Genomic DNA, 57,671 nt, shown 5'->3' with positions numbered 1-57,671 from the left:
ACTCCGCGACGACCCTCAACACGAACACCGTCGTCGACGATCCGGCGTTCGTGGCGCTCGTGCGCGACCAGCACGACGCCGTCGTCACGTACATGAACACGCCGGTCGCGAACTCGACCGAGTCGATGTCGGCCGCCGAGGCGTGCTGGAAGGACACGGCGATCCTCGACTACGTCAACGAGGTGCAGACGGCGACGGTCGCCGCGGCGGTCGCGGGCACGCCCGAGGCGGCCCTGCCGATCGTCTCGATCGCCGCGCCGTTCAACCGGGCGGCGAGCTTCCCGCAGGGGCCGGTCACGATCAAGGACGTCGCCGGGCTGTACATCTACGACAACACGTTGATGGCGTCGGTCCTCACCGGTGCGCAGATCAAGGACTACCTCGAGTACTCGGCGAAGTACTTCATCCAGGTGGCCGCCGACGCCCCCGTCGCGCCGGCGTCGTGGACGAACGCCGGCAGCACGCCCGACTACAACTACGACCAGTTCTCGGGCATCGACTACTCGGTCGACATCTCGCAGCCGTATGGGTCGCGCATCGTCGGAATGACGTACGGGAACGCTCCCGTCGCGCCCGACCAGCAGTTCCTGGTGGCGGTGAACAACTACCGGCAGTCGGGCGGCGGCGGGTTCCCGCACATCGCCGCGGCGCCCGTCGTCTACAACGCGCAGGTCGCGATCCGCGAGGCGATCGTCTCCTACGCCTCGGCGGCCGGCGTGATCGACCCGGCAGTGTTCCACGTCGAGAACTGGCGGCTCGTCCGCAACGGAGTTCCGGTGTTCTGACCGCGAGCGCGACGAAGGCCCGCCCGGTGATCCGGGCGGGCCTTCGTCACGTGCCTCGGCGTCGGGCTACTCCGCGGCCGGGGTCTCCTCGGGCGCCTCGACGGATTCCTCGTTCGCGGGGGCGTCGACGTCGGCCTTGACGGCGTCGACCTGCTCCTGCGTGTAGCCGCAGTAGTTGACGGCCTCGCTTTCCCAGCGCTTCGTCAGACGGTCCTTGCCTGCCGTGTGGGCGGCGGCGACGGTGCCCTCGTAGATCTGGCCGTCCTTCGACTCCTTGTTCACGTCGGGCACCTCGGAGCAGACGTGGAAGACCGAGCCCGACTTCGTCCAGTACACGACATCCTCGCCCGTGAGCTGGACGATGACGTTCGACTCCGAGGTGTACTGCTCGACCGACGGCGGCGCGTAGTCGATGCCGAGGGCGAGCGCTCCGCCGCCGATGACGATCGCGATGATGCCGGCGAGCGCCTTCTGCTTGCCGTCCATGTCCTTGTTCGTGAAGATCAGGATGATCAGCGGCAGGAATGCGATGACCGCGATGATCGCGCCGAGCTGGTTCTGCACGAAGAAGCGGACCTTGTCCTCCTTCGACGCGGGGTCGAGGCGGTTCGCCTGCTTCCAGAGCAGCGAGCCGCCGATGGCGAGCGCACCGATCACGACGATCAGGATGATGAGCAGCACCATGTTCACGGGCACCTGGCGCAGCACCCAGAAGATCGTGAACACCTCGCCGGCGATGGCGAGCAGCCAGAGGCCGCCGGCGATGAGACGGAACGTCACGGCCTGCCTCTTCGCCTCGGGGGTCGGCGTCCACGTCGGGGCGGCGGAGGCATCGGCGACGGCAGTGCCGCCGCCCTTGTCTGCCGGCGCAGTGGATTCGACTCGTACGACCTTCTTCTTGCCCTGCTCTGCCACGTTCGTCCTTCCGAGGGGGTTGAGTGCCGCGATGAGCATATTGGAACCGGGTCGAGGGGTGGCGGATCGACGCGGAATCGTCATCGTGGCGTCATCGACGGGTGGGCGAGTGCCTGGAGGAGGGAGGCGGCGAGACATCCGATGTCTGTGTGTCAGGATGGATGCGACCGCCGTGATGAGAAGGACGACATGCGACAGGACTGGTTCGACACCGCCCGATTCGGGCTCTTCGTGCACTTCGGTGCCTACAGCGGCGCCGCCCGCCATGAGTGGGTGCAGACCTACGAGCGGCTGACCGACGCGGAGTACCTGCCCTACGTGGAGCACTTCGAACCCGACCGCTTCGATGCCACGGCGATCGCGGCCACGGCCGTCGGGACCGGCATGGGCTACAGCGTGCTCACGACGAAGCACCACGACGGCTTCTGCCTGTGGGATTCCGACCTCACCGACTTCACGACCCGCGCGGTCTGCGACCGCGACCTCGTGGCCGAGTACGTCGAGGCGACGCGCACCGCGGGCCTCAAGGTCGGCCTGTACTACTCGCTCATCGACTGGCATCACCCCGACTTCACCGTCGACTGGAACCATCCGCGACGCGACGACCCCGAGGCGCACGCACTGAACGACGGCCGCTCGATGGAGCGCTACCGGGCGTACCTGCACGGGCAGGTGCGCGAGCTCCTCACCCGCTACGGCACGATCGACTACCTCTTCTTCGACTTCACCTACCCCGAGACGAAGGAGGGGTGGGCCGGCAAGGGTCCCGAGGACTGGGATGCGGAGGGCCTGCTCGCACTGTGCCGTGAGCTCCAGCCCGACATGCTCGTCAACGACCGGCTCGGCGTGCCGGGCGACTTCGTGACGCCCGAGCAGTACCAGCCGACCAGGCCGCTCGTGCATGACGGCGAGCCCGTCGTGTGGGAGGCGTGCCAGACCACGAACGGCTCGTGGGGGTACCACCGCGACAACATCGACTTCAAGAGCGCGCCGCTGCTCATCCGCATGCTCGCGGACTCGGTCTCGATGGACGGCAACATGCTGCTGAACGTCGGGCCCGACGGGCGCGGCGCGATCCCTCCCGTCGACCGGAGCCTCCTCGGCGAGATCGGCGACTGGATGGACCTGCACCGCGACGCGATCGTCGGCGCCGGCCACGCGCCGTATGCGCCCCCGCGAGAGGGCGTCTACACGCTCCGCGGCGACCGCCTCTACCTGCACCTGTTCAGCTGGCCGCTCGGGTACGTGCACCTGCCCGGCCTCGCCGGGAGGGTCTCGTACGCGCGCTTCCTGCACGACGGATCGTGGCTCCGCACGAGCGAGACCGACCCCGACCAGGTGGCGAACGTGATGCGCCCGGCGGGGGAGGAGGCGGGCACCCTCACGGTGTCGCTGCCGGTCAGGCAGCCGGATGTCGCGGTGCCGGTGATCGAGCTGACGCTGGCCTGAACCCGGGTCAGCGCGCCGCAGGCGTCGCTTCGTCGGAGCTGAAGGTCAGCTCGTCGAGCACCAGTCGGGCGGCGCCGAGGAGACCTGCGTTCGGGCCGGTCGACGCCGCCTCGATGCGCAGGCGCTGGGTCACGAGCGGGTGGCAGCCCTCGTAGATGCGGCTCCGCACGGCGGCGATGAAGGGTTCGCTCGACGACATGCTGCCGGTGAGGAAGAGCGCGTCGGGGTTGAAGAAGTTCACGACCGTGGAGAGCACCTGGCCGAGATAGGTGCCGGCCGTGCGCACGAGCGTCGTGGCGACCGGGTCGGCGTCGCGGGCGAGGGCGAGCACGTCGGCGGTCGTGCGCACCGCGATGCCGCGTTCGTTCATCTGCCGCACGAGGCTCGCACCGCTCGCCACGGTCTCGAGGCAACCGGTGTTGCCGCACGAGCACGGCCGCTCGTCGGCGGCGTCGATGCGGGTGTGCGTGACGTCGCCGGCGGCCCAGGTCGCGCCGCGGTGCAGCACGCCGTCGACGACGATGCCGCTGCCGATGGCGGTGCCGGCCTTGACCGTGACGCTGTGCCGGGTCGCGCCGAACTGTGCACGGTGCTCGCCGAGCGCCATGAGGTTGGCGTCGTTGTCGACGGCGGCGGGCACGCCGAATTCGCGGCTCAGCCAGTCGCGCACCTGGAAGCCGGGCCAGCCGGGCATCCGCGACGGCTGATCGACGATGCCGGTGCCGACGTCGACGGGGCCCGGCAGCGCGACGCCGACGCCACGGATGCCGCGGAACTCCGGGTCGACCTCGGTCGCGAGTGCGCGCATCGCGGCGGCGATCGCCGTGAGGGTCGCCTCGGGGCCGTCGCCCACGTCGACGGGGATCGTGGCGGTGGCCAGCAGTGCGCCGCTGAGGTCGACGCGGCCGATGCGTGCATGGCCGCCGCCGAGGTCGGCGACGAGGATGCTGCCGCGATCGCCGCGGAGTCGGAGGATGCGGGGGCGACGGCCGCCGCTGGAGATGCCGACGCCCTCTTCGTGCAGCACGCCGAGCTCGGTGAGTTCGGCCACGCGGAGCGAGACCGTCGAGGGCGCCAGTCCCAGGATGCGCGAGAGGTCGCTGCGCGAACTCGCCTCGCCCCGGGCGATGAGCTCGACGATCTGGCGGGCGTGCTGTGGTGGCGACGTCGGGTGCGTCGGCGGTGTCGGCTGTGACATGCAGCTTCTTTCGAGGTCGAAGTAAGTTGAGATTAGTACGATCGTCGAGTCTTTTGGGCGATCAACCCGCCGAAATTCAAGGATCTGCGCCAGACATCCGACGAAAGTTGGCGAAGCTTGCCTCGTCTGGCATGATGACTTTACGCACAAAGTTGACAAAGTTCATTCGACGGTCGAAAAAACTTGGCCAACTCATGTGTCCTGATGCCTGAGGAGGCGACATTCAATGAAGAAGATCCACGTCGGCGCGATGGCGGTCGCGACCGCCGCCGCACTCGTGATGACGGGTTGCAGCACGGGCGGCGCCGAGGCGTCGTCGGACACCATCGTGATCGACATGTGGGCGGGCAGCCAGGACGACACCGACGCCCTGAACGCACAGCTCGCGATCGCGCAGGAGCAGAACCCCGACCTGAAGATCGAACTGCGCACGGCGCCGTGGGGTGACTTCTTCACGAAGCTCACCACCAACATGGCCTCGGGCAACATGGCCTGCGTCACCGGAATGAACTCGGGCATGCTCTCGAGCTACACCGCCGGGTTCGCCGAGCTCACCGAGGCGGACCTGAAGACCGCTGGGCTCGACCCGGCCGACTTCGCGGCCGGCAGCGAGGAGATCCTCTCGAACAAGGGCACCATGTACGGCCTGCCGTTCGACATCTCGACGATGCTCGTCTACTACAACCAGGACATGCTCGATGCCGCCGGCGTCGCCGCTCCCGAGGCGGGCTGGACCTTCGACGACTTCGAGGCGACCGCGAAGGCAGCCACCACCGATGGCAAGTACGGCTTCGCCGTGGGCATGGGCGACTTCCAGTGGCAGGCGCTGCCGATCGCCAAGTCGGGCACGCAGCCCGTCGAGGCCGACGGCACGCTCGACCTCACGAACCCCGACTTCGTCGACGCGGCCACTTGGTACTCGGGCCTCGTCACCGACCAGAAGGTCGCGGCACCGGTCGCCTCGGCCTCCGACACCGGTTGGGGTGAGAACCAGTACACGGGCGGCAACGCGGCGATGGCCGTCGACGGCACCTGGAACGCGGTCGGCTACCTGAACAACGATTCCGGGTTCGCCGCGGGCATGACCACGCTGCCCACGGGTGAGAACGGCTCGCTCGGCCTCATCCTCGGCTCGGGCTACGGCATCGCGAAGGACTGCGAGAACAAGGAAGACGCCCTCAAGGTGCTCGGTTCGCTCCTCAGCGCCGACTCGCAGGACTACATCGCCTCGTCGGGTCGCAGCTACCCGGCGCGCGTGTCGTCGCAGCCGCTGTACTTCGAGTCGATCGACGAGCAGTACCGCGACCAGGTCGAGGCCGTCTTCACCAAGGCGTTCGAGCAGGTCGAAGGCCAGAACGTCAGCGACAACTGGTCGAAGGTCGGCACGTACATCCAGCCGCAGCTGGTGAGCGTCTACAACGGCCAGGAATCAATGTCGAACGTGCTCGAGTCCGCTCAGCAGCAGTTCGGCGAATAAGCACCACCGGCAAGGACCCTCTCGAGATGTCGAACACCAAGCAGATACCTCGTCGAGGGACGCTCGCCAGAGCTGAATCCCGTCAGGCGCTGGGCTTCGTCAGCCCAGCCCTGGCGGGGCTCGCCCTGTTCACGGTCGTCCCCGTCGTCCTGTCCATCGTCATGGGCTTCTTCAACTGGCCCACCTTCGGCGAGAAGACGTTCGTCGGGCTCGACAACTACGTCAAGCTCTTCACGCAGAGCCCCGACTTCTGGCCGGCGCTGCGCAACACCTTCGTCTTCGCCCTGCTCTACGTGCCGATCAGCGTCGGGCTGTCGCTGCTGCTCGCGATCTCGCTGAGCGCCCGCATCCGCGGTCGCGGCATGCTGCGCGTGCTCTTCTTCATCCCCGTCGTGACCCCCATGGTCGCGAACGTGCTCGTGTGGAAGATGATGCTGCAGCCGCAGGGCCTCTTCAACGGCCTCTCCCAGACCTGGTTCGGGGTCGAGCTGCCGAACTTCCTCGCCGACCCGCAGTGGGCCATGATCATGGTCGTCATGATGTCGGTCTGGCAGGGGCTCGGCTACAACATGCTGATCTTCTCGGCAGCGCTCGAGCAGCTGCCCGAGTCCGTCGTCGAGGCGGCGCGCATCGACGGCGCCCGCGGTTTCCGGATGCTCTGGAGCGTGACGCTGCCGATGATCTCGCCGTCGCTGTTCTTCGCGAGCATCATGACCATGATCACCGCGCTGCAGGTCTTCGTGCAGCCGCAGCTGCTCACCGGCGGCGGTCCGGGCAACGCGACCCAGCCGCTCGTGCAGTTCATCTACAACCAGGGCTTCAAGTTCCAGGAGCTCGGCCTCGCCGCAGCGGCCGCCTGGATCCTCTTCGCCATCATCATCGTCCTGACCGCGCTGCAGTTCCGCGCGCAGAAGAAGTGGGTGCACTATGAGCATTGACACGCTCCCGGCCGCGACCGCGGTGTTCGATGCCGAGACGGACGCCCCCGCAGAGCCCGACGATCGATCGGGCGGTCGCGAACCGCTCACGAAGCGCGGCCGCGTGCGGCTCGTCTTCGCGCACATCGCCGTCTACGTCGCCGCTGCGATCTTCGTCTCGCCGATCGTCTACGCCTTCTTCTCGGCGCTGAAGCCCAACTCCGAGATGTTCTCGATGCCGCCGACCCTCATCGGGTCGGAGGTGCGCTGGTCGAACTTCGTCGACGTCTTCGCGTACGGCCCGTTCCTCACCTACATCGGCAACTCGTTCTTCGTCTCGATCACCGGCACGCTCGTCGTGCTCGCCGTGTCGACGACGGCCGGGTACGCGTTCGGACGCCTCCGCTGGAAGGGCCGCGACGCCGTCTTCGTGATCTTCCTCGCCACGCTCATGGTGCCGCAGGAGGTGCTCGTCATCCCGATGTTCCAGGTGATGCAGTGGTTCGGATGGGTCGACACCTACCAGTCGCTCATCCTGCCCTTCGCGTTCACCGCGTTCGGCACGTTCCTCATGCGCCAGTTCTTCCGCGGCATCCCGTTCGAACTCGAGGAGGCGGCGCGCGTCGACGGCGCAGGACCCATCCGCTCATTCCTGCAGATCATCCTGCCGCTCGCGAAGTCGGCCGTCGCCGTGCTCTCGGTCTTCACGTTCCTCTCCTTCTGGAACAGCTACCTCTGGCCGCTCATCGTCACGGTCGACTACGCCGCCCACGGCACCCTGCCCGTCGGCCTCGCGTCGTTCTCGGGACTCCAGGGCACGCGCTGGGACCTCCAGATGGCCGCGGCGATCATCTCCATGGTGCCGACCACCGTGCTCGTGATCGTGCTGCAGAAGCACCTCGTGAAGGGCATCGCGATGGCAGGACTGGGTGGCCGATAGTGGCGGACGGCTCGTCCCGCTCCACTGAACTCCGCACTGAATCAGGAACCACCATGTCTTCGCTCCACGTGGTCGCCGGTCTCGACATCGGCGGCACCAAGATCTCGGCGGTGCTCTGCGACCGTTCGGGCAACGTCCTCGCGGCAGGCGTCGTTCCGGCGCCGGCGCGAGAGGGCGGTGCCGCGATGACGGCCGCCGCTGCCGGGCTCGTGCGCTCGCTCGAGCAGAGCTCGGGGCTCGTCGCCGTCGCCGCCGGCGTCGGCGCCGCGGGCGTCATCGACCAGGCGAGCGGCACGGTGCGCGCGGCATCCGAGTCGTTCACCGACTGGGTCGGCTACGCCATCGGGCCCGAGCTGTCGAACGCGCTCGGCGTGCCGGTCTCGGCCGAGAACGACGTGAACGCGTTCCTGATGGGCGAGCTCCGCTGGGGCTCCGTCGCCGGATCGGAGCACGCCATCGGCATCACGCTCGGAACCGGCGTGGGCGGCGCGATCGCGATGGACGGCCGCATCCTGAGCGGCCCGCACGGCGCCGCCGGCGAGATCGGCCACACGCCCGGCTACAGCGATCTGGTGTGCACCTGCGGGCAGGTCGGCCACCTCGAGACGCTCGCCTCCGGCCGCTCGATCGAGGCCCGGTACGCCGAGCGGGTCGGCGCCGCCGGCACGCGGGGGGTCGAGATCGCCGAGCTCGCGCGGGTCGGCGACGCCGACGCCACGGCGGTGTTCGACGCGGCAGGCCACGCGCTGGGCCTCGCGATCGCCACCGCCGCGAACCTCCTCGACGTCGTCGAGGTCGTCGTGGGCGGGGGAGTGCGAGAGGCATGGGACGTGCTGGAGCCCTCGCTCTCCAGAACCCTCGCGCAGAACGAACCCGTCTCGGGCATCGCCCTCACGGTGCATCCGGCGCTGCTCGGCGGTCGCGCCGTCGCGCTCGGGGCCGCGGCGCTCGCCTGGCCGCTCGCCGACGATCCGGCGGCGATCGTCGGCGACACCGAAGCGGATGCCGCAGCGCCGGCATCGCCCGTCGCCATGACGGCGTGAGCCGAGACCGATGCAGAACACCACCGAGGAGCAGCACGTGAACGACGCAGAGACCATCGCACCGGAGGCATCCGAGATCTGGATGGGGCCGCTCGGCGGCCTGGAGCCCGGAGGCCTCGCTCGGCCCCGCATCGGCATCGCCGGCATCTCGATCGAGTCGAGCACGTTCTCGCCGCACCTGAGCGGCGACGAGGCGTTCACCATGCGCGAGGGCGCCTCGCTCATGGCCTACTACCCGTTCCTCTCCGAGGGATCGGACCTGCGTGCGGCGGCCGAATGGGTGCCGCTGACGCACGGCCGGTCGCTGCCGGGCGGCGCGGTCGCACCGGAGACCTACGAGCGGATGAAGCGTGCGATCATCGCCGGCATCCGCGCCCAGGGCCCGTTCGACGGCTTCTTCTTCGACATCCACGGAGCGATGAGCGTCGTCGGCATGGTCGACGCCGAGGCCGACCTGGCCCGTGCGGTGCGTGCCGAACTCGGCGACGCCACCCTCGTCTCGACCTCGATGGATCTGCACGGCAACGTCTCGCGCGAGCTGCTCGACGCGGTCGACCTCATCACCTGCTACCGCATGGCTCCCCATGAGGACGTGTGGAACACCAAGGAGCGGGCCGTGTTCAACCTGCTCACCCGCCTGCGCTCCTCCGTCGGCGCCGACGTGCTCGCGCGCCGCCCGTACAAGGCCTGGCTGCAGGTGCCCGTGCTGCTGCCCGGCGAGAAGACGAGCACCCGCCTCGAGCCCGCGCGCGGCATCTACGCCGAGGTGCCGGTGGCCGAGCACACCACGGGCGTCGTCGACGCCGCCGTGTGGGTCGGCTACGCCTGGGCCGACGAGCCCCGCTGCCAGGCCGCCGTCGTCGTGACCGGCGACGACCGGCAGGTCATCGCCGCCGAGGCCGAGCGGCTCGCCCGCGCCTACTGGGACGCCCGCGACGACTTCGAGTTCGTCGCCGACGCCCTGCCGCTGGCCGAGTCGATCGACGCGGCACTCGCCGCGACCGACGAGCGGCCGTACCTCATCTCGGATTCGGGCGACAACCCGACCGCCGGCGGGGCGGGCGACGTCTCGTGGACCCTCGGGCAGCTGCTCGACCGGCCCGAGTTCGCAGACGGCGGCCTCACCGTCATCCACGCGTCGATCTTCGACCCGGCCGCCGTCGAGGCCGCCAGGAAGGCCGGCGTCGGCGGCGAGATCGCCGTGCTCGTCGGCGGTCGCGTCGACGATGGGCCATCTGGCCCGGTGCCGATCGCGGGAACGGTGTTCTCGATCACCGACGGCGACCCCGACGCCGGAACGCAGGTCGTCATCAAGGCGGGCGGCGTGCATGCGATCATCACCGAACGCCGCAAGCCCTTCCACCACCTCGCCGACTTCACGATGCTCGGACTCGACCCGCACGCGGCAGACATCGTCATCGTGAAGATCGGCTACCTCGAGCCCGAGCTCTACGACCTCGCACAGGGCTGGAAGCTCGCGCTGACCCCCGGCGGCGTCGACCAGGACCTGCTGCGTCTGGGCCACCGGCAGCTCGCGCCCGGCGTCTTCCCCTTCGAGACGGATGCCGCCGAGCCCGCACTCGTCGCCCTCGTGACGCGTCGAACGACCCGCTGACACCCCGCTGACACCCGGCTGACACCCTGAACAGGAACGACATGCTGAACTTCGAGACCCGCATCGGACCCGACCTCGGTGCCGACGCCCCCGTGTATCCGGCCGCAGGCGTGCCCGAGTGGTACCGCGACGCGAAGCTGGGCTTCTTCGTGCACTGGGGCCTCTACTCGGTACCGGCGTGGGGAACCCCGCACGACGGCCGCGGCGTGCCCACCGAGGACGCGTACGCGCACCACCAGTACGCCGAGTGGTACGGCAACACCGTGCGCATCGCGGGCAGCCCGACGTGGCAGCGCCATCAGGACGTCTACGGCACCGGCACGAGCTACGAGGACCTCGCCGACCGCTGGGATGCGTCGGCCTTCGACGCCGACGCGTTCGTCGGATCGCTCGTCTCGGCGGGCGCCCGCTACGTGATCCCCACCACGAAGCACCACGAGGGCTTCTGCCTGTGGGACACCGGGACGACGACCTTCAACGCCGCGCGCCGCGGCCCGCGACGCGACCTCATCCGCGAGTTCCACGACGCCACGCGCGCCGCAGGGGCGAAGTTCGGCGTCTACTTCTCGGGTGCGCTCGACTGGCACGTCAGCGACTTCCCGCCGATCGAGTCCGACACCGACCTGTTCCGCTACCGCCGGAACGACGAGCGCTTCTCGCGCTATTCGGCCGCGCAGCTCGAGGAGCTCGTCGAGCGGTTCAGCCCCGACATCCTCTGGAACGACATCGACTGGCCCGACGGCGGCAAGGGGCGCGACGAGTTCGCCGTCGCCGCGCTGCTCGAGCGCTACCTCGAGCGCGTGCCGTCAGGGGTCGTGAACGACCGCTGGGGCGTGCCGTACCACGGCTTCCTCACCCGCGAGTACACGCACGTCGAGGACATCGTCGACTCGCCGTGGGAGTCCACCCGCGGACTCGGCTTCTCGTTCGGCTACAACGAGGCCGAGGGTCCCGAGCACTCGCTCTCGGGCGCCGCGCTCGTGCGCCTGCTCGTCGACGTGGTCTCGAAGAACGGCAATCTGCTGATCAACGTCGGCCCGCGCGCCGACGGCTCGATCCCCGAGCTCCAGGCGGCGAGCATGAGCGCCATGGGCCGCTGGCTCGGGGTCAACGGCGACGCCGTCTACGGCACGCGTCCGTGGCTCCGTGCAGGCGATCGCATCGGTGCTCCCGTCTCGTACACGACGAGCGGCGGCGACGTCTTCGTGCACGCGATCGACCCGACCGCCGGCGAGATCCGCCTGCCGTCCGAGCTCGACGGTGCCGGCAGCGTGACGTGGCTGGGTGCGGGCGATGCCGCCGTCGAGCCGTCGAGCGCCGGGGCATCCGTGTCGATCCCCGAGGCCCTGCGGGGCGAGGCCATCGCCGTCGCTCGCGTGACGCCGTGACCGCGGAGCCGCTCGTGACCGTGCCCGCGATCGAGATCGCCGTGCAGGACGCCGGCGGCACCGCGGTCGCGATCGCGGCAGGCGCCGATCGCGTCGAACTGTGCAGCGCCCTCGTCACCGGTGGCCTCACCCCGTCGATCGGCACGGTGCTCGAGTCGGTCGAGGCGGCCCGCGGCCTCGGTGCCGACTCCGCCGTGCACGTGCTCGTGCGATCGCGCGCCGGCGGGTTCGTCTACGACGCCCGCGAGGTGTCGGCGATGGTCCGCGACATCCGCGCCCTGCGCTCGACGGGGGTCGCCGGCGTCGTGATCGGGGCGATGCGCCCCGACGGCACCGTCGACGAACCCGTCGTCGCCCGGTTGATCGAGGCGGCCGACGGACTGCACACGACCTTCCACCGCGCGATCGACACCGTCGCGCGTCCGAGCGAGCTGGTCGAGACGCTGGTGCGTCTCGGCGTCTCGCGCGTACTGACCTCGGGTGCCGCTCCTCGCAGCATCGAGGGCGCCGGCGAACTCGCCGCGATGCAGGAGGCGGCCGGCGGTCGTCTCGAGGTCATGGCGGGGGGCGGTGTCACCGCGGCCGACATCTCCGCGCTGCTCGACCTCGGACTCGCCGCGGTGCACCTGTCGGCGCGACGTTCGGTGACCGACCCCGCGCCGAGCGGACCGGGCGGCGGCGCCGAGACGGTGGACCGCACCGACCCGCAGCTCGTGCGCGCAGCGGTCGCCGCGCGATCGGAGTGGCGCTCGGCCTAGGCAGCGGGCTCGCTGCCGCGCGAACCGGTAGCGTGTCGGGAATGCCACGAACGCTGCCGGTCGAGATCGCCGTCCAGGATGCCGCGGGGGTGCGCGTCGCCCTCGCCGCGGGCGCCGCGCGCGTCGAACTCTGCCAGGCGCTCGGTCTCGGCGGCCTGACGCCGTCGGCCGGTCTCATCGAGTCCGCGGTGGATGCGGCGGGCGTGGCAGCCGTCGCGGACTTCGTGCATGTGCTCGTGCGCCCGCGCGGCGGCGGGTTCGTCTACGACGCCGACGAGCTCGACACGATCGTCCGCGACATCCGTGCCGCCGCAGCAGCCGGAGCCGACGGCGTCGTCGTCGGGGCGCTCACCGACGCGGGCGAGCTCGACCTCGAGGCCGTGCACCGGTTCGTCGACGCCGCCGGCGAGCTCGACGTGACGGTGCACCGCGCGGTCGATGCGAGTGCCGACCCGTTCGGGTCCGTCGCCGCGCTGCGCGACCTCGGCGTGCGCCGGGTGCTCACCTCGGGCGGGGCGCCCGACTGCCGTGCCGGCCTCGAGACGCTTGCGCGCATGGCGGCCGACTCGGGCCCGCTCGAGATCATGGCGGGCGGCGGAGTGCGCATCGACGACATCGCGGCACTCGCGGGCGCGGGCGCCGACGCCGTGCACCTCTCGGCGCGGGGCACCGCGACGCGCGGCGGTGCGAGCGGCCCCGGCGGCGGCGTCGACGGATTCGACATGACGGATGCCGCCCTCGTCGCGGCGGCGGTCGAGGCCGCCGGCCTCGTTCGACGCTGACCGGGTGCCGCGATCGCCTGCTGCCGCTCGGTGCTCGCTAATGTGGTGCTCATGACCCGCGACCCCGACGACGACGACGCGCTCCGCTGGGAGGGCGACGACGACCAGACGCTCGCGCCCGGCTGGAAGACCGTCGGTGCGCCCGCGCCCGCGGTGCCCGCCGCGGCGGCCGACGGCCCGGTCGCCGATGCTCCGCAGGTCGACGGCGCTGCCGAGGCGGCCGCCGGCGAACCCGACACGGCGGATGCCCCGGCGCAGACCGGGTCGGCCGAACTCGTCGTGCTCGGCGTGCTCGGCGGCGTCTACCTGCTCTACGCGGTCGGATGGCTGGTCTCGGCACTCGGCGGGACGCCGCTCTTCGCCGACCCGGTCGCGCAGTTCATGTACGGTCTCGGCGCCTGGTTCGCCGTGCTCGCGGCGCCGCTGTGGTTCGGCGCCGTGCTCTGGCTCGCGTCGGGCAACCGGCGCGCGCGCCTCATCTGGCTGATCGTCGGCGCCGTGCTGCTCGTTCCCGTCCCGTTCCTGCTGCGAGGTTGAGATGACCGAGGCATCCGTTCCCACCGGCCCGACCGCCGCCGACAGCGACCCGGCCCCCGCCCGCCAGGCGACGCCCCTCTGGCTCGCGATCACGATCGCCGTCGTCTTCGGCGTCTTCTACGCCTACGACGTCTGGGAGGCCGTGGGCAACCTCGTCGGACTGAACCTCACCGCGAACGAGCTCGGCGTCGCCATCACCGGCGGCGGGTGGGCACTGCTCGTGACCGGCATCGCGGTGCCGCTCCTCGTGTTCGGCACGGCGCTCTGGCTCGGCCGACGGCGCGCACCCCTGGCGCAGGTCGTGCTCCTCCTCGCGGGCTACGCGCTCGTGCAGGTGCTCGCCGCCGACGTCTCGGCGTTCTTCGGGCTCGGCGGCCTCGACCTCTCCTGATGCACGCGGCGTCATACAACGGGCGCGGAATGCACGCTCCAGTAGAGTGAACGGGTAGGCGCCCCGAAGGCGTGTGGCGCATCCCACCGCAAGTCGCAGTGTCGTGCGCGCGCATCACCCCGAAGGAATCGTTCGTGTCAAAGCCGGTCGTGCTGATCGCCGAAGAACTCTCGCCCGCCACCGTCGAGGCCCTCGGTCCCGACTTCGACGTCAGGTCCGTCGACGGCACCGATCGGCCCGCGCTGCTCGCGGCGCTGGCCGAGGCCGACGCGATCCTGGTGCGCTCCGCCACCAAGGTCGACGCCGAGGCGATCGCCGCCGCGCCGAAGCTGAAGGTCGTCGCCCGTGCCGGCGTCGGCCTCGACAACGTCGACATCAAGGCCGCCACCGCGGCCGGCGTCATGGTCGTGAACGCGCCGACGTCGAACATCATCTCGGCGGCCGAGCTGACCGTCGGTCACATCCTGAGCCTCGCGCGCCACATCCCGGCAGCCCACTCCGCACTCGCACAGGGGGAGTGGAAGCGGTCGGCCTACACCGGCGTCGAGCTCTACGAGAAGACGATCGGCATCATCGGCCTCGGCCGCATCGGCGCGCTCATCGCCGCCCGCCTGCAGGCGTTCGGCACCAACGTGATCGCCTACGACCCCTACATCACGGCGGCGCGCGCGCAGCAGCTCGGCGTGCAGACCGTGAGCCTCGACGAGCTGCTCGAGCAGAGCGACTTCATCACGATCCACATGCCGAAGACCCCCGAGACCACGGGCATGATCGGCACCGAGCAGTTCGCCCGCATGAAGCCGACCGCGTTCATCGTGAACGTCGCGCGCGGCGGGCTCATCGATGAGGACGCGCTGCACGACGCGCTCGTGGCCCGCACGATCGCCGGTGCGGCCGTCGACGTGTTCGTCTCCGAGCCGCCGCGCGACTCGCCGCTCCTCGGCCTGCCGAACATCGTCGTGACGCCGCACCTCGGCGCCTCGACCGACGAGGCTCAAGAGAAGGCGGGCGTCTCGGTCGCCAAGTCGGTGCGGCTCGCCCTCGCCGGCGAGCTCGTGCCCGACGCGGTCAACGTCGCCGGCGGTGTCATCGACCCGTACGTGCGTCCCGGCATCCCGCTCGTCGAGAAGCTCGGCCAGCTCTTCGCCGGCATCGCGGGCGGTCCGCTCACGAGCCTCGACGTCGAGGTGCGCGGCGAGCTCGCCGACTACGACGTGAGCGCCCTGAAGCTCGCCGCCCTGAAGGGCGTCTTCACCAATGTCGTCAGCGAGACGGTCTCGTACGTCAACGCTCCGCTGCTCGCCGAGCAGCGCGGCATCGACGTGCGGCTGATCACCTCCGCCGAGTCGCCCGAGTACCGCAACGTCATCAGCCTCACGGGTGCGCTCGCCGACGGCACCCAGGTCTCCGTCTCGGGCACGCTCACCGGTCCGAAGCAGATCGAGAAGCTCGTCGGCGTCAACGGCTACGAGCTCGAGGTGCCGATCGCGACGACCCACATCGTCATGGAGTACGCCGACCGCCCCGGCATCGTCGCGGTCTACGGCCGCGAGTTCGGCGAGGCCGGCATCAACATCGCGGGCATGCAGATCGCGCGCCGCGAGGCGGGCGGGCAGGCGCTCAGCGTGCTCACGGTCGACTCGCCGGTGCCCGCCGAGGTGCTCGAGCGCGTGCGCGAGGCGATCGACGCGAGCCTCTTCGTCGAGGTCGACATCACCGAGTAGTCCCAGGTCGTCGGATGCCTCGGCGCGCGCTGCACGCAGCGTCGCGCCGGGGCATCCGTCGTCTAGCGACCGGTCTGCGCGATGCGCTCGAGCAGGGTGACGAGCTCGTCCATCTGCACGGGGCCGATGTCGTCGGTGTCGAGTGCGGAGGCGTCGACCTCGGCGCGCAGGGCCGAGTGGTAATAGAGCCCATCGCCGATGAGCGTGATCGCGAGGGCGAGGGCCGGGTCGTCGACGTGGCGGCCGATCTCCTCGAGCCAGCGGGTGCGCACGGCGTCGATCGCGGCCGCCGCCTGGCGGTCACCGCCCTGGGCGAGTCGCACGGCGGCGACGAAGCTGTGGTCGAGCGGGGACTCGAGGTCGACCGACGAGCGCACGAAGTACGAGATCGGCCCGTCGGGCGCCGAGTGGATGCGGGCGACGTCGTCGTCCACGAGACGGTGCAGGCGCTCGATGAGGCCCGCGATGAGCGCGTGCCGCGAACCGAAGTGGTAGAGCAGGCCGCCCTTGGAGACGCCGGCGGCGCGCGCGGTGGCGTCGAGCGTCGCGGTGCGCTCGCCATCGGCGATGATGATGCGCTCGAAGGCGTCGAGCACGGCTTCTCGGGCGGCGGGCGGGCGACTCATGATCCCAGTGTGGCCGATCGGGGGAGGGTTGACGACGCTTCTGGCATGTCTGTTACTATACCAACTGGACGGTACAGTAACCGCCTGAGACGAACGAGCTTGAGATGACCGACACCAGCCAGACCCAACTGCACGCGAACGAGCCCACGACCACCGCTGCGGCGGCGCCCGACACGCCGACCGCCCGCGCGCCTCGACGCGCCTGGTTCGCGCTCGCGGTGCTCATGCTGCCCGTGCTGCTCGTCTCGGTCGACAACACCGTGCTCAGCTTCGCGCTGCCCGCGATCTCGCGCGATCTCGCGCCCACGGCCGCCCAGCAGCTCTGGATCATCGACGCCTACCCGCTCGTGCTCGCCGGACTGCTCGTCGCGATGGGCAGCGCGGGCGACCGCTTCGGGCGCCGCCGCATGCTGCTCATCGGCTCGGTCGGCTTCGCCGTGCTCTCGATCGTCGCCGCGTTCGCGCCGACCGCAGAGGCGCTCATCGCCTCGCGCGCCGCACTCGGCTTCTTCGGCGCCATGCTCATGCCCTCGACCCTGTCGCTGCTGCGCACCGTCTTCGTCGAGCGCGAGCAGCGCCGCCTCGCGATCGCGATCTGGGCCTCGGGCTTCGCCGCGGGCAGCGCCCTCGGGCCGCTCGTCGGCGGCGTGCTGATCGAGCACTTCCACTGGGGCTCGGTGTTCCTGCTCGCGGTGCCGGTGCTCGTGCCGCTGCTGATCCTCGTGCCGCTCCTCATCCCCGAGAGCCGCGACCCCGCGCCCGGCCGCATCGACATCCCGAGCACCCTGCTCTCGCTCGCCGCGATGGTGCCCGTCGTGTTCGGCATCAAGTCGCTCGCCACCGACGGCATCTCGGGCTTCGGCATCCAGGCGATCGTCTTCGGGCTGTTCTGCGGCATCTGGTTCGTGCGCCGTCAGCTGAAGAGCCGTTCGCCGATGCTCGACGTGCGACTGTTCCGCCAGGGCTCGTTCGGCGGCGCGGTGCTCGTGAACCTCTTCAGCGTCATCGCGCTCGTCGGCTTCCTCTACTTCGTGTCGCAGCACCTGCAGCTCATCGCCGGGCTGTCGCCCGTCGCCGCCGGGCTCGCCCTGCTGCCCGGCCTCGTCGCGATGATCATCGCCGGCCTCGCCGTCGTGCCGATCGCCCGACGGGTGCGGCCGCGCGTGCTCGTGCCGATCGCCCTGCTGCTGTCGGCCGGTGGCTACGCGGTCATCGCGTGGTTCGCGACCGCCGAGTCGATCGCCCCCGTCGTCATCGCGTTCGTGATGCTCGGCGTCGGCATCGGCGCCGCCGAGACCGTCTCCAACGAGCTCATCCTCTCGAGCGCACCGCCCGAGAAGGCGGGCGCGGCCTCGGCGGTCTCCGAGACGGCGTACGAGCTCGGCGCCGTGCTCGGCACCGCGGTGCTGGGCTCCATCCTCGCCGCCCACTACAGTGCCGCGATCGTGCTGCCCACCGAACTCACCGCCGCCCAGGCCTCGACGGCGAGCGAGACCCTCGCCGGCGCCGTCACCGTCTCCGAGCAACTGCCCGCGGCGATCGGCGAACAGCTCGCGGCATCCGCTGCGCTGGCCTTCGACGAGGGCGTCGTCATCACCTCGCTCATCGGCGTCGCGCTCATGGTCGCCGCCGCCGTCGTCGCCGTGCTCGCCCTCCGCAACCCGAAGGGCGCGGGCGCCGCCCACGAGTGAGTGACGCCGCGGGTGTCACGCGCGCGCGCGGCCAGTACGCTGGAAGGGCTGGCGCACGAAGGAGCATTCATGGTGGACACGGTCAAGCTCGCGGTCATTCCCGGTGACGGGATCGGCCCTGAAGTCGTCGGGCAGGCGCTGAAGGCGCTCGCTGCGGCAACCGAGGGGTCGGGGGTCGTGTTCGAGCAGACCGAGTTCTCCCTTGGCGCCGCCCGCTACCTCGCGACCGGCGACGTGCTGACCGACGACGACCTCGCGGCGATCACGGGCCACGACGCGATCCTGCTCGGTGCGGTCGGCGGCGTGCCCGGCGACCCGCGGCTGGCGGGTGCGAACATCGAGCGCGGCCTGCTGCTGAAGCTCCGCTTCGAGCTCGACCACTACGTGAACCTCCGCCCGTCGGTGCTCTATCCCGGCGTCGCGAGTCCGCTCGCGGCCCCTGGCGACGTCGACTTCGTCGTCGTGCGCGAGGGCACCGAGGGCCCGTACGTCGGCAACGGCGGCGCGATCCGCGTCGGCACTCCGGCCGAGGTCGCCAACGAGGTCTCGGTCAACACCGCCTACGGTGTCGAGCGCGTCGTGCGCTACGCGTTCGCCGCGGCATCCGCTCGCCCTCGCAAGAAGCTCACGCTCGTGCACAAGACCAACGTGCTCGTCTTCGCCGGCTCGCTGTGGAAGCGCACGGTCGACGCCGTGGCGGCCGAGTTCCCGGGCGTCACGGCCGACTACCTGCACGTCGACGCGGCGACGATCTTCCTGGTCACCGACCCCGCGCGCTTCGACGTCATCGTCACCGACAACCTGTTCGGCGACATCCTCACCGACCTCGCCGGCGCCATCAGCGGCGGCATCGGCCTCGCGGCGTCGGGCAACATCAACCCCGACGGCCGGTTCCCGAGCATGTTCGAGCCGGTGCACGGCTCGGCACCCGACATCGCCGGCCAGGGCGTCGCCGACCCGACCGCCGCGATCCTCTCCGTGGCCCTCCTGCTCGACCACCTCGGCCGGGCCGAGGCCGCGCAGAAGGTGCAGCGGGCCGTCGTCGCCGACATCGCCGAACGCGGCGACACCCGCCGCTCGACCTCAGAGGTCGGCGACGCCATCGCCGCACGCATCGGCGCACTCGACTGATCCAGCGCATCGAAGGACGAACATCATGACGATCAACCTCCCCCTCCAGGCCCCGTCGGCAGCCGGTCTCATCTGGCAGGTCATCCGCAACGGCGAGGCGAAGACGCCCGCCGAACGCGAGGCGGTGCTCGCCGACCCCGGCTTCGGCAACCACTTCACCGACCACATGGTCGACATCTGCTGGTCGGAGAAGGGCGGCTGGCACCGCCCGCGCGTCTCGCCCTACGGCCCGATCTCGCTCGATCCCGCCGCCGCGGTGCTGCACTACGCGCAGGAGATCTTCGAGGGCATGAAGGCCTACCGTCACGCCGACGGCTCGATCCACACCTTCCGGCCGTTCGAGAACGCCGCCCGCATGCAGCGCTCGGCCCGTCGCATGGCGCTGCCCGAGCTGCCGAGCGACATCTTCATCGAGTCGCTCAAGCAGCTCGTCGCCGTCGACGCCGACTGGGTGCCGAGCGCACCCGAGACGAGCCTCTACCTGCGACCGTTCATGTTCGCGAAGGAGGCGTTCCTCGGGGTGCGCCCCGCGAAGAAGGTCGCCTACTACGTGATCGCGAGCCCGGCGGGCGCCTACTTCCCGGGCGGCGTCGAGCCCGTCAACATCTGGCTCTCCACCGACTACGCACGCGCCGGCAAGGGCGGCACCGGTGCGGCCAAGACCGGCGGCAACTACGCGTCGAGCCTGCTTCCGCAGGCCGAGGCGTACGAGAAGGGATGCCAGCAGGTCGCGTTCCTCGACGACGCCGGCAACCTCGAAGAGCTCGGCGGCATGAACATCGTGCTCGTGAAGCGCGACGGCACGCTCGTCACGCCCGAGTCGCCGTCGATCCTCGAGGGCATCACACGCGACTCGATCCTGCAGCTCGCGACCGACCGCGGTCACACCGTCGAGCGGCGTGCCATCTCGCTCGACGAATGGCGCAGCGGCGCCGAGTCCGGCGAGATCGTCGGAGCCTTCGCCTGCGGCACCGCCGCGGTCGTCGTGCCCATCGGGCGCCTGCTCGGCACCGACTTCGAGATCGTGCACACGGGTGCCGAGGCATCCGAGCTCGCGCTCTCGCTGCGCCAGGAGCTCACCGGCATCCAGTACGGCCGTGTCGAGGACCGTCACGGATGGCTCACGCGTCTCGACGCATGACCGGTGCCGCTGACGGCGGCCAATCCCGTGGCGCCGCCGTGCGCATCCGTCCGTTCGACGTCGCCGACACCGAGCCGGTCGTCGCCCTGTGGCACTCGGCCGGACTCGTCGTGCCGTGGAACGACCCGTACCGCGACATCGAGCGCAAGCTCGCCGTGCAGCCCGAGCTCTTCCTCGTGGGGGAGTTCAACGGCACGGTGGTGGCGACGGCGATGGTCGGTTACGACGGCCACCGGGGCTGGGTCAACTACCTCGCGGTCGACCTCGACCGGCGCGGCGAACGCCTCGGGGCGCTGCTCATGGCGGAGGCCGAACGGCTCCTCGCCGAACGCGGCTGCCCGAAGTTGAACCTGCAGGTCCGGTCGACGAACGCCGGAGTCATCGCGTTCTACCGCGGCCTCGGCTACCAGGTCGACGACGTCACGAGCCTCGGCAAGCGACTCATTCCGGATGTCCCTGCGAACGCCGTTCACCCCGACTCGGTGCGCAGAGGCCGCGGGTAGGCTGAAGCCATGAAGATCGCGCGTTTCAGCCACGACGACACCATCGCATTCGGCATCGTCGACGAAGAGGAGCACGAACTCGTCGTACTGAAGGCCGACCCCATGTTCGCGGGCTACGAGCCCACGGGCGAGCGCGTCAAGTTGACCGATGCGAAGCTGCTCGCACCGGTGATCCCTCGCTCGAAGGTCGTCGCGGTCGGCAAGAACTACCGCGATCACGCCGAGGAGATGGGCGGCGAGGCACCGGCTGAGCCGCTGCTCTTCCTGAAGCCGAACACCTCGGTGGTCGGCCCGGGCGATGCGATCGTGCTGCCGAGGCAGAGCGAACGAGTCGAGCACGAGGGCGAGCTCGCGGTCGTCATCGGGCGCATCGCGAGGAACGTGTCCGAAGACGACGCGGAGGACTACATCTTCGGCTACACGATCGCCAACGACGTCACGGCTCGCGACCTGCAGCAGCGCGACGGCCAGTGGGCCCGCGCAAAGGGCTTCGACTCCTTCTGCCCGCTCGGTCCCGTGATGGAGACGCACGTCGACTTCGAGACCGCCACGATCGAGACGCGCGTGAACGGCGAGACCAAGCAGTCGGGGCGCCTCTCCGACATGGTGCACTCGGTCGCATCGATCATCGCCTACGCGTCGAGCGTGTTCACGCTGCTGCCCGGTGACGTCATCCTCACGGGCACGCCCGCCGGCGTCGGGCCGATCGTCGACGGCGACACCGTCGAGGTCGACATCACCGGACTCGGCACGCTGTCGAACCCGGTGCGCTCGGCCGCGTAGTCAGCCTCGGCCGGCGCGCGTTCAGCGCCCGAGAGCGGATGCCGCGAGCTCGACGTCCTCGTCGTCGTTCCACACGTGGAACGCGACGCGGGCCCGGCCGGCGCGCCCCGAGGCGGTGATGCCGGCGGCGCCGAGCGCGGCCAGCGCACTGCCGTCGTGGTCGGGCCACGCGACGATCGCGCTGTCGGAGGGGGCCAGGTCGAGCCGGGCGCGGAACGTGTTCGCGAGGCCGACGTCGTGCCGCTGCACTTCGCGCATGTCGAGCGAGGCGGCCAGTCCGAGGGCGGCCTCGGCGCCGGCCCAGGCCTGCCAGGCGGGGGAGACGTCGAAGCGCTGCGCGCCCGCGGCGAGGTGCAGTTCGGGGCCGTAGCACGATGCCCACGGGTCGGTGCCCGAGTACCAGCCGGCGGCGTGCGGGGTCAATTCGTCGACCGCCCGAGTGGAGAACGCGGCGAACGCCGCGCCGCGGGGTGCCGACAGCCACTTGTAGGCGTGGCAGATCACGACGTCGGCATCGATCGCGTCGGTCGGCATCCAGCCGGTGGCCTGGGTCGTGTCGACGAGCGTGAGGGCCCCGGCGGCTCGCGCTGCCGAGGTGATGGATGCCGCGTCGGCGACCTCGCCCGTCGCCGACTGCACGAGCGAGTACGACACGAGCCACGTCGAGTCGGTCACGGCGCCGGCGAGCTCGGTCAGCGGCACGTGGCGCACGCGCAGGTCGCCCCGGGCCAGGAACGGGCCGATCACCGACGAGAAGTCTCCGTCGACGCACACGATCTCGGCACCTGCCGGCGCCGAGGCCGCCACGAACCCGGCGAAGACCGAGACCTGGGAACCGGTGGCGATCTCGCTCGGCGCGCGGCCGAGCAGGGTCGCGGCGTGGCCGCGTGCCCGGTTGTGGATCCTCCCGTACTCGACGCCGCATGCCGTGCCGGCCGACCACGACTCGAGGTCTCGTCGCACCGCGTCGCGCGTGACGTCGGCGGGCAGGCCCATCGTGCAGGCGGCGAGGTAGCCGCGTCCTGCGGCGTACCGCTCGCGAGTGTGGTGCATGGATCCAGTCTCGGCGAGCGCAATTCATTCGACAAGGCCCGGCGAATGATCACACACATGCGCTGCGGTTATGATTCAGGCATGTCGGATGCCTCGATCGACGCCCTCGCCGCAGCCCTCGACCTGCAGACGGTGCGCGTCGTGCACCAGATCGCCGAGCGCGGTTCGCTCACTGCGGCCGCCGAGTGGCTCGGCTACAGCCAGCCCGCCGTGAGCCAGCAGCTGCGGCGGTTCGAGGATCGCACCGGCATCGCGCTCGTCGAGCGCGTGGGCCGGGGCATCCGGCTGACCGAATCAGGGCGAGTGCTCGCGCGCCATGCGCAGGACGTCGCCACGGCGCTCGAGGCGGCAGCGGGCGAGCTCGCCGAACTCCGGGGGCTCCGAGCCGGTCGGGTGCGGCTCGTGGCCTTCCCCTCCGCCTCGGCGACGCTCGTGCCGCGGCTCATCGCGGCGCTCGCCGCCGCCCACCCCGGCATCGACGTCACCTACGTCGAGGCCGAGCCGCCCGAGGCGGTGCGTGCCGTGCGCGCCGACCAGGCCGACCTCGCGATCACGTTCAGCTACCCCGGCGACCGTGATGACCCGCACCAGGCGAGCGCCCGCGGGCTCGATGTGCGCGTCTACGGCGATGAGCCGATGCGGCTCGTGCTGCCCGCCGGGCACGCCGCCGCGGCATCCGACATCGTCGATCTCGGTATGCTGCGCGACGAGCCATGGATCGCCGGATGCCCGCGCTGCCGCGGCCATCTGCTCGAGCTCGCGGGGGCCGCGGGGTTCGTGCCGCGCATCGCCTTCGAGACCGACAACTTCGTGGCCGTCGAGGGCATGGTCGCGCAGGGGCTCGGGGTGGCGCTGCTGCCGGCGCTCGCACTCGCCGCCTCGCCGCGGCACGAGAACGTCGTGGCCCGGCCGACTGCCCGCGCCGACGTGCGCTCGCTCCACCTCGTGACGGCGCGCGGCGCCGAACGGGTGCCTGCCGTCGGCGCCGCGATCGCCGCGCTCGAGTCCCTCGCCGCTCGGTAGCATTGAGGGGTATGTCTGAGACAGCTCACCCCACGACCACGGCCACCGGTGGCGACATCCGTGTGCGCTTCTGCCCATCGCCGACCGGCACGCCGCACGTCGGCCTCGTGCGCACCGCCCTGTTCAACTGGGCCTACGCGCGCCACACCGGCGGCACCTTCGTGTTCCGCATCGAAGACACCGACGCCGCTCGCGACAGCGAGGAGAGCTATGCGCAGCTCCTCGACGCGCTCACCTGGCTCGGCCTCACGTGGGACGAGGGCATCGACGTCGGCGGCCCGCACGGCCCATACCGGCAGTCGCAGCGCGGTGAGATCTACCTCGAGATCATCGAGCGGCTGAAGGCCTCGGGCCACCTCTACGAGTCGTTCTCGACCGCCGAGGAGATCGATGCGCGCAACGAGGCGAACGGTCGACCGAAGCAGCTCGGGTACGACAACTTCGACCGCGACCTCACCGAGGAGCAGAAGGCGTCGTTCCGTGCCGAGGGGCGCCAGCCCGCGCTGCGCCTCCGCGTGCCCGAGGTCGACCTCGGCTTCGACGACCTCGTGCGCGGCCGCATCGACTTCCCGGTCGGTTCGACGATCGACTTCGTCGTCGTGCGCCCCAACGGCGCGCCGCTCTACACCTTCGTGAACCCGGTCGACGACGCGCTCATGGGCATCACCGACGTGCTCCGCGGCGAGGACCTGCTCTCGTCGACGCCGCGTCAGATCGCGCTCTACCACGCGCTCATCGACATCGGCGTGACCACGTTCGTGCCGCGGTTCGGTCACCTGCCCTACGTCATGGGCGAGGGCAACAAGAAGCTCTCCAAGCGCGACCCCGAGTCGAACCTGTTCCACCACCGCGACCGCGGGTTCATCCCCGAGGGGCTCATCAACTACCTCGCGCTGCTCGGCTGGGGCTTCTCCGCCGACCGCGACGTGTTCTCGCGCGACGAGCTCGTCGCCGCGTTCGACGTCGCGAACGTCAACCCGAACCCGGCACGCTTCGACCTGAAGAAGGCCGAGGCGATCAACGGCGACCACATCCGCCAGCTCGACGTCGCCGACTTCGCGGCTCGCACGGTGCCGTACCTGCAGGCGGCCGGGTCGGTCTCGAACCCGATCACGCCGGCCGAAGAGGCCGTGCTCGCCGAGGGAGCACCCCTCATCCAGGAGCGCATCGCCCTGCTGGGCGAGGCTCCCGGCATGCTCGGCTTCCTGTTCACGGATGCCGCCGGCCTCGAGTTCGACGAAGCGGCGGTCGCGGCGCTCACCGCCGACGCCCCTGCGGTGCTCGCTGCGGCGCGCGACGCCCTCGACCGCCTCCCGGCCGAGGAATGGACCCACGAGCAGATCGAGGAGGCGCTGCGCGCAGCTCTCGTCGACGGGCTCGCGCTGAAGCCCCGGGTCGCCTTCGGCGCGGTGCGCACGGCGATCTCGGGCCGGCGCATCTCGCCCCCGCTCTTCGAATCCATGCAGATCCTCGGCAAGGTCGACTCGGTCGAGCGCATCGACCGGTTGACGGCGCTGCTCGCCTGACGCGGGGCGCCCGCCGGGCGAGCAGCGCGTGAGCGCTGCTCAGTTTGGCGGGCGCCGCACCGTAGGCTAGAGTTACATGTCGGCGCGGGACTTCGGTTTCAGCCATTGGGGTATGGTGTAATTGGCAACACGGCGGTTTCTGGTACCGTTGTTCTTGGTTCGAGTCCAGGTACCCCAGCCAAATCTGTGAGAAGAAGGCCCGGTCATCCGGGCCTTCTTCGTTTTCCGGTATCACTGGTTCTCGAAGACCGGCATGTGGGCTGGACTTCCGCGGTACGCTGCGATTCCATTGAGTGTCGGCACTGATCGAGTCTCCCTACCGGCTCGACCGCGATCGCGAGACGCCGCAGGGGATTGGGTGAGCCATGGGTTCTGGGAACATGCGGAATCGTGACTTCCAGGAGACGCGAACGCCACTCGGCGTCGTCGGCGGCTTCGTGGGACTCATCGCGGCCAGCGTCGGCGCCGCCATGCTCGTCGTCGCCGGCGTGACGCCCGCGATCGCGACCGTGGGCATCGCGGCATCCGGAAGCATCGGCATGTTCGAGAACCTCCCGGGCTACCTCGAGATCGACGAGCTCTCCGAGAAGAGCAACATCTACGCGACCGCCCCCGATGGTTCCACCCAGCTGCTGGCGTCCTTCTACGACCAGAACCGCGTCGAGGTCGGCTGGGATGCCATCAACCAGTACGCGAAGGATGCCGCGATCGCCGGCGAGGATCCCCGGTTCTACGATCACGGCGGCGTCGACCTGCAGGGCACGTTGCGAGCCGCGGTGAAGACCGCGACCGGCGGCCGCACCCAGGGTGGATCCTCGATCGCGCAGCAGTACGTCAAGAACATCCGCGTGCAGGAGTGCGAGGCCGAGGCCCACGTCACCGCCGTCGTGGATCTGACGGAGGACGAACGCGCCGCGCTCAGTTACGACGACCGGCGGGCCCTCGTCGATGCGGCGAAGGACGACTGCTACGAGGCGGCCACCGAGTCCGACGGGAGTGCCGGCATCGAGCGCAAGCTCAAGGAGATGCGACTCGCCATCGGCGTCGAGAAGCGGTACTCCAAGAGCGAGATCCTGCTCGGCTACCTGAACATCGCCGGCTTCGGCGGCACCGTCTACGGCATCGAGGCCGCGGCGAACTACTACTTCTCGACGAGCGCGGCGAATCTCACACTCGCCCAGGCGGCGTCGCTGCTCGCGATCGTCAACAACCCCGTCGAGTTCCAGCTCGACAAGCCCGACAGTGAGACGAACGGCGCGGCGAACGGCTACGCGCGGAACAAGGAACGTCGCGACTACATCCTGTTCCACATGCTCGACGAGCAGAAGATCACGCGCGAGGAGTACGACGTCGCCATGGCGACGCCGGTCGAGCCGGCGATCAAGGAGCCGAGCACGGGGTGCCAGACCGCCGGCGTGTCGGCGTACTTCTGCGACTACGTGAAGCACGTGCTGCAGACGGATCCGACGTTCGGCGAAGACGAGGAGACGCGCATGCGCAATTTCCGCCGCGGCGGATACGACGTGTACACCACCCTCGATCTCGACATGCAGAACGCCGCGGCCGCGGCGATCGCGCAGCACGTTCCGCAGACCTACCCCGGCTGGGACGTCGGCGGCGTGATCTCGAGTGTCGAGGTGGGCACCGGGCGCGTGCTCGCGATGGCGCAGAACAAGGTGTACAGCCAGGACCCGAAGGTGCTCGACTCGGGCCCCAAGTTCGAGAGCATCAACTACAACACCGACTACACGCAGGGCGGTTCGAGCGGATTCCAGCCGGGATCGACCTACAAGGTGTTCACGCTCGCGCAGTGGCTGAACGAGGGCCACTCGCTGAACGAGACCGTGGACTCCCGGCGGAAGTCCAATTGGGGCGCGTTCGCCGATAGTTGCCTCGGCGGTCAGGTCGCCGACGCCGGATGGAATCCGAAGAACGACTCGAACGAATCCGGCGCGAACTACACGGCGCTCCAGTCGACGATCGGCTCGATCAACACCGGTTACCTCGGAATGGCGAAGAAGATCGACCTCTGCGGCATCCGCAAGACGGCGGAGGCGTTCGGCATGCACCGCGCCGACGGGGATCCGCTCGGGCAGAATCCCTCATCGGTGCTGGGCTCGAACGAGGTAGCGCCGCTCAGCCTCGCCGTGGCGTTCGCCGGCATCGCGAACAACGGCGTGACCTGCACGCCCGTCGCCATCGATAAGATCGTCGATCGCAAGGGCAACGAGGTTCCGGTTCCGGCATCGAAGTGCACGCCCGCCGTCTCACCCGAGGTCGCGGCGGCGATGCACTACGCGATGCAGCTCGTGATGACGAGCGGCACCGCGACCGAGTCGAACCGGAATGTGGAGCCGCACGTGCCGCTGATCGGCAAGACCGGAACGACCGACGGCAACAAGGACACCTGGATGGCCGGTGCCAGCTCCAAGGTGGCGACCGTCGCCGGCGTCGTGAGCCTCTACGGCGACGCGAACCAGCGCGGCATCGACTTCGACACCGGCACGGCGGCGACCGCCCGCCACCGCATGTGGCCGATGGTGATGTCGGTTGCGGCCGCGAAGTACGGCGGTTCCGAGTTCACCGTCGCCCCGCCCGGAGTTCCGGTCGCGCCGCGAGCCGATCGGGACAGCGAGGTGCTGGGCGACACCGGTGCGGAGATCGGCGACGACGAGGCCCCCGATGAGGCTCCCGACGAGCCGGGACGCGGCGACGAGGGAGACGGCGAGCGTGGCAATGGCCCCGGTCGTCCAGACGACCGAGGCCACTGACCGGCTCACGCCGGCGGCACCGTTCAGGCGGTGACCGACTCCCGGCGGGCGAACCGCACGCGGTGGGTGACCCAGACGGCGATGGCGGCTGCGCCGAGTCCGAGCGCGACGAGGAGCCAGGGCACCATGTTCGACGGTGCGACGCCGGCAGCGCCGTTCGCGAGGGTCGCACTGCCCTCGGCGACGAGCGCGTTGCCGTCGCTCAGCTCCGCGGTGCCGTCCGCGAGATCTCCTGCGCCGGTCGAGAGCGTCGCAGCGCCGTCGGCGAGGGTTCCCGTGCCGGTGGCCAGATCGGATGCGCCCTGCTGCAGCGTTCCCGTGCCGGCGGCCAGGTTCGCCGCACCCGTGCCGAGCACGCTCGCCCCGGCCGACAGTTCGTTGGCGCCCACGAGAAGGCGGTCGGCCCCCGACGACAGGCGCGTGGCACCGGCCGCGACCTTCTGGCTGCCGGCGACGAGCTCGTCGACCTTCCGATCGAGCTCGGCGGTGCCCGCGTTCAACCGGGCACTGCCCGAGACGAGACCGTCGGTCTTCGCGAACAGCTCGGCCGCGCCGCCCGCGAGCATGCTGCTGCCGGCGGCGAGCACGAGGGACCGGTCGGCTAGCGTCGTCGCGCCCGCGGCGAGCGGTGCGATCTTCTCGCTGAGCGTCGACGTGCCGGCGACGAGTGCGTCCGTGCCGCCGGAGAGCGCCGTTGCGCCTGCCGCGAGCTTGGTGACGCCGCCGCTGACCGTGGTCGCGCCGGTCTCGAGCGCCGTGGCTCCGGTGGAGAGGTTGCTGGCGCCGGTGGCGACCTGTGACGCTCCGGCCGAGGCCTGCGTGGCACCGGCATGCAGCTGATCGAGGGCTCCGAGTACCGAGGCGGACGCGCCCGCCGCTGCGAGTTGGGTGCGCAGCGCAGCGATGCCGTCGGCGAGCGACGTGTTCGCGGCGGCGACCGACCCCGCTCCGGTGGAGAGCTGGCCGGCTCCGGCGGCGAGGCCCGACGCACCGGTCTTCAACGCATCGACGCCGGTGGCGACCTGGCCGATTCCGGCCTCGACGCCGTCGGTGCCCTGCTGCACCGCGAGCGCTCCACCGGCCAGCGCCGTGACGCCCGCGTCGACCGCGAGCACGCCGTCGCGGACCGCCGCGGCGCCGCCGGCGATGCCGCGTGCGCCCTCGCTGAGCGTCGACGAATTGCTGGCGATCTCGCCGTTCGCCGCGGCGACGAGCGACACGCCCTTGCGCACGTCGTTCGCCCCGGCCGCCGCCTGGGTGATGCCGTCCGAGACCTTCACGGTGCCGGCGGCGGCGTCGTCGGCGCCGGCGGCGAGTTCGGCGGCGCCGGTCGCGCTCGTCGCCGCTCCATCGGCGAGGGACAGCGCTCCGGTCGCGGCCTTCGCCGCACCGAGTCGGAGACGTTCGGCGCCCTGGGCAGCCGAGACCGCCCCGGCCGAGAGCTTCTCGGCACCGGTGGCGGCTGCCGCGGCACCGTCGCTCAACTCGACGGATCCAGCCGAGAGGTCGCCGGCACCCGCCGCCACCTGCTCGGAGCCGTCGCTGACCTCGCCCGCGCCCGCCGAGAGCTCGGCGGAGCCGCCCGCGATCTTGTTCGTCGTGAGCAGGAACAGGGTCGTCATCGTTGCGAGCGCGAGCGCGAGCACGATGACGGCGATCTTGAGACCGACGCCGTGCTGGTGCTCGGAGGCGGGTTCGATTCTCGACATTGAGACTCCAGGTGTGCGGGCGCGCGACAGTGCGCGCCGAGATGGGGGTGCAGGATTCGCGACCGGTGCCGTGGTCGCCGCCGTCGCTCGGGGAGGGTGGGCCCGAGCGCGTGAGGCGCGGAGTGCTCGCGCCTCCGACGACGCCGACAGTGGCATCGTGGGGGAGCGGAACGACCCCGAAGTGACACGAACGTATCAGCGGCTGAGGTTTCGTCAACGTACACCCGGCAAGTTGTGTGCGAATCACCAACGATTGCGCACCGAAGCGCGTGCCTCATTGTCGGAGAGCGACAGGTGCCGCCGACGATCTCGTGCGAATCCTCCGACTTGTACGCTGGTTGCGGCCCCCGTCCGGGGGGACGCATGAGGGAGTGCAATGACCGTCGCAACCGACACCCTGCAGGCCGTCGAGGCCGTCTTCGCCGAGCGCATCGCCGCCGGAACGGCGCCGGGCGCCAGCTGGGCCGTTCTCGACCGAAGCGGCGTCGTCGCGGGCGGCGGCGTCGGCGTCGCGTCGCTCGATCCGGTACGCCCCGCTCCCGGGCCCGACACGCTGTTCCGCATCGCGAGCTGCACGAAGAGCTTCACCGCGGCGGCCCTGCTCCTGCTGCGCGATCGCGGACTGCTCGATCTCGACGCCACGGCCCGCTCGTTCGTGCCCGAGTTCGCGCCCGAGATCCCGGGCGACCTCGAGGTCGACCCGACCGTGCGCATGCTCATGACCATGTCGGGCGGCTTGCCGACCGACGACCCGTGGGCCGATCGCGAGGAGTCGATGACGCGCGAGGAGTTCAGCGCCACCCTCGCCGCCGGCATCCGCTGCGCCTCGGTTCCCGGCACCGCGATGGAGTACTCGAACCTCGGCTACGCGGTGCTCGGCCAAGTCGTCGAGCGGGTGTCGGGCGTCGCGTTCACCGACTTCGTGATGCGCGAGCTCATCGAGCCGCTCGGTCTCGACATGCGCTTCGAGCTGCCAGCCGATGAGATGGTTCCGTACGCGACCGGCCACCGTCGGGCCGCGGGCGACGGATGGCTCGCGCTCCCGTTCACCGGCCCCGGAGTCTTCTCGGCGATCGGCGGGCTCTTCGCCTCGACGTCGAGCCTCGCCCGATGGGCGGTCTGGCTCGCCGAGGCGTCGACGGGCGCCGAGCGCGGGCCGCTCAGCGCTGCGAGCCGGCGCGAGATGCAGCAGCTCATGCGCGTCGCCGCGAAGCGCCACACCCCTCCTGCGGTGCCGGGTGCGCCGACGCCACCGTCGCCGGTCGTGTACGGCTACGGGTTCGGCCTCTTCGTCGAGTTCGACGAGCGGTTCGGCGCGATCGTCTCGCATTCGGGCGGGTATCCGGGCTTCAGCGCGCACATGCGCTGGCACGCGGCATCCGGCCTGGGCGTCGTCGCATTCGAGAACGCGACGTACGCGCGTGTCTCCCAAGGTGCCGAGCTCGCGCTCGCGATCGTGCTCGACGCCGCCGACCGCGTCGCGCCCGTATCGCCGTCACCTGCGCCCTGGCCCGAGACGCTCGAGGCGTCCGTGGCCATCAGCGGGCTCGTGAACGACTGGTCGGATGCCGCTGCCTCGGCCGTGCTCGCGACGAACGTCGGCCTCGACGTGCCGTACGACGAGCGCCGGGCCGCGATCGAGGCGGCATGGGGCGCCGTCGGGGGGCGCACGGCCGCGAGCACGACGCCCGTGGACGCCGAGTGCGATTCGCCCGACCACCTCGTCTGGTTCCTCCCCGGCGCCACGGGCAGGCTTCGCGTCGAGGTTCGGATGACGCCGCTCGCCGAACCCCTCGCGCAGACATTCCTCGTGAAGGCCGAGAGCCACGAGGCATCCGTCGCCTGACCGTGGCCCGCCGCGTCAGAAGTCGAGCGTGTCGCCCGGCTCGAGCGGCAGGTACTCGCCGCCGCCCTGTTCGGTCGCCCAGGCGAGGCGGGCGTTCGACAGGGCCTTTCCCGCACGGGAGAGCACCATCTCGTGGGTCGGGAACGCGCGTCGGGGCGCCACCTCGACGACGTAGTCCATGGCCTCGCTGATCTTCATCCACGGCGCGCCCGCGGGTGCCGCGAGCACGTCGACGGGCACGCCCGGCAGCGTGAACGAGTCGCCGCCGTAGTAGAGCGAGTCGTTCACGAGCACGCCGAGATTGTCGATCACGGGGATCGAGGGGTGGATCACGGCGTGCCGGCCGCCGAAGAACCGCAGCCGGAACGGCCCGACCTCGACGGTGTCGCCGGGCTCGACCGTCTCGACGGGGAAGTCGGCCGCGGCGGCGGCGACCCCGGCCGGCCCGAAGATGCGCACCTCGGGGTTCGCCTCGGCGATGCGGGTCAGCTGCTCGGGGGTCCAGTGATCGTCGTGCTTGTGGGTGACGACGACGGCCACGGTGCCCGCCGACTCGGTGATCGGCGTCGTGAACTTGCCCGGGTCGATGTAGAGCTTGTCGCCCGAGTCCTCGATGGCGAGGGCGGCGTGTTCGAGCTTCGTGAGGCGCATGTTCCGAGCCAACACCTCGGCGTCGTCGCCGCGCAAGGCCGCGGCCTGTCAGAATCGCACCATGTCCAGCGCCCCACGGCGGCTCCTCGTCGCGATCAACCCCGCGGCCTCCTTCGGGCGCAATCGCGCCGTCGGGCAGGCGGTGGCCGACCGGCTCGCACGTGAGGGGCACGAGGTCACGGCGCTCCGCGAGGACAACTTCGAACTCCTGCGCCGATCGGCCGAATCGGCGTTCGCGCTCGGCACCGACGGCGTGGTCGTCGTCGGCGGCGACGGCATGGTCTCGCTCGGCGTGAACCTGCTCGCGGGCACGGGCGTGCCGCTCGGCATCGTCGCGGCGGGCACCGGCAACGACCTGGCGCGTGGGCTGGGCCTGCCCTTCGACGACCCGGCCGCGGCGATCGAGGCGCTCGTCGAGGCGCTCGGGAGGCCGCCTCGGGTGATCGACGCCGGCCTGATCCGGCACGGCGAGCTGCGCACCTGGTTCGCGTCCGTCGTCTCGGCGGGGTTCGACGCCGTCGTGAACGAGCGCGCGAACGGGATGACCCGCCCCAAGGGGCCCCGCCGGTACACACTCGCGATGGTCCGCGAACTCGTGACCTTCCGCCCGCGCAGCTACGTCATCACCGTCGACGGGGTGCGCCGCGAGCAGCGGGCGATGCTCGTCTCGGTGGCCAACAACTCGTCGATCGGCGGCGGCATGCGCATCGTGCCGCACGCCGATCTCGGCGACGGACTGCTCGACGTCTTCATCGTGCACCCCCTCTCGCGGGCGCGGCTCGTCGCCGTCTTCCCCAAGGTGTTCGCGGGGCGTCACGCCGATCATCCCGCGGTCGAGTTCCTCACCGGGCGGGAGGTGCGCATCGAGGCGGACGACATCGTCGCGTACGCCGACGGCGAGCGCATCGGCCAGTTGCCGGTCGACGTCGAGATCGTGTCCGGCGCGCTCGCCGTGTTCGTCTGAGTTCGGCGAGCACGCAGGCGGGAGAGGGCGAACGGATGCTGCGGCGGCCTCGATTTTGCAGCGGCCCCGAAGCTGTGTCATACTCTTCAAGTTGTCGATTCGGCCCCATCGTTTAGCGGCCTAGGACACCGCCCTCTCACGGCGGCAGCGCGGGTTCAAATCCCGCTGGGGTCACGTATGTGACATGCGACAACACAAGTGGAAAAGCCCTCGCGTTCGCGAGGGCTTTTCTGCGTTTCGGGCACCGTGCGGGTTCGCGGCCGGAGGTTCGGCGCCGCCGAACGCCGTCGGGGCGGGGCATCCGTTCGATGCCGCGCCCCGACGTGCGCGTCAGTGGCGCGGGCCGGTCTCGATCGGTTCGGGCGCGGGCGCCGCAGCGCCGAGCCCCGACTGCGCGTCGGGATAGGCGACCGGCACGCCGTCGTGCACCTCGTGCGGGGCGACCTTGTGGTACGACATGCGGTCGATGAGCGCGAGCGCGAGCGCCGACAGGATGAAGACGGAGTGGATGATGACCTGCCACATCACGCCCTCCCACGTGTAGTCCTGCCCCGTCTCGGTGCCCTTGGCGACGCCGTCGGTCATGTCGCCGACCTCGATGAAGGTCTTGAGCAGGTGGATCGACGAGATGCCGATGATGGCCATCGCGAGCTTGACCTTCAACACGTTGGCGTTCACGTGGCTGAGCCACTCGGGCTGGTCGGGGTGTCCGTCGACGTTGATGCGCGAGACGAACGTCTCGTAGCCGCCGATGATCACCATGATGAGCAGGTTCGCGATCATCACCACGTCGATGAGGCCGAGCACGGCGAGCATGATGTCCGCCTCGTCGATCTTCTCGGGGTGCGCGATCACGCCCTCGGCGAGGTGCCAGAGCTCGACCATGAAGACGACGACGTAGATCGTCTGGGCGACGATGAGTCCGAGGTAGAGCGGCGCCTGCAACCAGCGGCTCGCGAAGATCGCGTAGCCGACGAGGGCGGAGCCCGGGGTCGCGCGGTACTGGCGGGTGGGGGGTGTCGAGCTCACAGGCACTCTCCTTCTGGTGGGAGCACGAGTCTACGGGCGCGTGGCGAGCGGAAACCGCGAGCGCGGGGGCGATCGGAAACGGCGAGCGCGAGGGCGAGCGCGTGCGGCGGTCGACTAGACTCGCGGGAGCGAAGGGGAGTATCCCGCGAGGCCAGGCCTCGACCCACGATCGTCAGTACGAGCGCCGTTGCCGCCGCTCCGGGCGTGGGACCTGCGAATCGGCAGGGGGAGAGACTTTCGGATTCCGTCGTCCCCGCAAACTCCGAAAGGCACCACGTTGCTCGAACTCCCCATCTGGTTCGAAATCGGATCCCTCGTCGTCCTGACGTTGATCCTGATCGCCGACCTCCTGCTCGTCCTGAAGCGGCCGCACGTGCCCTCGATGAAGGAGTCGACCCTCTGGGTCGTCTTCTACGTCGTGCTCGCGCTGATCTTCGCAGGGCTCATGTACTTCTTCGCCGGCGGCGAGTTCGCCGGGCAGTTCCTCGCCGGCTGGCTGACGGAGTACAGCCTCTCGATCGACAACCTCTTCGTGTTCGTCATCATCATGGCGAAGTTCGCGGTGCCGAGGAAGCTGCAGCAGGAGGTGCTCATGGTGGGCATCATCATCGCGCTCGTGCTGCGCGGCATCTTCATCCTGCTCGGCGCCTCGCTCATCGAGAACTTCTCGTGGATCTTCTACATCTTCGGCGCCTGGCTGGTGTGGACCGCGATCCAGCAGGTGCGCGGCCATGAAGACGACGAGGAGAAGGACACCTTCGTCGTGCGGATCCTGCGCCGCCGGGTCTCGATCACCGACGAGTACGACGGCGTCAAGCTCCGCACGGTCATCGACGGCAAGCGCTTCTTCACGCCGATGCTCATCGTCTTCATCGCGATCGGCACGACCGACCTGCTCTTCGCCCTCGACTCCATCCCGGCGATCTTCGGCATCACGCAGAGTCCGTTCATCGTGTTCACGGCGAACGTCTTCGCGCTCATGGGCCTGCGTCAGCTGTACTTCCTGCTCGGCGGCCTGCTCGAGCGCCTCGAGTACCTCAAGTACGGCATCGCCTTCATCCTCGCGTTCATCGGCGTCAAGCTCGTGTTCCACGCCATGCACGTGAACGAGCTGCCGTTCATCAACGGGGGCGAGCACATCGAGTGGGCGCCCGAGATCTCGACGTGGATGTCGCTCGGCGTGATCCTCGCGGCGATGGCGGTCGCGACTGTGGCGAGCCTCCTGAAGGCCCGCCACGATGCGAAGTCGCGTGGGCACAAGCTCATGGACGAGGTGCCGCACTTCACCGAGGACTCGCACACCGACGGGCACTGAGACCCGGGGGAGCGGCGCTCGGGTACCGTGCCTCGCCTCGAAGCGTTCCATCTGAAGTGGGACGATTGACTTAGACAGTCGTCCCACTTCATACTTCGTTGCATGGTCAACGTCGACCGGGCGCCTGAGCCCGACCCCCTGAACGCACCCCTCGAGCCCGCCGAGGCCGGCCGGGTCCCCACCGGCCCCGTGCCGTCGAGAGTCTCGATCGGATGGCTCCTCCGGTTCGCGCTCGCCTGGTTCGGCCTCTGGCTCCTCGTCATGCTGCCGGGGCAGTTCATGATGGCGAAGATCGCCGAGGTCGTCGCCCCCGATGACAAGGTCGCACTGACCGCATTCCTCCTCGGCGAGACATCCGTGGTGATCATGGTCTCGGTGCCGGTGTTCGGCGTGCTGAGCGACCGCACGCGACTCCGCGGCTGGCGACGCCGGTCCTGGATCCTCGGCGGGTTCCTCCTCGCCGGCATCTCGTTCGCGCTCGTGGGCATCCAGCGCGACCCGGTGGTGATCGCCGTGCTCATGGCACTCGTCTCGCTGGGCTACGCGGCCGTGATCGTTTCACTGTCCGCCGTGATCGCCGACCAGGTGCCGCGCTTCCAGCGTGGTCGCGCCTCAGCGGCGATGGGCGTGCCGCAGGTGCTCGCGCTCGCGATCGGCATGGTGATCGTCACGATGCTCGTGCCCGACGTCGGCGGCAGTTGGGCGATCGTCGGCGTGCTCGCCCTCGCCTGCGCGCTGCCGTTCATCCTGGCCTCTCGCGACCCCGAACCACCGGCGGATGCCGCCACGACGCGCTTCTCGGCGGCGCTGCGCATCCCGCCGCTCGGGCCGAACCACGACTACTACTGGGCGATGACCTCGCGCGTGCTCGTGAACGCCGGCAACATGGTGGGCACGACGTACCTGCTCTACTTCCTCTCCGATGTGCTGAAGGTCGACGACCCCGACACCGGCATGCTCGTGCTGATCCTCGTCTACCTCGTCGCCTGCGGCCTCAGCGGATGGCTCGGCGGGCTGCTCTCCGACCGCCTCCGCATCCGCCGCATGTTCGTGCTGGTCGCCGCGGCGTTGCAGGCGGCCGCGGCCCTGGTGCTCGCGATCGTGCCGACCTGGGACGCGTCGATCGCCGCCGCGGTGCTGCTCGGCCTCGGCTACGGCGTGTTCCTCTCCGTCGATCAGGCGCTCGTCACCGACGTGCTGCCCGATCGCGCGAACCGGGCCCGCGACCTCGGGCTCATCAACGCGGCGCAGCACCTGCCGATCGCGCCGCTCGTCGCCTGGCTCGTGCTCAGCGTCGCAGGCTACCGCGAGCTCTACGCCGTCGCCGCGGTGATCATGCTGCTCGGCGGCATCCTCATCTACCGCGTGCGGAGTGTGCGATGAAGCTCGTGGTCGTGATGTTCGACACCCTGAACCGGCAGTTCCTGCCGCCCTACGGAGCCCGCGACGTGCACGCGCCGCAGTTCGACCGGCTCGCGGAGCACGCGGTCACGTTCGACCGCTCGTACGGCGGCAGCATGCCGTGCATGCCGACCCGCCGCGAGATGCACACGGGGCGGCTGAACTTCCTGCACCGCGGGTGGGGGCCGCTCGAGCCGTTCGACGACTCGGTGCCCGAGATGCTCGGCGAGCACGGCGTGACGACCCACCTCGTGACCGACCACCAGCACTACTGGCTCGACGGCGGCGCCACGTATCATCCGCGGTTCCGCACGTTCGAGTTCTTCCGCGGGCAGGAGGGGGACGAGTGGAAGGGGCAGGTCGCCGACCCCGACCTCTCGGGCATCCGGCCGTTCGCATCGAACCACGCACTGCGCCGACAGGACCAGGTGAACCGGCAGCACCTGCGCGACGAGGCCGATCACCCGCAGCGCCGCACCTTCGACGCCGGCCTCGAGTTCATCGAGACGAACGCGAACGACGACGACTGGTTCCTGCAGATCGAGACATTCGACCCGCATGAGCCGTTCTTCAGCGGCGAGCGGTTCCACCGGCTCTACGACAGCGCGTACGACGGGCCCGAGTACGACTGGCCCGACTACGCACCGCGCAGCGAGTCCGACGAGGAGCTCGCGCACCTTCGGGCCCGCTACAGCGCGCTGCTGTCGATGTGCGACGAGTCGCTCGGTCGCGTGCTCGACGCCTTCGACCGGCACGGCCTCTGGGACGACACGATGCTCGTCGTCTGCACCGACCACGGGTTGCTGCTCGGCGAGCACGACTGGCTCGGCAAGAACGTGCCGCCGTACTACGAGGAGACGATCCACACGCCCCTCTTCATCTGGGATCCTCGCTCCGGTGCACGCGGCGAGCGCCGCGACGCCCTCGTGCAGATGATCGACCTCGGGCCGACCATGCTCGAGTTCTTCGGGGTCGAGCCACGCGCCGACATGCAGGGCACGCCGCTCGTCGAGGCGATCGCGAACGACGCCGAGCACCGCGACGGTGCGCTCTTCGGCATCTTCGGCGGCCACGTGAACGTCACCGACGGCCGGTACGCCTACCTGCGGGCACCGGTGCACGCGGGCAACGCGCCGCTGGCCGAGTACACGCTCATGCCGACCTTCATGCGGGGGCGGATGCCCGTGGAGGTGCTGCGCGACGCGGAGCTCGTCGATCCGCTGCCCTTCACCAAGGGCATGCCGGTGCTGCGCGTCCCCGGCTACGCCTACGCCGACCCGCACGCCTTCGGCACGATGCTCTTCGACCTCGCGGCCGACCCGGGGCAGGAGCATCCGCTGCGCGATGCCGACCTCGAACTGCGCATGGCGACGCTCATGACGCGACTCATGCGCGAAGCGGATGCCCCGCCCGAGCAGTTCGCCCGTCTCGGTCTGCCGATCGCGGGGGAGGTGGGGCTCGAGCACCTCCTCGTCGAAGCGCATTGGCCGCAGCTGATGTCGGCGCGGTCCGGCCCGATCGAGGCCGGCGACTTCGCCGGCACCCGGTACTCGGTGAACACGCCGATCGCCGAACTGCTCGCATGCGTGCCCGCCAGGGAGGTCGTGCGGGAGGTGCTCGGCCCGATCGTCGACGGGCCGCTGCCGCCCGAGGCGCTCGAACTCAGCCTGGTGCAGGTCGCGAACCTCGCCTTCGGGCTCGTGAGCCGGCCGGCGCTCGACGAGATCGCACGGGGACTGTCGGCGCTCGACGGGGCCGAGTCGGCGTCGGTGTGAGCCCGGTGCGAGCCCGGCGCGCGACCGGCCGGTTCCACAGGCGTCATCGAGACGGTCTCGGAGTTGCTAGCGTGGAGGCTCGGCGCCGGATGCATCGCTGCGGCCGCCGACCTTCCCGCTCGATCCGAGGAGAACCGTGTCAGGTGATGGCGAGGGCGTCGTCGCCCTGACCCGCGGGGCTGCGCTCATCGCGCACAGCGCGCGAACCGACGTCGGTCGTGTGCGCAGCGTCAACGAAGACGCCTTCCTTGCGGAGGCCCCGATCTACCTCGTGGCCGACGGCATGGGCGGCCACGCCCGCGGCGACGCGGCGAGCCGGGCCGTCATCGAGACGTTCTCCCGGCATCTCGAGTTCGGCGTGCCCTCGTCGCCCGAGCAGGTGCTCGATGCGATCCACAGCTCGAACGAGGCCGTTCGCGCACTGAGCGAGGCGGGCGAAGAGGGCACCGCTGTCGCGGGCACGACCCTGTCGGGCGTCGCGCTCGTCGATGCCGGCGACGGCGCCGGATTCCACTGGATGGTCTTCAACATCGGCGACTCGCGCGTGTACGCCTGGGACGGCCGCACCCTCGACCAGTTGAGCGTCGACCACTCCGCGGTGCAGGAACTCGTCGACGCGGGGCTGATCCAGCCCGAAGACGCCGAACGGCACCCCGAACGCAACGTCATCACGCGGGCCCTCGGCGCCGACGAATTCGTCGACCCCGACGTCTGGCTGATCCCCGCCGCGGGGCGCCAGGTGTTCCTGGTCTGCAGCGACGGCCTCACGAAGGAGGTCGACGATCGCTCGATCGCGCACATCCTCGCGGGCGACGCGGGGCATGCGGCGGGGCTCGCCGGCGAGCTCGTCGACCTCGCGCTCGCGCACGGCGGTCGCGACAACGTGACGGCGATCGTCGTCGAGTCCGTGCTCGGGGCCGACGACGACGATGACGAGACCACGCGCGATCGGCGCGGGAGGCTGTCGAGAGCGGTCGAGGAGACACGGCCGCGCACTGGGGGAGGCGGAGATGGCGACGTACCGGCATGATTCCGAGGCGGCGTGGTTCGCCGCCGTTCGCGGCGGAGTGATCCTCGTCGTCCGCGCCGATGCGACCGATCGGCTCACCGCCCTCTGGCCCGAGCTCGGCACCGGCGACCCGACCTCGCTGGTGCTCGACCGGCTCACCGCGCAGGGACTCGCCGCCACGCCGCCGTTCGCCCTCGTGGTGCGCGACGAGGAGGCCGGCACTGCGCGGGTCGTCGTGCGCGGCCCTGTCAGCGTGCGCTCCGCGTCCGACGAGATCCACGACGCGGGCGTGTCGACCTGGGTCGAGCGCGTGCTCGACGGCGCCTCCTCGATCGAGATCGTCGTCGAAGGCGGTGCGGATGCCTCGGCGCCGGCGCTGCCCGTCGTCGAAGCCGTGGTGCCGCTGCGCTCGATCGTCTCCGAGGGCGTCGAAGCGGTCGCGCCCGAGCCCCGGCCCGGAGCGGCGGCTCCCGCCCCTGCTTCCGTGTCGGCCCCGGCGCCTGCGCCGGCTGCTGCGGCCGCTCCGGTCTCCGCGCCCGAGCCCGCCCCTGCGCCCGAGCCCGCCCCTGCGCCCGCACCGGAGCCCCCGGCAGCACCGGCGCCGCCGCCCGCCCGCGTCACCGTGCCGGTCGAACTCACGATGGTGCCCGATGAGGAGACGATCGCCGGATCCTCCTCCTCCTTCGCCAACGGACTGCCCGCAGGGCCGCCCGCCGTCGTCGCCGTGGCGGAACCCGTCGACGGCGACCACGACGGGATGACCGTCGCGAGCATCGACATCCGGCGGCTCCGCGAGGAGCGTGCGGCCCGCGGGGCGGCAGCGAGCCCGTCCGGGGGAGCGCCGGCGGCGACGGCCGCCCCTGCGGCTCAGGCCAGCATCCGGATGCCCGACGGCACCCTCGAATCGATCGGCCACGAGGTCGTGCTCGGACGTGCCCCGAGCGTGAGCAAGGTGTCCGGCGGTCGCATCCCGAGGCTCATCACGATCGGACTCGGCGACCCCGACATCTCGCGCAGCCACGTGCGGCTCGCCCTCGAGGGCGACACCGTCGTCATCACCGACCTGCACTCGCGCAACGGCACCCACGTCGTGGCGCCCGGCAAGGCCCCCGTGAAGCTGCGATCGGGCGAGCCGACCCCCGTGCTCACCGGCACCGTCGTCGACCTCGGCGGCGGCTGGACCATCCAAGTGGTGGGCGGCTGATGCGTCGCGCCCCGTCCACTCCGCCGGAGCTGCCCGGCTACGCCGCGCACGGACTGCTCGGGTCGGGCGGGTTCGCCGACGTCTTCCTCTACGAGCAGAAGCTGCCGCGACGCAAGGTCGCGGTCAAGGTGCTGCTCGCCGAGGGCCTCGGCCGCGACACCAAGGCGCAGTTCGTCGCCGAGGCGAACCTGATGGCGCAGCTGTCGGCGCATCCGTTCATCGTCACGATCTTCCACGCCGATGTCTCGGCCGACGGGCGCCCGTACTTCGTCATGGAGTACTGCTCCGGCCCGAGCCTCGCCGAACGGTACAAGCGGCAACCGCTGTCGATCGAAGACGCGCTGCGCACGGGAGTGCGCCTCGCCGGCGCGATCGCGACGGCCCACGCCGCCGGCATCCTGCACCGCGACATCAAGCCGGCGAACGTGCTGACGAACGACTACGGTTGGCCCGCCCTCACCGACTTCGGGATCTCGTCGAACCTCGAGGGCGAACTGCCCGTGCACACGGTGACGGCGAGCGACCTCGCCTCCGGCACCGCGTCCGGCCCCTCCGCGGTCGGCATGAGCGTGCCGTGGTCGCCTCCCGAGATGTTCGAGGACGATCCGCGCCCCGACACCCGCAGCGACGTGTTCTCGCTCGCGGCGACCGTGCACACGCTGATCGCGGGGCGCACCCCGTTCGAGATCCCCGGGCGATCGAACGGCTCGCTCGACCTCATCGGGCGGATCGAACGCGGGGCGATCACGCCGATGGACCGCTCCGACGTGCCGCGCAGCCTCATCGCCGTGCTCGCCAAGGGCATGGCCAGCCGACGCGACGACCGGTACCCGAGCGCCGTCGAGTTCGCCAGGGCGCTGCAGCGCGTCGAACTCGAACTCGGCTACGCCGCCACGAACATCGAGGTGCCGAACCTCGCGAGTGCCCGCGAGGAGGCCGAGCCCGACGACGACGATGCCACGCGCGCCCGCTCGGTGCGCACGGTCGACGCGCAGGCGCCGCAGGCGCCGCGGACGCCGCCGCGCGATGAGGATGCCACCCGGGCGCGTTCGCCGCAGCAGATCCAGGCGCAGGCTCCCGTGGTGCCCGCCTCGGGGGCGCTCGTCGACGACGGCACCGTGGTGCGTCGTCCGGGAGCCGTCGAGGTGCCGGATTCGACGATCGTGCGGCCCTCGGGTGCCGGGGGAGCGCCGTCGCCGCACGCGACGACCGCACCGGATTCGACCATCGTGCGCCCGGTCGGCCACGGCGCCCACGCGGGTGCCGGCGCTCCCGCCGGCGCGGTGGGCACGCTGGGCGCGTCGCCCGAGGCATCCGGAGCACCGCGGCGCAATCGGGTCGGCCTCATCGTCGCCATCGTGGCCGGCGTCGTCGTCGCGGCCGTGATCGGCATCGCGATCGCGATGTCCGGCTCCCTGGTGCGGCCCATCGCCGTCGAGACGACGGGTCCGGGCGGCGAGAACGCCGTCGTCGGGCAGAGCATCCCGGTGCCCGTGGTCTCCTCCGGCGTCGCGAGCGCCGACGGTTCCAGCGTCACGTTCGAGGTGTCGCACGCCGAACCCGAAGCCGACGACCGTTATCGCTGGCGGCTCTCCGACGGTTCGGGCGACCCGCAGGTCTCCACGGGGTCGACGATCACCGTCGAGGGCACCTCGTCCGGAATCCGAACCTGCATCGAGGTGCAGGTGCAGCGAGGCAGCAAGCTGTCCGAGTCGGCGACGGGGTGCACGCCGTGAGACCGCTGCGCGTCGAGTACTGCGGTGAGACCTACACCGTCGAGGTCGGAGCGCCCTTCACGATCGGTCGCGAGTCCGACCTCACGATCGACGACAACCCGTACCTGCATCGCACGTTCCTCACGCTCTCGGCGGAGTACGGGCTCTGGTGGCTCTCCAACGTCGGCCAGATCCTCTCGGCCACGATCTCCGATGCCACGGGCAGCGTGCAGGCATGGCTCGCTCCCGGCGCGAAGCTGCCGCTCGTGTTCCAGACGGTGCACGTGATGTTCAGCGCAGGTGCGACGACGTACGACTTCACGGTGCACGCCGAAGAGGACTTCTACAACACCTCCCTCACCGCGGCACCCACCGACGGGGGGACGACGATCCTCCCCGTGACGCTCACCTCGAGCCAGCGGCTGCTCGTGGTCTCGCTGGCCGAGAACGTCCTGTCGCAGCCGGCCGGCGGGCGGGCACTCGTTCCGAGCTCTGCCGAGGCCGCCGCCCGGCTCGGCTGGAGCATGACGACCTTCAACCGCAAGCTCGACAACGTCTGCGAGAAGCTCGACCGCATCGGCGTCGACGGTCTGCGCGGCGGTCGCGGCAAGCTGGCGACCAACCGTCGCGCCCGGCTCGTCGAGTACGCCGTCGCGACGCGCCTCGTGAGCATCGACGACCTGCCCCTGCTCGACGCGGCCGCGGAGTGAGCCCGATCGCCTGGCTGCGAGCCCGCAAGGGGCTCGCCTCGGGCGTGGTGCTGTCGCTGATGGCCGTCGGCGGGGTCACGGTCGCGGCCATGCACCGCGGGTTCCCGGTGACCGATCCCGACCTGCGGGCGCGCGAGGTGTGGGTCACCAACGGCGAGCAACTGCTCGCCGGCCGCCTGAACCGCCAGATCGAGGAGCTCGACGCGTCCGTCGCGACGCAGTCGAACGGCGCCGACGTGCTCCAAGACGGGGCCGATGTCTTCCTCTACGATCGCGACGCGGGGTCGATCGAGCGGATCGATCCCGCCTTCACGACCCTGACGCAGCGCGTCGAGGTGCCGATCGGGTCGCGCGTGGCGTTCGGCGGCGACGTGCTCGCCGTGCTGTCGCCGCGCGGCGAGCTCTGGACGATCCCCGCGGGCGGCGAGTTGTCGTTCGATGCGGCGGGCGCGAAGCCCGCGATCGAGGTCGGGGCCGACGCCGAGGTCGCGGTCGGCGCCGACGGCACGACGTTCGTGACCGAACCCGGAGCGCACGAGCTGCACCGGCTCGCCCGCGACGGAGGCGCACCGCTCGCCATCGACCTGCCCGAGTTCGGAGCGCACCAGCTGGCCGCGGTCGGCGACCGCGCGGTCGTGCTCGACACCGACCGCGACGTGCTGCTCGTCGAGGGGCGCGAGATCGAGCTGCCCGGCGAAGCGCTGCGGTTGCAGCAGTCCGGCCCCGAGCACGACACGGCGTACGTCGCCGGCGCCGCCTCGCTCCTCGCGGTGCCGCTCGACGGGGCGCCGGTGCGCGAGATCGACGTGGATGCCGCGGGGTCGGAGCCGGCCCGCGCGGCAGAGGAGGTCGCCGCGCCGGTGCTCGTCGAGGGGTGCGTGCACGCGGCATGGGCGACGTCGTCGTCGTACGTCTCGCAGTGCCGCGACGCCGAGCCGCTGCAGTCGCGGATCGAACCCGTCACGGTCGGCGCCCGGCTCGAGTTCCGGGTGAACCGCGACGTGGTCGCGCTGAACGACCTGAACTCGGGCAACACCTGGCTCGTCGATGCGAACCTCCGCCTCGTGGACAACTGGGAGGAGGTCACGCCGCCCGAGGAGTCCGACGAGCTGGAGGGCGACGAGAAGAGCGCCCAGCAGGTGTTCGAGGACACGCTCGCGGAGCGCACGGAGTCCAACCGCCCGCCGACGGCGCGTGACGACGAGTTCGGGGTGCGCCCCGATCGCACGACGCTGCTGGAGGTGCTCGAGAACGACACCGACCCCGACGGCGACGTGCTCACCATCAGATCGGTGCCCGACGTCGCGGCATCGCTCGGCCGCCTCGAGCTGATCGACGACGGTCGTGCGCTGCAGTTCACGCCGGCTGAGGGCGCCACCGGAACGGTGTCGTTCCGCTACGCGGTCGAAGACGGGCGTTCGGGTGCCGCCGAGGCGGCGGTGAACGTCCGGATCGTGCCGGCCGGCGAGAACGCGGCCCCGGCAGCCTCCCGGGAGGCGGCGGTCGGCGTGGAGCAGGGGCAGCAGATCAGCTACAACGTGCTGTCCGACTGGACGGATCCCGACGGCGACGACGTGTTCCTGGTGAACGCGTCGCCGACTGGCGGCGACACGGTCCGCTTCGGCCCCGACGGATTCGTCACCTTCGAGCATCGGAGCGGCGAGCTCGGGCTCAAGGAGGTCGCGTACACGGTCTCCGACGGGCAGACCTCCGCCTCCGGCACGTTGACCGTCGACGTGCAGGCCGTCGGAGCGCTGAACCCCGTGGGCACGCCGGACTTCGCGCAGGGCTTCGCCGGCGAGACCGTGGTCCTCGAGCCGCTCGTGAACGACCTCAGCCCGTCGGGCGCGCCGCTCGCACTGCTCGGCATCGACGAGGTCCCGGGCGGCCTCACCGCGACGCCCGATCTCGAGCGGGGCACGATCGCGTTCTCCTCGCCCGAGCCCGGCGACTTCACCGTGCTGTACGACCTCGGCGCAGGGTCATCCGTCAGCGTCGGCCTCATTCGCGTGCGCATCGTCGAGCAGCCCGAAGCGGACCCGCCGCCCATCGCCGTCGTCGACACCGCGTACCTCCGTCCGGGGGAGCCGACCACGGTGTCGGTGCTCGCGAACGACGTGTCCCCGTCGGGTCGTGTGCTGGCCGTGCAGTCCGTCGATGCCACCGGGACCGACGATCTCGTGTCGGTCGAGGTGCTGACGAACACCGCCCTGCGCATCACCGCGGCCGAGGCGCTCGACCGGCAGCTGCAACTGCGATACACGGTCTCCGACGGCAGCGGATCGTCGAGCGCCACCGTCACCGTCGTTCCGGTGCCCCCGCTCGTGAAGCACCAGCCGCCGGTCGCGGTGGACGACACGGCGAAGGTGCGTGCCGGCGACATCGCGACGGTGGACGTGCTCGGCAACGACTACCACCCGGATGCCGCCGCGATGCGGGTGCTGCCGGAGCTCGCCTCGACGGAACTCGGCGGCGGCGTCGCCTTCGTGGATCGTTCCCGGGTGCGTTTCCAGGCGCCTGAGGAGCCCGGCACCTACACGGCGGTCTACGCCGTCGTCGACGACTTCGAGCAGACCGCGCGCGCGAGCATCGCCTTCACCGTCGTCGCCCGCGACGATGCGGCGAACACCGGACCGGCGCTGCCGCCGCTCACCTCGCGCACGTTCGCAGCTTCCGCCGTCACCGTCGACATCCCGCTCGACGGACTCGACCCCGACGGCGATTCGCTCGTGCTCACCGGGGTGCTCGGCGGGGCGACGCTCGGCCGCGTCGTCGAACAGACGAGCACGTCGATCACGTACGAGGCATTCGAGGGCTCCAGCGGCACCGACTCGATCGCCTACGAGGTGCACGACGCGCTCGGCGAACGCGCCACCGGGACGATCAGGATCGGCGTGATCCCGCCACCCGAGACCGCGGCACCGCCGAACGCCGTCGACGACGCGATCGAGATGAAACCGGGTCGTCGAGCGTCCGTCGAGGTGCTCCTGAACGATTCGGACCCGAGCGGACGAGCGCTCGGCGTCGTCGACCTCCCGCAGGTCGACGACGCTCTCGAGGCCGAGATCGACGACCGTCGCCGAGTGGTGGTCACCGCGCCCGAGCACGAAGGCGCGTTCACCCTGAGATACGAGGTCTCCAACGGGCACGGCGGCGCCGACACGGCGTTCGTGCAGGTCGTCGTGAAGCACGACGCGACGGTGCAGCCCCCGACCGCATCGGATCAGGTCGTCGAGCCGGCCGACGTCGCGGGCGTCGACACCGTGCGGGTGGACCCCCTGCGCGACGCCACCAACCCCGGAGGCGTCGTCGACGACCTCACCGTGCAACTCGAGGGGCCGAACGCCGACCGGGCGACGATCCTCCAGGACGGCAGCGTCGAGGTGCGGCCGAGCTCGCGCCGGTTCGCCGTCGCGTTCCGGCTCACGAACGAGCTCGACGAGCTCGACGCGATGGCGTTCATCGTCGTTCCGGCCGCCGGCGAGGACGCGGCCGACCCGTACCTCGCCGATCTCGACCGGATCGTCGTGCCCATGAACGGGCGGATCTCCTGGCAGGTCTCCGACATCGTCGTGGCACCGTCGGGTCGCCCGGTGCGATCGCTCAGCGCGACGAGCACGAATTGGGCGGAGTCGTCGTTCGTCGACGAGCAGACCCTGCAGTACGTGCCGAAGCGGGACTATCGCGGCGAGGCGTCGGTCACGTTCGAGGTCACCGACCGGGCCGACGCGAAGTCCGGCGACCGGCGCAACGTCTTCCTCACCATCCCGGTCTTCGTCGGCGACCCCGAGTTCGCCGACACCCCGCCCGTCTTCACTCCGCGTTCCGAGACCATCGAGGCCGGCGAGGCTCCGCTCGCGATCGATCTCCGGGCATCGACCGATCACCCGAACCCGGCGATGCTCGAACGCGTGGGCTATGCGAACCTCCGCGGCACGACGCCGGAGATCGAGGCGACCGTGGCCGGCGGCATCCTGACCGCCTCCGCTCCGCTCGGTGTCGCGACGGGAACGGCGACGCGCCTCTCGTTCGACGTCGTGCTCGGCGAGTTCACCGTGCCGGGCTACGTCGACGTCACCGTCGTCTCGTCGACCCGCGCGAAGCCCCAGGCGCTCGACGACGGACCGTTCGAGATGCTCCGCAGCGACTCGCAGACGCTCGACGTGCTCGCCAACGACGTCAATCCGTTCCCTGGAACGGCGCTGCAGGTCGTCGCCGCCGAGATCGACCAGACGGATGTCGGTTCGAGCGCGTCGGTGACCCACACGTCGACGGGGATCACCGTGCAGACCGGCGCCTCGTTCACGGGCACCCTCAGCGTGATCTACCGAATCCAGGACGCGACGAAGGATCCGACGCGTCAGACCCGGGGCCGGGTCATGGTGACCGTTCGCGATCGGCCCGAGGTACCGAAGGCGCCTGAGGTCGTCTCGGAGCAGAACGGCGCGGTGAGCGTGCGCTGGTCGGCTCCGCCCGACAACAACTCGACGATCTCGGGCTACCGACTGTCGTGGAACGGAGGCAGCTCCGACTTCACCGCCGATGCCGCAGGCCTCGTGCACGTGATCTCGGGCCTGGCGAACGGCACGGCGTATCGCTTCCAGGTCGAGGCCACCAACGGCATCGGCACGTCGGGTGCCTCGCCGTCGAGCGCGTCCGGCACGCCGTTCGGCCTGCCGGGCGCACCCGCGAGCGCGAACCTCGTGGCGTCGGCGACGGGCGACGCGCGACTCTCGCTGAACTGGGCGGCGCCCACCGACGACGGCGGACGCGGCATCTCGCGCTACGAGTGGACCTTCGAGGGGACTCCGGGCGGTTCGGGCACGGCGACGGGCACCACTGCGTCGGCGACCGGTGCGAACGGGTCGGGCTCCCGGTACTTCGTGGCTGCGTGCAACGTCGCCGGATGCGGACCCCGCACCATGTCGGGCACGGCGACGCCGAGCGCGCCCTGGGTTCCGGTCAACGGCACCACGGTGACGCAGAGCACGTGCCCGGAGCCGAACGAGACCTATACGAACCCGCCGACCAACGCCGAGCGCGGATGCACGATGAACCCCGCAGGCATGATCTCGGCCGGCACGGTCGTCGACGCGGTCTGCCGGTCGCAACGCTGGGGCGACAGCTACTTCTACATGACCCAGGCGAGCGGGGTCTACAACGGATGGTTCGTGCTGGCCGCGCACACGAACCGTGGCGAGCGCACGGTGCCCGACTGTTGAGCGGGGGCATCGCCCGCAGTCGAAGAGGGCTCTGCGACGGGGGGAGTCCTCCCCATGTGGACTCCGCCCGCGATCGTGTTACCGTGTACCCCGGTGTGGGGGTTGAGCTCGGCGCCGGTCCCGAGATCGAGCGAAACAGGGGAGTGACGGAGTGAGTACCTTCGCGTCGTGGATGCGCACACGCAAGGCCGCCGCATCGACCGTCGCGATCTCACTGCTCGCCGGTGTTCCGCTCACCTTCGCCGTGCTCCACCAGGGCTTCCCCGTCACCGACGTCGACCTCGCGGCTCGCGAGGTCTGGGTCACCAACGGCAAGGAACTGCTCGCGGGTCGACTCAACCGGCAGATCGAAGAGCTCGACGCCGCCGTGAACACCGCATCGAACGCGTTCGACGTGCTGCAGGACGGCGACGACGTCTTCCTCTACGACGAGAGCCTCGGCTCGATCGAGCGCATCGACCCCGCGTTCACCACGCTCGGCCAGGGCATCGCCGCACCTCCGGGGTCGGAGGTCGACCACGGCGGCCAGACGCTCGCGATCATCTCGCCGAAGGGCGAACTCTGGGTCACGGGCGCCGCGGGCGATCTGCAGCTGAACCCGGCCGATACCGAGCCCATCGCGCAACTCGGCAAGGGTGCCCACGTGGCGGTGTCGAACGACGGCGTCGTCTACGCGAGCTCCGCTGCCGACGACGAGCTCGTGAAGATCACGTCGCCGGGCAGCGCGCCCGAGACGAGCGAGCTCCCGGCGATCGGCGAGCATCAGCTGTCGATCGTGGGTGATGAGCCGGTGGTGCTCGACACCGAGAAGAACGCGCTCATCATCGGGGGCAGCGCGCGGCAGCTCGATGAGACGGCCCTCAAGATCCAACAGGTCGGCGCCGAGAACGATTCGGTTCTCCTCGCGACGGGCGAGGGCCTGCTTCGGGTTCCGCTCGCGGGCGGTGACGTCGAATCGATCGGCGCCGACATCGACGCTCCGACCACGGAGGCCGAGGTCGCGAGCCCGGTCTGGCTCGACGGCTGCGCCCACGGGGCGTGGGCGGGCGTCGGCCGATACGTCAGCGCCTGCGACGGGCGGGAGCCGGTCGTGCAGACCATCGACCAGGTCACCGCCGGTTCGCGCCTCGAGTTCCGCGTGAACCGCAGCGTTATCGCACTGAACAACCTGTCGAACGGCAACGTGTGGCTCGTCGACTCCAACATGCGCCTCGTCGACAACTGGGACGAAGTCACCCCTCCCGACGAGAGCGACGCTGAGGAAGGCGATGAGAAGGCCTCCCAGCAGACCTTCGAGGACACCCTCGCCGAACGCAGTGAGACGAACCGTCCGCCCACCGCGCGCGACGACGAGTTCGGCGTGCGGCCGGGCCGTACGACGCTGCTCGAAGTGCTCGAGAACGACACCGACCCCGATGGAGACGTGCTCACCGCGACGAACGTCGGCGAGATCGCGGAGGAGTCGGGAAAGCTGGAGGTCATCGACGGCGGCCGAGCCCTGCAGTTCACCCCGGCACCGGGAGCCGCGGGCACGGTGTCGTTCCAGTACACCGCCGACGACGGCCGGCTCGGGGTCGCACAGGCCCACGTCGACGTGACGATCCGTCCGACTGCTGAGAACAACCCGCCCGTCGCCATCCGCGAGGGCGCCATCAGCGTCGAGCAGGGCAAGTCGATGGGCTACAACGTGCTCAGCGACTGGATCGACCCCGACGGCGACGACGTATTCCTCGTGAGCGCCTCGCCGACCACCGGCGACTCCGTCCGCTTCGCACCCGACGGCTTTGTCACGTTCGAGCACAAGACCGGTGAGCTCGGCACGAAGGAGGTGCAGTTCGTCGTCTCCGACGGCACGGTCACCTCGGCCGGTGTGCTGACCGTGGAGGTCAAGGAACCGGGCGCGCTGAATCCGGTCGGCACGCCCGACTTCGCCGAGGTCTTCGCCGGCGAGTCCGTGCTGATCGAGCCGCTCGTCAACGACCTCAGCCCATCCGGCGAGCCGTTGGCCCTCCTCGGCGTCACGGACACGCCGTCGGGTGCGTCCGTCGAGCCGAACCTCGAGCGCGGCGTGATCTCGTTCAGCTCCGACAAGGTCGGCAGCCACATCTTCCTGTACGACCTCGGCGCCGGCGCCGCGACGAGCGTGGGACTCATCCGCGTCGACGTCAAGGAGGCTCCGGGAGCATCGCCGCCCCCGATCGCGGTGAAGGACACCGCGTACCTCCGTCCCGGCCAGCCGACGACCCTCCCGGTGCTCTCCAACGACGTGTCGCCGAGCGGACGGGTGCTCGCCGTGCAGACGGTTGACACCGAGGCATCCGGAGATCTGCTCTCGGTCGAGGTGCTGAACAACACGGTCACCCGCATCACCGCGTCCGAAGCGCTCACCGAGCAGCTGCAGTTCGCCTACACCGTCTCGGACGGCGTTGCGAGTTCGACGAGCACCGTCACCGTGGTTCCGGTGCCGCCGCTCGTCAAGCACCAGCCCCCGGTCGCGGTCGACGATGCGATCACGGTTCGCGCCGGCGACATCGCCACGGCCTCCGTGCTCGACAACGACTACCACCCGGATGCCGCGCCGCTCACGCTCGACCCCGAGCTCGCCGACACCTCTGACGCGGGCGGTCTCGTGTTCGTCGCCGGGGAGACCGTGCGATTCCAAGCGCCGGAGAAGCCTGGTGTGTACACGGCCGGGTACCGGGTCGTCGACGAATACGAGCAGTCGGCCACCGCGACGGTGCGCTTCACCGTCGTCGGCCCCGATGCGAAGTCGAACCGGCCTCCGCTCCCGCTGCCGCTCACGTCGCGCACGTTCGAAGGCACCGCACTCAAGATCGACGTGCCGCTCGACGGCATCGATCCCGACGGCGACTCCGTGACCCTCGTCGGCATCACGACGCCGCCGTCGCTCGGCCGCGTGGTCGAGACCGGCAGCACGTACATCAGCTACGAGGCCCACGCCGGTGCGGCCGGTACCGAGTCGTTCACATACGAGGTGGCCGATACGGCGGGCAAGACGGCGACTGGCACGATCCGCATCGGGGTCATCCCGCGTCCAGCCGTGGTGCTGCCGCCGAATGCCGTCGACGACGTCGTCGAGCTGCGTCCGGGTCGTCGCGCAGCGATCGACGTGCTCGCCAACGACTCCGACCCCAGCGGCTACCGGATCAAGGTGCAGAAGAAGCTCCCCGAGGTCGGCGAGGGACTCACCGCGAGTGTCAAGAACAACCGTGTGCTGGTCGAGGCTCCCGACTCCGAGGGCGGCAACTCGGTGCGGTACGAGATCACCAACGGGCACGGCGGCGCCGACGGCGCGTTCATCCAGGTGCTCGTGGCCGAAGACGCGAAGATCGAACCGCCGACGGCGCACGACCAGGTCGTCGAGCCGAAGCAGGTCGTCGATGGCAAGTCCGTCACGGTCGATCCGCTGAAGGACGCGCAGAACCCGGGCGGCCTCGTCGAGGACCTCGTGGTCGCCGTCGAGGGCCCCAACGCCGAGAACGCCGAGGTGATGACCGACGGCACCGTCAAGGTGCGGCCGACGTCGAAGCGACAGGCGATCGCCTACCGGCTCACGAACGAGGTCGACGAGCTTTCGGCCATGGCGTTCATCGTGGTGCCGCCGAAAGCCGACCCCGACGATGCGAAGCAGGAGGACGAGGAGAAGTCCTTCCCGCCCCCGTACCTCGCAGAGCTCGGACCGCAGATCGTGCGCATGAACGGCACGATCTCCTGGAACATCGGCGACATCGTGATCGTCCCGTCGGGCAAGCCCGCTCGCATCCTCTCCGCCACGGCGTCCAACAGCGACGGATCATCGCCGATGACGGATGCGTCCACGCTCACGTACACGCCGGCGAAGGACTTCCGCGGCCAGTCGACCGTCACATTCGAAGTCACGGACGGTGAGGATGCGAACGATCCGAAGGGCAAGAAGGCGTTCCTCACGATCCCGGTCACGGTCGGCGATCCGAACTTCGAAGACGTGCCACCGACGTTCACTCCGCGCACCGTCAAGGTCGAGGCGGGGGAGACGCCCCAGGAGATCGATCTGCGCCAGTCGAGCGGACACCCGAGCGACAAGGCGCTGCAGGAACTGACGTACAACGGCTTGCAGGGCCAGAACGCCGACTTCACGGCAGCCATCAGTGGCTCGACGCTGACCGTCGGCTCACCGCTGGGCGTGCAGCCCGGCACGAAGACGACGCTGACGTTCACGGTCGACTACAAGGAGTTCTCGGTACCCGGTTCGATCGACGTCGAGGTGGTGACCTCGTCTCGACCGAAGGCTGTACTGCGCGATGACGGGCCCGAGGAGATGCTCCGGTCGAAGACACTGCCGATCGACGTGCTCGCCAACGACCTCAATCCCTTCGCCGCCGAGAACACCCCGCTTGTGATCATCGACGCTCAGATCGATCAGGATTCGGTCGGATCGGCCGCGAGCGTGAGCTTCACGCCCACCGAGATCGCCGTGACGACGGGGCCGTCGTTCACCGGCGAGCTGAGCATCGTCTATCGCGTGCAGGACGGCACGAAGGACCCGACCCGAGAAGTGGCAGGCCGGGCGACCGTCATCGTGCGCGCCCCACCGGATGCGCCCGGCAAGCCCGCCGTGGGGACCGGCGACGAATCGGCGACCGTCCGCTGGAACGCGCCGGCGAGCAACAACTCGCCGATCACCGGGTACACGGTGAGCTGGTCGGGCGGCAGCAAGCGCTTCGGCGCCGACGACGCCGGCTCGACGCAGACGATCGGCGGACTCTCAAACGGCACCTCGTACAAGTTCACCGTCACCGCGACGAACAAGATCGGCGAATCGGCTCCATCGCAGGCCAGCGACTCGGTGACGCCGTTCGGCAAGCCGTCCGCTCCGCCTTGGGCCAACCTCTGGGCCTCGAGCGATGGTTCCGGCGACATCAGGTTGACATGGGGTGCCGCGTCGGCCAACGGCAGCCCCATCACGCACTACAACTGGCAGTTCGTGTTGAACAGCACCAAGTCGGGCTCGACCTCTGGGCTCAGCGCCAACGGGAACGCCGGCATCGGCTACCAGCACAACTTCAGGGTCCAGGCGTGCAACGCGGGCGGCTGCGGCGGGTGGACGTTGTCGAACACGGCGACGGCCACGGCGCCGCCGCCCTCGGCGCGGATCTGCAAGGCCGGCGACGGAACTCACGTCGCAGTGCGCTACGAACGATTCACGCCCGGCTCGCACCGAATGGTCACGTCGCTGAACGGCGACACGAGCGACTTCAACTGGGATGGCCCGTACTCGCTGAGCAGCGGCGACACCGTCAAACTCGAGAACTGGCTCGGCGTACGCCGTGACGCCAACATCTGGGTCGAGATCAGCGGTCCGACCAATATCTCCCGGACGAATTCCATCTCAGGGGCGACGTGGAACTCGCTCGCACCCGGACAATGCAGTTGACAACAGGAGCATCGAACATGGCAGTGACACAGGAACAGGCGGACTGGTTCTCCGACGCCTTCGCGAAGCTCGTCGACAACGTCGACCAGGCGATCCTCGGCAAGCGAGAGGTCATCAGGCTCGTCGTGACGGCGCTGCTCAGCGACGGCCACGTGCTGCTCGAAGACGTGCCGGGCACCGGCAAGACGGTGCTCGCCAAGGCGCTCGCCAACACGCTCGACGGCTCGAACTCGCGCATCCAGTTCACTCCCGACCTGCTGCCGTCGGATGTCACGGGCGTGACGATCTACGACCAGGGCAAGGGCGTCTTCGAGTTCCACAAGGGCCCGATCTTCGCCTCGATCGTGCTCGCCGACGAGATCAACCGTGCGAGCCCGAAGACGCAGTCGGCCCTCCTCGAGGTGATGGAGGAGGCGCGCGTCACCGTCGACGGCGTGAGCCACGACGTCGGCCGCCCGTTCATGGTCATCGCGACCCAGAACCCCGTCGAGCAGGCCGGCACCTACACGTTGCCCGAGGCGCAGCTCGACCGCTTCCTGATCAAGACCTCGCTCGGCTACCCCGACCACAACACCGCCGTCGCGCTCCTCCTCGACTCCTCGAACCGGGCTCGCGCCTCGAAGGTCTCGCCGATCATCGCCCCCGGGTCGGTGGCGGCTATGGCCCAGCTCGCCTCCGAGGTGTTCGTCGATGCATCCGTGCTCGCGTACCTCAACCACATCGTGACCGCGACCCGCACCCACAAGGACTCCACGCTCGGCGTCAGCATGCGCGGTGCGCTCGCGCTCGCACGCGCCGTGAAGACCTGGGCGCTGTCGCAGGGCCGCACCTACGTGACGCCCGACGACGTGCGAGAGCTCGCCGTGCCCGTGCTCGCGCACCGCATCATCGTCGACCCCGAATCGGACTTCGCCGGCGTCACCGCCGAAGACATCGTGAGCCGAGTGCTGGTCGACATCGAACCGCCCGCGTACCGCGCGGCATGACGAGTACCGCCACGCCCGAACGCGCGGAGGCCGCCGCTCCGCGCGTTCCCTCGCAGACCGCCATCGCCCTGCGGGGTCTCTGGCGAGCCGTCGCGGGCGGCGTCCGCAATGCGCTCCGGCTGTCAGGGCAGGCACTGGGACGCGTCTTCGGGTTCGCGGCGCCGGTGACGAGCGTGATCTCGCCCCTCGGCTGGATCGTGCTCGCCGGCGCGGTGGTGGCGTTCGCGCTCAGCCGCATCTTCGGCTGGATCGAGTTCGGCTTCGTCGCGGCGACGCTCGCCGCCGCGCTCCTCGTCGCGGTCGCGTTCGTCTTCGGCCGTGCGAACTTCAGCGTGCACATCGAGCTGAACCCGCACCGCGTCGTCGCGGGCGAGCGTGCACTCGGCCGCATGCTCGTGACGAACATCGCCGCGAAGCCGTCGATCCCGTCGCGCATGGAGCTGCCGGTCGGCGGCGCCGTCGCCGAGTTCGTGGTTCCGGTGCTCGCACCGGGAGCCGAGCACGACGAGCTCTTCGCCGTGCCGACGCATCGTCGTGCCGTCATCGTCGCCGGCCCCGCGATCACGGTGCGCGGCGACCAGCTCGGACTGCTGCGCCGCACCGTGCGCTGGACCGACGAGGTCGAGCTCTTCGTGCACCCCGTGACGGCCCGGCTGGCGCCGAGCGCCTCGGGCCTCGTGCGCGACCTCGAGGGCGAGGTCACGAAGACGATCACGAACGACGACATCTCCTTCCACGCCCTGCGCTCCTACGAGCCGGGCGATGCGCTCCGCAACGTGCACTGGCGCACCTCGGCCCGCACCGGCCAGCTCATGGTGCGCCAGTTCGAGGAGACCCGCCGGTCGCAGCTCACGATCGTGCACACGACCGACCGCGCCGCGTACGCCTCTGACGACGAGTTCGAACTCGCCATCTCCATCACCGCGTCGATCGGCGTCCAGGTCGTGCGCGACGGCACCCGCATGAGCATCGTGAGCGAGCGGATGCCGCTCTCCACCGCCACCCCGACGTCGCTGCTCGACGACTCCTCGCGTCTGGTCGAGACGTCGGGCGACCATGCGAACCTGCGCGACTTCGCGCGGGACTCGACGAAGCGCCTGCCGCCGCCGAGCGTCGTGATGATCGTCGGCGGCTCCCAGGTGCCTCTCGCCGAATTCCGCGCCGCCGAGACGGTCTTCGGCCTCGACACGCAGACCATCGGGTTCCGAGCCGAGTTCGGTGCGCCGTCGCGCATCGCGAAGGTGTCGGGCCTCACGGTCGTGACGATCGGCGCGATCGGCGACCTTCCCCGAGTGATGCGGCGGGTGCGACCGTGACCGAATCCTCGACCCCCGTGCACGCGGTCCCTGCGGCTCCGGCACCTGTCGCTCCGTCCGCCCTCCGGCCGTTCCCGAAGCGAGCCTGGCCCGACGTCGCGATCATCTCGGTGCTCTCGCTCCTCGGCGTCATCGGCTACGAGACCTCGTTCGGCGACTACAACTTCCTGGTCGCCGGCATCGGCGGTCTCGTCGTCGGCACCGCGTTCGGCGTGCTCGGCTACGTGCTCCGCCTCGGCGTCGTCACGAACGTGCTCGCGGCCCTGCTCGGCTACTTCCTCTTCGGCAGCGCGCTCACGATGCCCGCCCAGTCGTTGTTCGGGGTGGTGCCGACGCTCGAGTCGCTCGCAGGCCTCGCGCTCGGCGCCGTGTGGGGCTGGGCGGACATCGTCACCATCCAGACGCCGGTCGAGGCGCCCTACTACATCCCGGTCGTGCCCTACTTCGCGACCTGGTTGGTCGCGCTCGTCGGCACGATGCTCGCGAGTCGCTGGCTGACGGTGCGGCGCACTCCGCTCCGGGCGACCGTGCTGCTCATCGGTCCGGCGCTCCTGTTCCTCTCGGGCATCCTGCTCGGCACCGATGAGACCTACTTCGCCGGAGTCCGCGGCGTCGCGTTCGCCGCGATCGCGCTCATCTGGCTCGGCTGGCGCCGACAGGCCGCTCCCGCGGCGAGCGATGAGGGGGCGGCCCGGCTCCGGCGTCGCAAGTTCGCCGGCACGGGCATGCTCGTCACCGGCGCGGTGCTCGTCGGCGCCCTCGCCGGCACTGCGCTCGCCCCGACGCAGCCCGATCGCTTCGTACTGCGCGAGGAGATCACGCCGCCGTTCGACCCGCTCGCGTTCCCGAGCCCGCTCGCGGGCTTCCGCGCGTACACGAAGGACCTCGCCGACACGACGCTCTTCACGGCGAAGGGGCTCGAACCCGGCGACGTCATCCGACTCGCGAGCATGGACTCGTACGACGGTCGTCTCTGGAACGTCGCCGGCCCCGACGACATGGCCTCCTCCGACGGCGGGTTCGAGCTCGTCGGCGAGACCCTGCCGTTGCCCGAGCTGATGCGCGCAGGCGCCGAACGCTCGGCCGAGATCGAGATCGCCGCCTACGACGACGTCTGGCTGCCGGGCGTCGGGTATCCGACCCGACTGGCGTTCGACGACGCGGCGAGCGCCGCCAGCGCGGGCGACCTGCGCTACAACTCCGCGACCGGCACCGCGG

At 70.4% G+C, this 57,671-nt stretch carries 42 protein-coding genes and 2 tRNA genes (2 of these 44 cut by a window edge); 37 read left to right on the top strand and 7 right to left on the bottom strand.

The window, feature by feature from the left end:
• Nucleotides 1–785, top strand: partial view of a bifunctional metallophosphatase/5'-nucleotidase gene (locus BJY17_RS05925; RefSeq protein WP_179550538.1) — the end only. Its footprint begins 1,099 nt before the window's first position; only the last 785 of its 1,884 coding nucleotides appear in the window; its start codon lies off the left edge, out of view; its stop codon occupies nt 783–785.
• Nucleotides 786–851: 66 nt separating this feature from the next.
• Here BJY17_RS05925 and BJY17_RS05920 read toward each other — a convergent pair whose 3' ends face one another.
• The gene (locus BJY17_RS05920) at nt 852–1,700 is read right to left on the bottom strand and encodes a hypothetical protein (RefSeq protein ID WP_179550537.1); all 849 of its coding nucleotides are present in this window, start codon (nt 1,698–1,700) and stop codon (nt 852–854) included.
• Between the two features lie 189 nt (nt 1,701–1,889).
• On the opposite strand from BJY17_RS05920, the gene BJY17_RS05915 reads away from it, so the two are divergent.
• Nucleotides 1,890–3,149: an alpha-L-fucosidase gene (locus BJY17_RS05915; protein ID WP_179550536.1), complete on the top strand. Its 1,260-nt coding sequence runs from the start codon at nt 1,890–1,892 to the stop codon at nt 3,147–3,149.
• Between the two features lie 7 nt (nt 3,150–3,156).
• On the opposite strand, the gene BJY17_RS05910 is transcribed toward BJY17_RS05915, so the two are convergent.
• Nucleotides 3,157–4,347, bottom strand: a complete 1,191-nt coding sequence (locus BJY17_RS05910; RefSeq protein WP_179550535.1) for an ROK family transcriptional regulator — start codon at nt 4,345–4,347, stop codon at nt 3,157–3,159.
• 226 nt (nt 4,348–4,573) lie between these two features.
• On the opposite strand from BJY17_RS05910, the gene BJY17_RS05905 reads away from it, so the two are divergent.
• The 11 genes from BJY17_RS05905 (at nt 4,574) to serA (ending at nt 15,919) form a co-directional block, all read left to right on the top strand.
• Nucleotides 4,574–5,824: an ABC transporter substrate-binding protein gene (locus BJY17_RS05905; protein ID WP_179550534.1), complete on the top strand. Its 1,251-nt coding sequence runs from the start codon at nt 4,574–4,576 to the stop codon at nt 5,822–5,824.
• A gap of 26 nt (nt 5,825–5,850) precedes the next feature.
• Complete coding sequence (locus BJY17_RS05900; protein WP_179550533.1) at nt 5,851–6,762, top strand: carbohydrate ABC transporter permease; 912 nt, start codon at nt 5,851–5,853, stop codon at nt 6,760–6,762.
• Nucleotides 6,752–7,681 carry a carbohydrate ABC transporter permease gene (locus tag BJY17_RS05895; RefSeq protein ID WP_179550532.1) on the top strand — a complete coding sequence of 310 codons (930 nt, stop codon included), beginning with the start codon at nt 6,752–6,754 and terminating at the stop codon, nt 7,679–7,681. The genes BJY17_RS05900 and BJY17_RS05895 overlap by 11 nt, the downstream gene beginning before the upstream one ends.
• A 53-nt stretch (nt 7,682–7,734) precedes the next feature.
• Nucleotides 7,735–8,724, top strand: a complete 990-nt coding sequence (locus tag BJY17_RS05890; protein WP_179550531.1) for an ROK family protein — start codon at nt 7,735–7,737, stop codon at nt 8,722–8,724.
• A gap of 82 nt (nt 8,725–8,806) precedes the next feature.
• The gene (locus BJY17_RS05885; RefSeq protein WP_179552740.1) at nt 8,807–10,339 is read left to right on the top strand and encodes a M81 family metallopeptidase; all 1,533 of its coding nucleotides are present in this window, start codon (nt 8,807–8,809) and stop codon (nt 10,337–10,339) included.
• 41 nt (nt 10,340–10,380) lie between these two features.
• Nucleotides 10,381–11,727: an alpha-L-fucosidase gene (locus BJY17_RS05880; protein ID WP_179550530.1), complete on the top strand. Its 1,347-nt coding sequence runs from the start codon at nt 10,381–10,383 to the stop codon at nt 11,725–11,727.
• Nucleotides 11,724–12,485 (top strand): copper homeostasis protein CutC, encoded by a 762-nt coding sequence (locus BJY17_RS05875; RefSeq protein ID WP_322789762.1) that lies wholly within the window; start codon nt 11,724–11,726, stop codon nt 12,483–12,485. Before BJY17_RS05880 ends, BJY17_RS05875 begins: the two co-directional genes overlap by 4 nt.
• A 41-nt stretch (nt 12,486–12,526) precedes the next feature.
• On the top strand, nt 12,527–13,267 hold the full coding sequence (locus BJY17_RS05870) for a copper homeostasis protein CutC (protein WP_179550529.1): 741 nt from the start codon (nt 12,527–12,529) through the stop codon (nt 13,265–13,267).
• A gap of 51 nt (nt 13,268–13,318) precedes the next feature.
• Nucleotides 13,319–13,804 carry a hypothetical protein gene (locus BJY17_RS05865; RefSeq protein WP_179550528.1) on the top strand — a complete coding sequence of 162 codons (486 nt, stop codon included), beginning with the start codon at nt 13,319–13,321 and terminating at the stop codon, nt 13,802–13,804.
• Between the two features lies 1 nt (nt 13,805).
• Nucleotides 13,806–14,195: a hypothetical protein gene (locus BJY17_RS05860; protein WP_179550527.1), complete on the top strand. Its 390-nt coding sequence runs from the start codon at nt 13,806–13,808 to the stop codon at nt 14,193–14,195.
• A 134-nt stretch (nt 14,196–14,329) separates the two neighbouring features.
• Nucleotides 14,330–15,919 (top strand): phosphoglycerate dehydrogenase, encoded by a 1,590-nt coding sequence (gene serA, locus BJY17_RS05855; protein WP_179550526.1) that lies wholly within the window; start codon nt 14,330–14,332, stop codon nt 15,917–15,919.
• A 62-nt stretch (nt 15,920–15,981) separates the two neighbouring features.
• On the opposite strand, the gene BJY17_RS05850 is transcribed toward serA, so the two are convergent.
• The gene (locus BJY17_RS05850) at nt 15,982–16,545 is read right to left on the bottom strand and encodes a TetR/AcrR family transcriptional regulator (RefSeq protein WP_179550525.1); all 564 of its coding nucleotides are present in this window, start codon (nt 16,543–16,545) and stop codon (nt 15,982–15,984) included.
• A gap of 104 nt (nt 16,546–16,649) precedes the next feature.
• On the opposite strand from BJY17_RS05850, the gene BJY17_RS05845 reads away from it, so the two are divergent.
• The 5 genes from BJY17_RS05845 (at nt 16,650) to BJY17_RS05825 (ending at nt 21,794) form a co-directional block, all read left to right on the top strand.
• Nucleotides 16,650–18,236 carry an MFS transporter gene (locus BJY17_RS05845; RefSeq protein ID WP_179550524.1) on the top strand — a complete coding sequence of 529 codons (1,587 nt, stop codon included), beginning with the start codon at nt 16,650–16,652 and terminating at the stop codon, nt 18,234–18,236.
• 69 nt (nt 18,237–18,305) lie between these two features.
• Complete coding sequence (locus BJY17_RS05840) at nt 18,306–19,367, top strand: 3-isopropylmalate dehydrogenase (protein WP_179550523.1); 1,062 nt, start codon at nt 18,306–18,308, stop codon at nt 19,365–19,367.
• Nucleotides 19,368–19,392: 25 nt separating this feature from the next.
• Nucleotides 19,393–20,508 (top strand): branched-chain amino acid aminotransferase, encoded by a 1,116-nt coding sequence (locus BJY17_RS05835; RefSeq protein ID WP_179550522.1) that lies wholly within the window; start codon nt 19,393–19,395, stop codon nt 20,506–20,508.
• Entirely contained in the window at nt 20,505–21,011 is a 507-nt protein-coding gene (locus tag BJY17_RS05830) for a GNAT family acetyltransferase (RefSeq protein WP_218889858.1), read from the top strand. The genes BJY17_RS05835 and BJY17_RS05830 overlap by 4 nt, the downstream gene beginning before the upstream one ends.
• A 9-nt stretch (nt 21,012–21,020) precedes the next feature.
• Entirely contained in the window at nt 21,021–21,794 is a 774-nt protein-coding gene (locus BJY17_RS05825; protein WP_179550521.1) for a fumarylacetoacetate hydrolase family protein, read from the top strand.
• 21 nt (nt 21,795–21,815) lie between these two features.
• On the opposite strand, the gene BJY17_RS05820 is transcribed toward BJY17_RS05825, so the two are convergent.
• Nucleotides 21,816–22,847, bottom strand: a complete 1,032-nt coding sequence (locus BJY17_RS05820) for an aminotransferase class V-fold PLP-dependent enzyme (RefSeq protein WP_179550520.1) — start codon at nt 22,845–22,847, stop codon at nt 21,816–21,818.
• Nucleotides 22,848–22,928: 81 nt separating this feature from the next.
• Between BJY17_RS05820 and BJY17_RS05815 the strand changes: the two genes are divergently transcribed.
• From BJY17_RS05815 to BJY17_RS05800, 4 genes are all read left to right on the top strand, one after another.
• Nucleotides 22,929–23,870: a LysR family transcriptional regulator gene (locus tag BJY17_RS05815; protein WP_179550519.1), complete on the top strand. Its 942-nt coding sequence runs from the start codon at nt 22,929–22,931 to the stop codon at nt 23,868–23,870.
• Nucleotides 23,871–23,881: 11 nt separating this feature from the next.
• A complete protein-coding gene (gene gltX, locus BJY17_RS05810) occupies nt 23,882–25,396 on the top strand; it encodes a glutamate--tRNA ligase (protein ID WP_179550518.1) in 1,515 nt (504 codons plus the stop codon).
• A gap of 106 nt (nt 25,397–25,502) precedes the next feature.
• Nucleotides 25,503–25,577, top strand: a tRNA-Gln gene (locus tag BJY17_RS05805).
• Between the two features lie 199 nt (nt 25,578–25,776).
• A complete protein-coding gene (locus tag BJY17_RS05800; protein WP_179550517.1) occupies nt 25,777–28,167 on the top strand; it encodes a transglycosylase domain-containing protein in 2,391 nt (796 codons plus the stop codon).
• Between the two features lie 23 nt (nt 28,168–28,190).
• Here the strand turns inward: BJY17_RS05800 and BJY17_RS05795 are convergent, their stop codons facing one another.
• Nucleotides 28,191–29,876, bottom strand: coding sequence for a YhgE/Pip domain-containing protein (locus BJY17_RS05795; RefSeq protein WP_179550516.1), 1,686 nt, complete (start codon nt 29,874–29,876; stop codon nt 28,191–28,193).
• Between the two features lie 376 nt (nt 29,877–30,252).
• Here BJY17_RS05795 and BJY17_RS05790 point away from each other — a divergent pair, with 376 nt between their 5' ends.
• Entirely contained in the window at nt 30,253–31,722 is a 1,470-nt protein-coding gene (locus tag BJY17_RS05790) for a serine hydrolase domain-containing protein (RefSeq protein ID WP_179550515.1), read from the top strand.
• Between the two features lie 15 nt (nt 31,723–31,737).
• Here BJY17_RS05790 and BJY17_RS05785 read toward each other — a convergent pair whose 3' ends face one another.
• On the bottom strand, nt 31,738–32,373 hold the full coding sequence (locus tag BJY17_RS05785; protein WP_179550514.1) for an MBL fold metallo-hydrolase: 636 nt from the start codon (nt 32,371–32,373) through the stop codon (nt 31,738–31,740).
• 61 nt (nt 32,374–32,434) lie between these two features.
• Here BJY17_RS05785 and BJY17_RS05780 point away from each other — a divergent pair, with 61 nt between their 5' ends.
• Together BJY17_RS05780 and BJY17_RS05775 are read left to right on the top strand one after the other, a co-directional pair.
• A complete protein-coding gene (locus BJY17_RS05780) occupies nt 32,435–33,337 on the top strand; it encodes a diacylglycerol/lipid kinase family protein (RefSeq protein WP_179550513.1) in 903 nt (300 codons plus the stop codon).
• Nucleotides 33,338–33,438: 101 nt separating this feature from the next.
• A tRNA-Glu gene (locus BJY17_RS05775) sits at nt 33,439–33,511 on the top strand.
• A 156-nt stretch (nt 33,512–33,667) separates the two neighbouring features.
• Here BJY17_RS05775 and BJY17_RS05770 read toward each other — a convergent pair.
• Complete coding sequence (locus BJY17_RS05770) at nt 33,668–34,366, bottom strand: TIGR00645 family protein (protein WP_179550512.1); 699 nt, start codon at nt 34,364–34,366, stop codon at nt 33,668–33,670.
• Between the two features lie 277 nt (nt 34,367–34,643).
• On the opposite strand from BJY17_RS05770, the gene BJY17_RS05765 reads away from it, so the two are divergent.
• From BJY17_RS05765 to BJY17_RS18895, 12 genes are all read left to right on the top strand, one after another.
• The gene (locus BJY17_RS05765) at nt 34,644–35,681 is read left to right on the top strand and encodes a TerC family protein (RefSeq protein ID WP_179550511.1); all 1,038 of its coding nucleotides are present in this window, start codon (nt 34,644–34,646) and stop codon (nt 35,679–35,681) included.
• Nucleotides 35,682–35,783: 102 nt separating this feature from the next.
• Complete coding sequence (locus BJY17_RS05760; protein ID WP_179550510.1) at nt 35,784–37,064, top strand: MFS transporter; 1,281 nt, start codon at nt 35,784–35,786, stop codon at nt 37,062–37,064.
• Nucleotides 37,061–38,857, top strand: a complete 1,797-nt coding sequence (locus BJY17_RS05755; protein ID WP_179550509.1) for a sulfatase — start codon at nt 37,061–37,063, stop codon at nt 38,855–38,857. Before BJY17_RS05760 ends, BJY17_RS05755 begins: the two co-directional genes overlap by 4 nt.
• A 136-nt stretch (nt 38,858–38,993) precedes the next feature.
• Entirely contained in the window at nt 38,994–39,887 is an 894-nt protein-coding gene (locus BJY17_RS05750) for a PP2C family protein-serine/threonine phosphatase (protein ID WP_322789761.1), read from the top strand.
• Nucleotides 39,868–41,070, top strand: coding sequence for an FHA domain-containing protein (locus tag BJY17_RS05745; protein WP_179550508.1), 1,203 nt, complete (start codon nt 39,868–39,870; stop codon nt 41,068–41,070). Before BJY17_RS05750 ends, BJY17_RS05745 begins: the two co-directional genes overlap by 20 nt.
• The gene (locus BJY17_RS05740) at nt 41,070–42,806 is read left to right on the top strand and encodes a serine/threonine-protein kinase (protein ID WP_179550507.1); all 1,737 of its coding nucleotides are present in this window, start codon (nt 41,070–41,072) and stop codon (nt 42,804–42,806) included. The genes BJY17_RS05745 and BJY17_RS05740 overlap by 1 nt, the downstream gene beginning before the upstream one ends.
• Nucleotides 42,794–43,495 (top strand): hypothetical protein, encoded by a 702-nt coding sequence (locus tag BJY17_RS05735; RefSeq protein WP_179550506.1) that lies wholly within the window; start codon nt 42,794–42,796, stop codon nt 43,493–43,495. Before BJY17_RS05740 ends, BJY17_RS05735 begins: the two co-directional genes overlap by 13 nt.
• Nucleotides 43,492–48,717, top strand: a complete 5,226-nt coding sequence (locus BJY17_RS05730) for an Ig-like domain-containing protein (RefSeq protein ID WP_179550505.1) — start codon at nt 43,492–43,494, stop codon at nt 48,715–48,717. The genes BJY17_RS05735 and BJY17_RS05730 overlap by 4 nt, the downstream gene beginning before the upstream one ends.
• A 151-nt stretch (nt 48,718–48,868) precedes the next feature.
• A complete protein-coding gene (locus BJY17_RS05725; RefSeq protein WP_179550504.1) occupies nt 48,869–54,151 on the top strand; it encodes an Ig-like domain-containing protein in 5,283 nt (1,760 codons plus the stop codon).
• Between the two features lie 17 nt (nt 54,152–54,168).
• Nucleotides 54,169–55,137 carry an AAA family ATPase gene (locus tag BJY17_RS05720; protein ID WP_179550503.1) on the top strand — a complete coding sequence of 323 codons (969 nt, stop codon included), beginning with the start codon at nt 54,169–54,171 and terminating at the stop codon, nt 55,135–55,137.
• On the top strand, nt 55,134–56,453 hold the full coding sequence (locus tag BJY17_RS05715; RefSeq protein ID WP_179550502.1) for a DUF58 domain-containing protein: 1,320 nt from the start codon (nt 55,134–55,136) through the stop codon (nt 56,451–56,453). The genes BJY17_RS05720 and BJY17_RS05715 overlap by 4 nt, the downstream gene beginning before the upstream one ends.
• On the top strand, nt 56,450–57,671 hold the start of the coding sequence (locus BJY17_RS18895) for a transglutaminase family protein (RefSeq protein ID WP_179550501.1). The gene runs 1,295 nt beyond the window's last position; the window shows 1,222 of its 2,517 coding nt (coding positions 1–1,222); it begins with the start codon at nt 56,450–56,452; its stop codon lies beyond the right edge, outside the window. Before BJY17_RS05715 ends, BJY17_RS18895 begins: the two co-directional genes overlap by 4 nt.

Origin of the sequence: Agromyces hippuratus (assembly GCF_013410355.1) — a bacterium.
GTDB classification, from domain to species: Bacteria; Actinomycetota; Actinomycetes; order Actinomycetales; family Microbacteriaceae; genus Agromyces; species Agromyces hippuratus.
This window is presented reverse-complemented; position numbering and strand designations above follow the sequence as displayed.

Bases quoted from the DNA above. Each gene is read 5' to 3' on its own strand.
- BJY17_RS05915 (WP_179550536.1), top strand. From the start codon at position 1,890: ATGCGACAGGACTGGTTCGACACCGCCCGATTCGGGCTCTTCGTGCAC.
- BJY17_RS05910 (WP_179550535.1), bottom strand. From the start codon at position 4,347: ATGTCACAGCCGACACCGCCGACGCACCCGACGTCGCCACCACAGCAC.
- BJY17_RS05905 (WP_179550534.1), top strand. From the start codon at position 4,574: ATGAAGAAGATCCACGTCGGCGCGATGGCGGTCGCGACCGCCGCCGCA.
- BJY17_RS05900 (WP_179550533.1), top strand. From the start codon at position 5,851: ATGTCGAACACCAAGCAGATACCTCGTCGAGGGACGCTCGCCAGAGCT.
- BJY17_RS05895 (WP_179550532.1), top strand. From the start codon at position 6,752: ATGAGCATTGACACGCTCCCGGCCGCGACCGCGGTGTTCGATGCCGAG.
- BJY17_RS05890 (WP_179550531.1), top strand. From the start codon at position 7,735: ATGTCTTCGCTCCACGTGGTCGCCGGTCTCGACATCGGCGGCACCAAG.
- BJY17_RS05885 (WP_179552740.1), top strand. From the start codon at position 8,807: ATGGGGCCGCTCGGCGGCCTGGAGCCCGGAGGCCTCGCTCGGCCCCGC.
- BJY17_RS05880 (WP_179550530.1), top strand. From the start codon at position 10,381: ATGCTGAACTTCGAGACCCGCATCGGACCCGACCTCGGTGCCGACGCC.
- BJY17_RS05870 (WP_179550529.1), top strand. From the start codon at position 12,527: ATGCCACGAACGCTGCCGGTCGAGATCGCCGTCCAGGATGCCGCGGGG.
- BJY17_RS05865 (WP_179550528.1), top strand. From the start codon at position 13,319: ATGACCCGCGACCCCGACGACGACGACGCGCTCCGCTGGGAGGGCGAC.
- BJY17_RS05860 (WP_179550527.1), top strand. From the start codon at position 13,806: ATGACCGAGGCATCCGTTCCCACCGGCCCGACCGCCGCCGACAGCGAC.
- BJY17_RS05850 (WP_179550525.1), bottom strand. From the start codon at position 16,545: ATGAGTCGCCCGCCCGCCGCCCGAGAAGCCGTGCTCGACGCCTTCGAG.
- BJY17_RS05845 (WP_179550524.1), top strand. From the start codon at position 16,650: ATGACCGACACCAGCCAGACCCAACTGCACGCGAACGAGCCCACGACC.
- BJY17_RS05840 (WP_179550523.1), top strand. From the start codon at position 18,306: ATGGTGGACACGGTCAAGCTCGCGGTCATTCCCGGTGACGGGATCGGC.
- BJY17_RS05835 (WP_179550522.1), top strand. From the start codon at position 19,393: ATGACGATCAACCTCCCCCTCCAGGCCCCGTCGGCAGCCGGTCTCATC.
- BJY17_RS05830 (WP_218889858.1), top strand. From the start codon at position 20,505: ATGACCGGTGCCGCTGACGGCGGCCAATCCCGTGGCGCCGCCGTGCGC.
- BJY17_RS05825 (WP_179550521.1), top strand. From the start codon at position 21,021: ATGAAGATCGCGCGTTTCAGCCACGACGACACCATCGCATTCGGCATC.
- BJY17_RS05820 (WP_179550520.1), bottom strand. From the start codon at position 22,847: ATGCACCACACTCGCGAGCGGTACGCCGCAGGACGCGGCTACCTCGCC.
- BJY17_RS05815 (WP_179550519.1), top strand. From the start codon at position 22,929: ATGTCGGATGCCTCGATCGACGCCCTCGCCGCAGCCCTCGACCTGCAG.
- gltX (WP_179550518.1), top strand. From the start codon at position 23,882: ATGTCTGAGACAGCTCACCCCACGACCACGGCCACCGGTGGCGACATC.
- BJY17_RS05800 (WP_179550517.1), top strand. From the start codon at position 25,777: ATGCGGAATCGTGACTTCCAGGAGACGCGAACGCCACTCGGCGTCGTC.
- BJY17_RS05795 (WP_179550516.1), bottom strand. From the start codon at position 29,876: ATGTCGAGAATCGAACCCGCCTCCGAGCACCAGCACGGCGTCGGTCTC.
- BJY17_RS05790 (WP_179550515.1), top strand. From the start codon at position 30,253: ATGACCGTCGCAACCGACACCCTGCAGGCCGTCGAGGCCGTCTTCGCC.
- BJY17_RS05785 (WP_179550514.1), bottom strand. From the start codon at position 32,373: ATGCGCCTCACGAAGCTCGAACACGCCGCCCTCGCCATCGAGGACTCG.
- BJY17_RS05780 (WP_179550513.1), top strand. From the start codon at position 32,435: ATGTCCAGCGCCCCACGGCGGCTCCTCGTCGCGATCAACCCCGCGGCC.
- BJY17_RS05760 (WP_179550510.1), top strand. From the start codon at position 35,784: ATGGTCAACGTCGACCGGGCGCCTGAGCCCGACCCCCTGAACGCACCC.
- BJY17_RS05755 (WP_179550509.1), top strand. From the start codon at position 37,061: ATGAAGCTCGTGGTCGTGATGTTCGACACCCTGAACCGGCAGTTCCTG.
- BJY17_RS05745 (WP_179550508.1), top strand. From the start codon at position 39,868: ATGGCGACGTACCGGCATGATTCCGAGGCGGCGTGGTTCGCCGCCGTT.
- BJY17_RS05740 (WP_179550507.1), top strand. From the start codon at position 41,070: ATGCGTCGCGCCCCGTCCACTCCGCCGGAGCTGCCCGGCTACGCCGCG.
- BJY17_RS05720 (WP_179550503.1), top strand. From the start codon at position 54,169: ATGGCAGTGACACAGGAACAGGCGGACTGGTTCTCCGACGCCTTCGCG.
- BJY17_RS05715 (WP_179550502.1), top strand. From the start codon at position 55,134: ATGACGAGTACCGCCACGCCCGAACGCGCGGAGGCCGCCGCTCCGCGC.